This window comes from Celeribacter sp. (assembly GCF_048266405.1).
Taxonomy (GTDB): domain Bacteria; phylum Pseudomonadota; class Alphaproteobacteria; order Rhodobacterales; family Rhodobacteraceae; genus Celeribacter.
Genome location: NZ_JBLWZO010000001.1, coordinates 455,896 through 510,366, shown reverse-complemented (window position 1 = coordinate 510,366; position 54,471 = coordinate 455,896). Strand labels below are relative to the sequence as shown.

Below are 54,471 nucleotides of genomic sequence, written 5' to 3'. Positions count from 1 at the left end.
GGAGCGGGCGTTGAAGCTCGGTGACGAATTGGGCGGGCATATCGTGTCGGGCCATGTCGACGGCGTGGCCACTATCGTGTCGATGAGCGACGAGGGCGAAAGCACGCGGTTCGTGTTCGAGGCTCCCGCACATCTGGCCAAGTTCATCGCCCCCAAAGGATCGGTGGCGCTCAACGGGACATCGCTGACCGTTAATGAGGTCGATGGCTGTCGTTTTGGCGTCAATATCATTCCGCACACCCAAGAGGTAACAACGTGGGGTCAGGCCAAAGAGGGCGATGTGATCAATCTGGAGATCGACACCTTGGCGCGTTACGTGGCTCGTCTGCAAGAGTTCGACAGCTAGGGGCGGCACCGTGCAAAGGGCGTTGCTCTAACAAAGCGGTGGCAAGCCTGTATCGCAGGGGCAAAGATATGCGTATGATCAATCTGGACCTGTAGAGAGACATCCTATGAGCGACGCAAACGACACCTTTTCAGCTGCCATTTCCTCCATTGAGGAAATCATCCAAGACGCCCGCAATGGTCGGATGTTCATCTTGGTGGATCATGAGGACCGCGAGAACGAAGGCGATCTGGTGATCCCTGCGCAAATGGCGACGCCTGAGGCGATTAACTTTATGGCCACTCACGGGCGCGGGTTGATCTGTTTGACGCTGACCTCGGAGCGCATCGACGCGCTCGGTCTGCCCTTGATGGCGACAAATAATTCGAGCCGCCACGAGACGGCCTTTACCACCTCTATCGAGGCCAAGGAGGGCGTATCCACGGGCATCTCCGCCCATGATCGCGCCCGTACTGTGGCGGTGGCGATTGATCCGTCCAAGACCGCCGCCGATATCGCCACGCCGGGGCATGTGTTCCCCTTGCGTGCGAAGGATGGCGGTGTGTTGGTGCGTGCAGGGCACACCGAGGCGGGCGTCGATGTCGCGCGTTTGGCGGGGCTTCAGCCCTCGTCGGTGATCTGTGAGATTATGAATGACGACGGGTCGATGGCACGCCTTCCCGAACTTGTGTCCTTCGCGCAAAAGCACAACCTCAAGATTGGGACCATTTCCGACCTGATTGCTTACCGTCGCCGTAACGACAACCTCGTAACGTGTACGACACAACGCCGCGTGACCTCTGCGTTTGGCGGGGACTGGGAGATGCAGGTCTTTACAGATGATTTGCAGGGGGCCGAACATGTGGTGTTGTCCAAAGGCGATTTGACTACGGACGCGCCTGTTCTGACACGGATGCATGCACTCAACCCGCTTGAAGATGTGCTTGGCATCGGGCGCACCTCGCGCGAGATTGAGGGGGCGATGGAGTTGATCGCCGCCGAGGGTCGCGGTGTCGTCGTGTTGTTACGCGACCTCGATATGAAGATCGCAGGGGAGGATGCGGCAAGCCCGCAAACTCTGCGTCAATACGGTTTGGGTGCGCAAATCCTTGCCGCTTTGGGCCTGAGCCAGTTGGAGCTTGTGACCAATAATCCCAAACCAAAGGTCGTGGGGCTTGAAGCCTACGGGCTATCCATTACGGGCACGCGCAAAATCGACGGAGAGGTATAATGGCCGCAAGCGAAGAGCATAACATCCTTGAGACGCCGCGTTTCACGACCCCTGTAAAGGTGCTGATCGTGGTGGCACCCTATTACAAAGATGTCACCGATCAGTTGGTCGCGGGCGCCAAGGCCGAGATCGAAGCGGCAGGGGCGGCGTGGGATCTCATCGAGGTGCCGGGGGCATTGGAAGTCCCGACCGCCATATCCATCGCGGATCGCACATCGAATTTCGATGGGTTTGTCGCTCTTGGCTGTGTCATTCGGGGCGAGACCACCCATTATGACACGGTGTGTAACGACTCCTCGCGGGCGCTTACTTTGATGGGCCTTCAGGGTCTGTGCATCGGAAACGGCATTCTTACAGTGGAAAATATGGCCCAAGCGGAAGTTCGTGCCGAAGCGTCAGGTCAGAATAAAGGGGGCGGAGCAGCCGCTGCGGCCTTGCATCTTGTCGCGCTTTCGCGCAAATGGGCGGCTCCGCGCAAAGGGGTCGGCTTTCATTCCGACGCGATCCGCATTGCGGGCGAGACTACAGGACCGACTACGGCATGAGCGATATAAAGAAGCCTTCGAAACGTGATATGAAATCCGCCGCCCGCCTTTATGCGGTGCAGGCCTTGTTTCAGATGGAAGCCTCCGACGAGACGGTCGATAAGGTCCGCCGCCAATTCTATGACCATTTCTTTGGCCTGGAAACGGCGGAAGAGGGCACTTTCATCGAGGGCGATGTGGATCACTTCCACCTGATCACCGAAACGGCGGTCAACGAGCAGGCGGCGATTGACCAGATGACCGACCGCGCTTTGGTGGCAAAATGGCCGATTGGCCGCATCGACAGCACCATGCGCGCCTTGTTTCGCGCCGCAGGTGGCGAATTGATGGCCAAGCAAACGCCGCCAAAGGTGGTGATTGTGGAGTTCGTCGACGTGGCCAAGGCGTTCTACCCTGATGGGAAAGAGTCCAAATTCGTCAATGCGGTGCTCGACCATATGGCCCGCGAGTGTCAACCGGAGGCCTTTTAGGCCGTCGGGCGACCGAGCCAAATAGGGGGCTTGAGTGTCAACCGGAGGCCTTTTGAGGCCGCAGTGCGACCAGACAGGTCAGATTAAGAGATACGTGACAGCCGCAGCCGAAAGGGTCTGCGGCTTTTGCATGTTTGCCTGCGACACATGGTGGTCTGGAAACTTGCGTGAAGAATGTTAGATTCAGAGTATAGGATCACCTTGAGAGGCACAGCTATGCCAAAACTGATCAGACTCTACATCACCCAAGTCGTCATCGGCTTTGCGATATCCGCTGCTTTCGTCGGGATGCTGTTGTATTTCAACGTCGCGAATCTGTGGCATCTGGTGACGCATTCGGATGTGGGCATTCTGGCTGTTGCGATTCTCTGGATCTCGAACGGCATTGTGTTTGCTGGTGTTCAATTCGCCATCACCGTGATGGGGATGGCGGGAAAGGACGGCGATGACACGGGAGGCAAGCGGGACGATCTGCCCGTCATGGCTGCTGATCCTGTGGCAATTCCCGTGAAGGTGTCCGAGCGCCGATAGGCGCAGCGTACAGATTTGACCTCATGACAACGGGCGCTTTTGGCGTCCGTTTTGCATTTTGCAATGGCAAAGGGGGGAGAAGGTGACGGGGGACCGCAGCAGCCGCAGCGACGCGTTGCTCCCGAAGCCTGATAAATCAGGTGGGTGCCAGGTAACATAACCAGGGTCATGACAGAGCCAGCTCCCGTACGGGTGCTTAAGGCCACCGGAGTCATGCGCCCATATGTGCGAACAGAGCAGATCCCGTCTCCCCACACTTAGGGTGCGCAGGGGCCCGCGGCAAGGGGGCAGGTCGAAATGGGTGAGATTTGTGCCTATGGCGTGATGGCTTGCATTTGTTTACGTTTTGTTCACAATGATTGCATGACGGAACCGATGCCCCAGACCGCCGATCCCTTTCTCTCCACCGCGCAAGCGGGACAGCTTTTGGCGCGTGGTGTCAGTCGCCATTTGCGCAGTCATGATTTTGTCTGTGTGGAGGAGGTGGTGCCCACACGGGGTCTGCGCGTCGATGTGATGGCACTTGGCCCCAAGGGGGAGGTTTGGATCGTCGAGTGCAAATCAAGCCGCGCCGATTTTACCTCAGATACCAAATGGCAGGGCTATCCGGAGTGGTGTGACAGGTATTTTTTCGCGGTGGATCAGGAGTTTCCTGTTGAGATTTTGCCCGATGGGACGGGACTGATCCTTGCCGACAGCTACGATGCCGAGATTGTGCGGATGCCCGATGCGCAGACGCTCGCACCTGCGCGGCGCAAAAAGATGCACATGACATTCGCCCGCACAGCGGCTCAACGATTGGCCGCGCTGCGCGACCCGCGCGGGGGCACTCTCGGTATCGGGTAGGGCGTAAAGTGTAGGCTTTACTTGATCTTACGAGCCTGGCTGGCCGCGGCGCGCAATTCTTCGGCGATTTCTTCGGCCTCTTCGGGATCGAAATCCATCGGAACTTCTATCCCGTTTGCCTCGATAAACAATCGCACCATGCCCTCTGTTGTCGGGCCGATTTGCAGGTTGGCTTCGATGTCTTGTTCGGAATTGATACCCATGAAAATGGCTCCTTTGATCACCGCATTGAAATACGCCGCCGCGCCGTGGGAGGCAAGGAAAACAGATCGCTGAACTTTTCGCGCTTCTGCCCCTTGCATTCCATTCCTGCGCGAAGTAAATCCCCCGCAGTGCCGCCTTAGCTCAGTTGGTTAGAGCGCCTGATTGTGGATCAGGAGGTCCCTGGTTCGAGACCAGGAGGTGGTACCACTTCCCCCCCACCGATATGTTTTGCGATAGTCCGCTGCTGCGCCTGTCGCACCGCCCTTAGTCGATGCGGACGGTTTGGCGTATATCGCCCGTTGCGGCGTCGTAGATAAGGATTTCGGTCTCGGTTGTGATTGCCACCCAATCGGAGCCACGGGTGAAAGCGATCGGGGCGGCCCCTTCGGGGAGGGTGATCGCGTCAGGCAGGTCAAACGAGACGGCTTTGGGGCCTGCGGTGGGGAAACGGGTGACAAACAGCACGATCAGGACTAAAAGCCCGCCAATCATTACCGCCGTGAGTACGGTCACAAGTCTGCGCAGAAACGTCAGGCGCGCGGCTTCAGCGGGATCAATGTCCACCAGTTCACCCACGGGTTTATCCATGTCATCCATCAAAATTACCTTTCAGATCGCGGAAAATCCGCCCAAGCGCCTTGATAAAGCGATTGCCCGCGATGTGCCAGCGGAAGCCGAACTGTCGCGGTCGCGACTGGCCAAGTTGATCGCAGATGGCGCGGTGGTCGTGGATGGTGTGGTGGCCCGTGATCAAAAGGCCAAGATTGCCGAGGGCGCTGCGGTGGAGATTACGGTGGACGAGGCGGTTGAGACCGAGATTGTCGCCGAAGATATCCCGCTCGACGTGGTCTTCGAGGATGCGCACCTGATCGTGATCAACAAACCCGTGGGCATGGTGGTTCATCCCGCCCCCGGTAGCCCCTCAGGGACGCTTGTGAACGCCTTGATGTATCACTGTGGTGCAAGCCTGTCGGGGATCGGCGGCGAAAAGCGTCCTGGTATCGTGCATCGCATCGACAAGGACACAAGCGGGCTGTTGGTTGTGGCCAAGAGTGACAAGGCGCATCACGGTTTGGCCAAGCAGTTTGAAAAGCACACCGTCGAGCGCAAATACATCGCGCTCGTCTACGGTGCCCCCGATGTGATGGACCCGCGTTTACGTGGCGTGAAAGGGGTGGGGTTTGAAGGCTCCAACATTTTGCGCATCTCGACCATGCTCGGGCGCTCTAAAAACGACCGTCAAAAACAGGCGGTGAGCTTTTCCGAGGGGCGTCACGCGATTACGCGGGCGCGTCCGTTGGACTTGTTCGGCACGCCGCCACAGGTCGCTTTGGTGGAGTGTTGGTTGGAAACGGGCCGCACGCACCAGATTCGTGTCCACATGGCGCACGCGGGGCACGGCCTTGTCGGGGACCAGACCTACGGTGGGCGGCGTAAGTTGTCGCATAAGGCGCTGCCCGAGGCCGCGCGTGAGGCGATTGCAGACTTTCCACGTCAGGCGCTTCATGCGGCGGTTTTGGGGTTCAAGCATCCCGTGACCTCCGAGGAGTTGCGTTTCGAGGCGCCGTTGCCCACGGATATGGCGGAATTGATCGCTCTGCTGTGAGACCATTTTGTGAGACTGTCCTCGTCGCCCGTTCCCAACGCGGGGAGTGCGCACAGTAAGCTTTGCATAAATGCAGAGTGGATCGCCTTGCATTATTGCACTTCCGCACAATATTGTGAGATCCCTCTTGAAGCGTGGCGATGCGACGGAACTTCGTTCATGCTTCGTTTAACGAGAGGCATTAGGACAGGCACTACAGTGCATGGGTCCGTTCGGCCATTGCTTTTGTATAGGAAAAATCCTTTCAAAAGAGTGAGATGGCTGCGCATATGTTAATACTTGTTACATCATGTTAATTGGTGTAACATGATAGAAAATGAAACGCGGAGAATCAAAATACATGAGCAATTACAGAAATCTGCCAGCGCCGTCGCCTGAACAGGGCCTGAATCGCTACATGCAGGAAATCCGCAAATTTCCGATGCTTGAGCATGAGGAAGAATACATGCTCGCGAAACGGTGGGTTGACCACGAGGACAGCTCTGCCGCGCACAAGCTGGTCACGTCGCACCTGCGCTTGGCCGCTAAAATCGCGATGGGCTACCGTGGTTACGGCCTGCCACAGGCGGAGGTCGTCTCCGAGGCCAACGTTGGCCTGATGCAGGCGGTCAAACGTTTTGATCCCGATAAGGGCTTTCGCCTGTCGACCTATGCGATGTGGTGGATCAGAGCCTCGATTCAGGAATATATTCTGCGGTCGTGGAGCCTTGTGAAACTCGGCACCACATCGGCGCAAAAGAAGCTGTTCTTTAACCTGCGTAAAGCCAAGTCGCGCATTGGCGCGTTGGAAGACGGCGATATGCACCCCGATAACGTGAAGCGGATCGCCACTGATCTCGGTGTGACCGAGGATGAAGTCATCTCGATGAACCGCCGCATGTCTGGCGGGGATGCCTCGTTGAACGCCACGGTGGGGGACGAGGACGGGTCTGGTCAATGGCAGGACTGGTTGGAAGACGAAAGCGCCAACACCGCCGCCGATTATGAGGCCAAGGACGAATTGGAAAGCCGCCGTGCGCTTCTCGCTCAGGCGATGGAAGTGCTCAACGAGCGCGAAAAAGACATCCTTGTGCAACGTAAATTGCAGGACAAGCCTGTGACGCTTGAGGATTTGTCGGGCAAATATGACGTTTCGCGAGAACGTATCCGTCAGATCGAAGTCCGCGCCTTTGAAAAGCTGCAACAGCGGATGAAAGAACTGGCCGTCGAAGAAGGCATGGTCGACGAGACCTAAGCCCGCGACATTCAATTTTGCAAAAGGGGTGGCCTCGTTCAAACGAGTGTCACCCCTTTTTTTATGTCTGCGGCTCGGGCAGGGTAGATTAACGGCAAAGGAGAATGACATGACACATCCCGTAAAATGGGGCGTTTTGGGCGCTGCGAAATTTGCGCGCGAGTTTATGGCCCGCGCAATCCATGAGGCAGAGGGCGCACAATTGGTCGCTCTTGCAACGTCGAGCGCAGAGAAGGCCGCTCCGTTTCAGGCGTTCTGCCCTGAATTGGAGGTCTTCACCGATTACGACGCGCTTCTGGCCAGCGACAGTATTGATGCGATTTACATTCCACTGCCCAACCATTTGCATGTCGAATGGGCGCATAAGGCCATGGACGCGGGCAAGCACGTTTTGGTTGAAAAACCGATTGCCATGACGGCGGGCGAGATCGACGGGGTGATTGCCAAACGTGATGCCACGGGGCTGCACTGTGCCGAGGCCTATATGATCGCGCACCACCCGCAATGGGCCCGCGTGCGTGCCCTCGTGACCGAGGGCGTCATAGGTGATTTGGTGCATGTGGATGTGGCATTTTCCTATAACAACGCGGCGGACACGGGGAATATTCGTAACAGAGCCGACACGGGCGGCGGGGCTGCGGGCGACATTGGCGTCTATGCCTTTGGCTGTGCGCGTTTGGTAACGGGGCAGGAGCCCGAGGCGATTACCTCGACCCGTGTGGTGCGTGAGGCAGGCGTGGATGTGACCACCGAGATCACAGCGAAATTCCCGAGCTTTGCCTATCACGGGATAATTTCCATGCGTATGGCCCCTTACCAAGAGGCGCGGTTTCATGGGAGCAAAGGCGTGATCGTCGTGAAAACCCCGTTTAACGCCCGTGTCGCAGGACAGGCAGAACTGGAAATCCGCTTGTCGGATCACACGCGGATCGAGACTTTCCCCGCCATTAACCACTATGCGCTTCAGGTGGAGAACTTCTGTCGCACGGTGCGCGAGGGGGCGGTCTATCCGTGGGATCTGGAAAACGCCAAGGGAACACAGGTCATGATCGACGCGGTTTTCGCTGCGGATCAGGGGTAATAGGGGAAACCCTACGCATTGGATCGTTTGTGAGATGTCAGGGCGCCCGCCTGTTTGACGGTTGCCCTTTCGCCTTTAGCGCCTTTCGATTGGGGTGTGGGCCTAAAACGGGTAAACTGCGCCAACTCGTTAAAGGAATCACTTATGGCCGACCCGAACGAATTTGATCACGTCATGCCCGATCTGGGCGCTGCGCCGCAGGATCACTCTGTGACCGAAGTCGAAGAGAACCTTGCCGCGCGCATCCTGTTCTCGTTTTTGATCTGGATTATGATGAGCTTTGCCTCGACCATCATCGGGTTTCTGGCGATTTTGCAGGGTATCGTGATGCTGACGTCCGGCAAGAAACCGAACAAGCGGATCGCGGGTTTCGGCACCGATATTGGTATCTGGTTCGCCAAATCAACGCGTTACATCACCGCCGACAGCGAAACAAAGCCGTGGCCGTGGACCGAGTTGGACTAGGCATTCATTCTCGCTAACGACCGCATATAGAAAAGCCCCGCTGTTACGCGGGGCTTTGTGTTTTGAGTGGCGGGTTTATTCCTTGCGGGAACCGCTTTGGGCTCCGCCCGTTCGAACCTCAATCGCTCCACTGGAGCGATGATCCCTTACGGGAACCGGTGCTCACTCCATCGCTTCCAATTGATCGATCATGCCCGAGATCATCGACAGGCCCTTGTCCCAGAATTTCGGGTCGGAGGCGTCGAGGCCAAAGGGTTTCAACAGCTCGGAATGATGCAAGGAACCGCCTGCTTTGAGCATGTCGAAATACTTGTCCTGAAACCCCTCAGGGGACTCTTGGTAAGCGGCGTAGAGTGCATTCACGAGACCATCGCCAAAGGCATAGGCATAGACGTAAAAGGGCGAGTGGACGAAGTGGGGGATATAGGCCCAGAAGGTCTCATAGCCGTCCATGAACTCGAACGCAGGTCCAAGGCTTTCGCCCTGCACCGACATCCACAGCGCGTTGATGTCGTCGGAGGTTAATTCGCCACCTTTGCGGGCCTCGTGCAGTTTGCATTCGAAATCGTAGAAGGCGATTTGGCGCACGACGGTATTGATCATGTCCTCCACCTTGCCCGCGAGCAGAATTTTGCGCTCCGCATCAGTTTTGGCGTCCGCGAGCAGCTTTTGGAATGTCAGCATCTCACCAAAGACAGAGGCGGTTTCGGCCAGTGTCAGCGGCGTGGAGGAGAGCATTTCGCCCTGTTCGGCGGCGAGAACCTGATGGACGCCGTGGCCCAATTCATGGGCGAGGGTCATCACGTCGCGCTGTTTGCCGAGGTAGTTGAGCATCACATAGGGGTGGGCATCTGTAACCGTTGGGTGGGCAAAAGCCCCTGGCGCTTTGCCAGGTTTTACACCCGCGTCGATCCAGCCTTTGTCGAAAAACGGCTCCGCGATGTCCGCCATTTTGGGATCAAAGCCTGCATAGGCCTCCATCACCGTCTTGCGGGCGTCATCCCAATGGATGGTGCGTTTTTCTTCCATCGGCAGGGGCGCATTGCGGTCCCAGACTTGGAGCTTGTCGAGACCGAGCCAGCCGCGTTTCAATTCGTAATAGCGGTGTGACAGCTTGGGATAGGCTGCGACCACGGCATTGCGCAGCGCCTCGACCACTTCAGGCTCCACATCGTTGGACAGGTGGCGACCCGTCTGCGGTGTGGGCATTCCGCGCCATTTGTCCTCGATCTCGCCCATCTTGGCCAAAGTGTTGTGAACGCGTGTGAAAATCTTGATATTGAGGCCAAGAACGCGGGCGATTTCGCGGGCGGCCGCTTCGCGTGTGTCGCGGTCTTGTTCGGACAACAGCGTGGAGACGGCCTCTAGCCCCATGTCCTCGTCATTCACTGTAAACGTCAGATCGGCCACGGTCTCGTCGAACAGTTTGTTCCACGCCGAGGCCCCCACAATGGACATGTCGTGCTCGTAGCGTTCCAATTCGTCGGAGAGCTGATAGGGGCGCATTTTGCGCATCCGTTCGAACACGGGGCGGTAACGGGCAAGACCGTCATGAGCCAACATCGCTTCAAGCGTCTCGTCGGGGATACGGTTCACTTCGAGGGAGAAAAACACCAAGGGCGCGGTGTATGTGGTCAGCTTGTCCTGAATGTCGGAGAAGAATTTGACCCGCTCGCCATCGGTGGTGTTTTGGTAGTAGAGCAGCCCTGCAAAAGAGCCCAAACGGCCTGCCACTTGGGAAATACGTTCGTTGCGGGTGATGCACTCAAACATGCCTGCGCCGTCGAGATCGGCCAGTTTGCCCTCATAGTCGGCGGCAAACGAGGCACAGGCCTCTTCGACCCAATCGAGATCACGTTTGACCTCAGGCGCATCGGGTGCGGGATAGAGATCGGTCAGGTCCCAGTCGGGAAGGTCGCCGAACTCCTTATCGCTTGCACCTGTGGCGTTGGCGTCAAAAACGGGTTCGGGAAGGGTGAATTGCATCTGCGATCTCCATAAAGTCGTGTCAGTAAGACACATAAGGAGTGCGCGCGTGGATGCAAAGGGTCAGCCGCGATGTGCGTCGAACAAGGCGGCAGATTTTCCATAAAACTGCGCACGTGTTTCTGGTGTTTCCATGGGAATCTCGTGACGCGCTCCGGCAACCTCGACCAATTCGCAACGTGGCCACTGGGTCACGCGGCGGCGCACGGCGTCGGTGTGGACGATCTTTTCATCCGTGCCGAGAAAGCAGAGCGCAGGCACGTCGGGGGAGGGCAGCCCTGCGACCTCTTCGTTTTCGCGCAGCGATTCTTGCACCCAATGCACTGAGGGGCCGCCCAAGGCCAGATCGGGATATTCCGTCACCTGACGCGCCATGTAGTCATACATCTCGCGGTTGGAGGTGAGTGTGTTTCCCTCGAAGGATTTCCACAGCATGTAGGGTTGTTCGCGGGTGCCTATCGCGATTCTGCCCGATTTGCCAATCGCACTGAACATTGGCCCAAGCACGCGGATCATAGCGCGTTGCAGGAGATTGAGGCCAATGCCCCACATCGGTGCGGAAAAGGTGGCCGCTTTGAACGGATGGGCGTCTCCCATGAGGGCGCGTAATCCAATCGCGCCGCCCATCGAGTGTCCCATTAGGAAATAGGGCTTGGGAAGCGCCAAGGCGTCTGCCATCGCGATCACTGCGTCGAGGTCTTTTTGATAGTCGGCAAACTGCGTCACATGGCCGATGTTGCGGTTGGGCAGGAGACGGTCCGCGATCCCCTGTCCGCGCCAGTCGATAGCGAGTGAGGCGTAGCCAAGGGCGGCAAAGTCGCTTGCGCCGCGCCCGTATTTTTCAACGCATTCTGTCCGTCCCGGAAGGATAAATACCGTGCCTTTTGCATCGCTACTGGCCAAGGGCCAAACGCCTGCGCGAATACGAACCCCGTCGGAGGCTGTCAGCCAATAGGCTTTCCCCGTTTCGGGGCCGTCAGCGACATCGGCAAAAAAGGGCGCGTTTTCCATGTGAAATCTCACTTCAAAAACTAAACAATGAACTCAAGCACATAAGACCTGATGATAAAATAAAAATGTTGTCTCGGCGCAAAATATGACCCGCGCCGAGATGGTTTTCGTCGCGAAGCGCTTAGGCCAGAGCGGCACCAAGCTGCATTGCCAAGCCCATGTCGCCGTCGACAGACAGGCTACCGCCCATGAAAGCGGCGGTGGGGTTGACGGAGCCGTCGAGCATTCCTTTGAACGTGTCCACATCGGCGGTCAGCGTGACATCCGCGTCGTCGTCTGCGGCGCGGGCGCCGTCACCGTCGATGACGATTGCGCCTTCGCCCTCGATGACGAATTTCGCGGTGCCTGCTGCAAAACCGCCGTCGATTTTGGTGTTCAGGGCTTCTACGGCTGTGGTGATGACGTCGCTCATGGGGAATTCCTCCGATTGTGATGACCATTTGTGTGACGAGGCATTGCCCCTGATGGTCAGAAAGCTACAGTTAGAAATGTTATGATCTGGTTTCGCAAAATTCTCAAACGTGCCGTTGCGTCGGCACTTGTCTCGGCGGCTCTTTGCGCAGCCACACCCGCTATGGCGGTGGACGGGGCGCGTCTCAATGAGTTGTTTGAGCGATTGTCCGAGGCCAATAGGGGCGAAGCCTTTCAAATCGAAGATGAAATCGCGTTGGAACTGGCGCGTTCTGGTTCGGATGCAATGGATTTTCTGTTGGAGCGCGGCCGAGAGGCACTTGCTCAGGGGGATTTCAAAGCGGCCATTGACCATTTCACCGCGCTTATAGACCACGCGCCCGATTTCGCGGAAGGCTACAACGGACGTGCCACGGCCTATTACATGGCGGGGCTCTATGGTCCGTCGTTGCATGATATCGGCAAGGTGTTGACCTTTGAGCCGCGTCATTTCGGCGCGCTGTCGGGCTTGGCGCTTATTTTGGAAGAAACGGATGCGGCCCCGAAGGCGCTTGAAGTCCTCTATACAATCCGTTCGATACATCCACACATGGAAGGGCTTTCGGATCGTATTGCCCGACTTGAATTGCAACTTGAGGGCACAGCCCTGTAAAACGCGTGGCGCGGATCATCGCGCAATATCAATCCCCGCAAAGGCGAAGAGCAATGAGCAGTGCTTTGGGCACAGGCGGTCAGATTACCGCTGTTTTAGGCCCGACAAATACAGGTAAGACCCACTATGCCATTGAGCGGATGTTGGGCTATCGCACGGGTGTCATCGGCTTGCCGCTGCGCCTACTGGCCCGCGAGGTCTATGACCGGATCGTGGCCGCGCGTGGCCCGTCCGTTGTGGCGCTGATCACGGGGGAGGAGCGCATCGTGCCGCCGCGCGCCCAGTATTGGGTCTGCACGGTCGAGGCGATGCCCGCAGCGATGGGCGCGGATTTCCTCGCCGTCGATGAAATCCAACTGTGCGCCGACCCCGAGCGCGGTCATATCTTTACCGACCGGCTTTTGAATGCGCGGGGCACCCATGAGACACTGTTTATGGGCGCGGATACCATGCGGTCGGTGATCCAGCATCTGATTCCCAAAGCGCAATTCATGCACCGCGACCGATTTTCCAAATTGACTTACGCAGGTTCGAAAAAGGTAAGTCGAATGCCGTCTCGTTCGGCAATCGTGGGGTTTTCTGTTGATAATGTCTATGCGATGGCCGAACTGCTGCGCCGCCAAAAGGGGGGAGCGGCGGTTGTGATGGGCGCGCTGAGCCCGCGCACACGCAACGCGCAGGTGGAGCTTTATCAGAACGGCGACGTTGATTATCTCGTGGCCACGGATGCCATCGGCATGGGGCTGAATCTGGATGTGGGTCACGTTGCCTTTTCGTCGGTTGTCAAATTCGACGGGCGGCGGATGCGCCATTTGGCGCCTACCGAGTTGGGACAGATCGCAGGCCGCGCGGGACGGTATATGACCGACGGCACATTCGGGGTGACGGGGGAGGCCGAGGCGCTTGATGCCGAGATGATCGAGGCGATTGAGGAGCATCGCTTTGCGCCGATCAAAAAGCTGTTGTGGCGCAATGATCGCCTTGAGTTCGGCTCGGTGCAGGCGCTTATCGCCTCGCTTGAGGCATCGCCCAAGGATCAGGCCCTGATCAAAGCGCCACAAGCGGATGACCTGATGGCGTTCAAAACCATCTCGGCGCTGCAAACGGTGCGCCCGCGTCTCAAAACCGCGCGTGATTTGCGTCTGATGTGGGATGTGTGTCGCGTGCCGGATTTTCGCGGAATCGGCAAAGGCGAGCATACATCGCTTCTTGAGCAGATTTTCGGGTTCTTGCATGAATTCGGTCGGGTGCCTGATGACTGGTTTGCGCAGAAAATCAAACGGATCAACCGAACGGACGGCGACATTGATGCCCTCTCTAAAAGACTGGCATATATCCGCACATGGACATATGTTGCGCAGCGCGAGGGCTGGGTTGATGATAATATTCATTGGCGTGAGGAAACCCGCGCGGTAGAAGACAGACTGTCAGATGCGTTACACGGTGCATTGACGCAGAGATTTGTTGACCGGCGGACGAGTGTGCTCCTTCGGCGGTTGAAGCAGAAGGAGGGCCTTGTGGCCGACGTAAACGACAAAGGTGAAGTGACGGTTGAGGGTGAACTCATTGGCCGTCTCGAAGGGTTCCGCTTTATTCAGGATAAGGCGTCTAGCCCCGATGAAGCCAAAACACTGACGCAAGCCGCGACTGCGGCTCTTGCGCCAGAATTTAATTTGCGCTCCGACCGCTTCTATAACGCGCCCGACACGGAGATGGATTTCACCGAGCAAGGTGGTCTGATGTGGGGCGAGTATGCCGTGGGCAAACTGGTGGCGGGCGATGATGCGCTCAAGCCGCAGGTTACGGCCTTCGTGGATGATGCCGCAGGCGCGGATGTGGCCGAAAAGGTCAAACGCCGTTTGCAGCACTTCATTGATCGCAAGATTGCAACGCTGTTCGAGCCGCTGTTGGCGATGTCGAAAGACGAGACGCTGACGGGGCTGGCTCGCGGTTTTGCTTTTCGACTGGTCGAAAACCTTGGCGTCATTCCACGTCAGGCAGTGGCCGCCGAGGTCAAGGAACTGGACCAAGAGGCCCGTGGCGCGTTGCGCAAACACGGCGTGCGCTTTGGTCAGTTCACGATCTTTATGCCCGCTATTTTGAAGCCCGCGCCGACGCGTTTGCGTCTGTTGCTCTGGGCGCTCAATGCGAAACTCGACGAATTCCCCGATAGCCCCCCTCCGGGTTTGGTGACAATCCCCGCGCTCAAAGATGCGCCAGAGGGTTATTACGATATGTCGGGCTACCGTCTGGCGGGCGAGCGCGCGATTCGGATCGACATGTTGGAACGTCTGGCAGACTTGCTGCGCTCCGAGGATAGCCGTGGCGGGTTTGAAGCAAATCCCGATATGCTGTCGATCACAGGGATGACCTTGGAGCAATTCGCCAACCTCATGGATGGCTTGGGCTACAAAGCTGTAAAAGGCGAGCGGGCAAAGGTCAAAGCGGCGGATCGTGTTGTTGCGGCTGAGGCTGCGACCACACCTGTTGAGGCACCCGCTGACGGGGAAGTTCCTGCGGAAACAGCCCCTGAAGCTGAAGCTCCTAGCGAGACGCCTGCCGAGGCTCCTGTGGCCGAGGTCGCTGAAAGTGAAACACCCGTCGGTGAGGCCGCTGATGCGGCTGTGGCTGAGGCCGAGATGGAGGTGTTCTACACCTTCACTTGGGGTGGAAACCGTGGCGGCAACCGTCGTCAGGGTGGACAGGGCGCACGCGGACAAGCCAAGCAAGGCGGAAAACCCGCAGGCAAAGGGGGCCCGCGTCGCGATGGCAAGGGCGCACGCGGGAAAGGCAAAGGGGGCGACACCAAGCCGCAGAACTTCTCTGCGCGTCCCCCACGCAAGGAAAAACCGATTGATCCCGACAACCCGTTCGCCGCCGCGCTGATGGGCCTCAAGGACAAAACGTAAGATCGCAATGCAGGAAAAGCGGGAGACAATCCGTCTCGACAAGTGGCTGTGGTTCGCCCGCTTTTTCAAAACCCGTGCCTTGGCGACAAAGGCGGTGACAAGCGGGCATGTGCGGCTCAACACCGTCAAAACCCTCAAGAAAAGCACCTTGGTCGGGCAGGGCGATGTCCTGACTTTTTTGCAGGGCGACACCATTCGTGTCGTCGAGATTGCGGGACTCGGCACACGGCGTGGCCCCGCGCCAGAGGCGCAAACGCTCTACATCGACAACACTCCGGCCAAAGATCCGCGGGACTACGTTCCGCCATCGCCCAAATTTGAGGGAAAAGGACGTCCGACTAAGAAAGATCGTCGCACTGGCCTTCTTTCCCGCCGTGATATGCTTGATTGATTGGCAAAGCAGCGGTAGCTAGGGCGCATGCATTGATGAGGGACTAAAGACCCATGACCTACGTTGTCATCGAAAACTGTATCGCCTGTAAATACACCGACTGTGTCGAGGTGTGCCCCGTGGATTGTTTCTACGAGGGGGAAAACATGCTGGTGATCCATCCGGACGAGTGCATTGACTGCGGCGTATGCGAACCCGAATGCCCCGCCGATGCCATTCGTCCCGATACCGAGCCGGATATGGAAAAGTGGGTTGAGTTCAACCGCAAGTATTCCGAAGCGTGGCCCGTGATCCTGTCCAAGAAAGACCCATTGCCCGGGTATGAGGAAAAGGACGGCGAGCCTGGCAAGATGGAGAAGTATTTCTCCGAAGCGCCTGGCGAAGGCGACGAATAGGGCGAATCACTCGCTCGACTATGGCAAGGAACGCGGCGTGATTTCGCCGCGTTTTGTTCATTTTTGACCATATTTCATTAGGATACCCCGTGATTTGCGCTCGCGTCACTTTTTTCGGGGGCATTTTTGTGGTATGGTGTCTCAACCACTTTAGGGCATATCATTCCCAAACCCCTTACGCGAAGCGTGATCGGGGCTTGGGTTTTTCGCGCCAAATTCCCGTGTAAACGGGTAGGGGATGACAGGGGCGACCGCATCGTTTCGCGGTTGTGTTTGGCACATGTGTGTAAAGCTGATGTGACACTGAGGCGGGCCGTTTAGCTTATGCAAGGACAGAGCTGCCAATGAGCAAGTCTAAGAAACTCGATTTTAGCCCGAACGATTTCGTTGTGTACCCTTCACATGGTGTGGGGAAGGTCGTTTCGATCGAAGAGCAGGAAATTGCGGGTATGAACCTGGAACTGTTTGTCATCTCGTTCGAGAAGGACAAGATGACTCTGCGCGTTCCGACCAATAAGGCTATCGAAGTGGGCATGCGCTCGCTCTCGTCGCCTGATGTGGTGAACCAAGCCATGAAAACCCTCAAGGGTAAGGCCAAAGTCAAACGCGCGATGTGGTCGCGTCGTGCGCAGGAGTATGAGCAAAAGATTAACTCCGGTGATCTGATTGCCATCGCAGAGGTCGTGCGCGACCTGCACCGTGCGGACGATCAGCGTGAGCAATCCTATTCCGAGCGTCAGCTTTATGAAGCGGCTCTTGACCGGTTGACCCGCGAAGTTGCGGCTGTTTCCGGTGACGAAGAGATGGATGCGCAAAAGCAGATCAACGATGTGTTGATCAGCCGCGCCCCACCACCCGCAGCCGCGTAAGCGGTCTGACGGATCACAGTTTGGATGCCGCCGTGAGGGAGACCTTGCGGCGGTTTCTTTATGGGTCTGTGTTTCTAGGTGGTCAGCGCAGCAAAGGTGACGAGGGCGGCCAATTCGCACAGCAGTTGCGTCGCGCCAAGGATGTCGCCCGTTTGTCCGCCGATCTTGGCCTTTGCCACAGCACCGACAATCGTGCCCGTCGCGACACAGGAGGAGGCGGCCAGAACTGTCGGCACAAATCCGACCACTATCCATGACAGCACCAAAGCAATGATCGCGGCGAGAACAGCCGCACGGCGCGGTGGGCGCCCTGTTTGCACCGATAGCCCGTCGGTGCGGGCATGGGGCAGGAGTGTCATGGTAAAGGGAATCACCGCCCGTGACAGCATTGCCGCGGCGAGCAGGGCGGAAACGATCACGCCCGCATGGGCCACGGTCGATAAGGCGGAGAATCGGATCAGCATTGCGAGGATCAGAGCCAAGACGCCATAGGTGCCGATACGGCTGTCGTGCATGATCTCAAGGCGGCGTTCTTTTTCCCATCCGCCCCACAATCCGTCCGCGCTATCGGCCAACCCGTCCTCGTGCATCGCGCCTGTAACGATCACGCCTGTAGCGATAGCAAAGGCGGCGGTGAGGGACGCGCCAAGGGATAGCCAGATCGCGATTGTAGCCACGGCCCCTGCGATAACTGCGACGGCGAGCCCTGCGAGCGGGAAGGCCCAGACGGCCTGTGCTGTACGGTTGAATTTGGCCCTCACAGGCAGCCGCGTCAGCAGCGCCAGCGTGGTAGCGATATCATGCCCATGCGGGCGAAATGCGGCGGGTTTTTCCTGTTCAGTCATGGTGACTAGAGTTAGACAAGCAGCCAAAGAATGACAATGAGGGAGCATATCACGTGTCTTTTTCCACCCTATCCGAATTTGCAACACTTCTGGCTCAAGCCCCACAGCCCGATATGGCCGCGCGCGAGGGCGCCGAGGCGCGCAATGCGCAATTGACCAAGCCTGCGGGCTCTTTGGGGCGGCTTGAGGAGATTGCCATTTGGTATGCGGCATGGCGCGGTGATGCGCGGCCAAAACTGGCGGCCCCGCAGGTGATTGTGTTTGCGGGCAACCACGGGATCACCGCCAAAGGCGTGTCGGCCTTTCCGCCCGAAGTGACCGTACAAATGGTTGCCAATTTCGAACATGGCGGAGCGGCGATCAACCAGTTGTCGCGCAACGCGGGTGCGGCGATGTCTGTCCATGCGATTGATCTGGACCGCCCGACAGCAGATTTCACAGAGACAGCGGCAATGGATGAAGTCGATTGCGTTGCTGCCCTTAAAACGGGATGGGATGCAGTCGATCCGCAGGCCGATCTGCTGGTCGTGGGCGAGATGGGGATCGGCAACACCACATCAGCTGCGGCGATCGGCAACGCTCTCTTTGGCGGCGCGGCTGCGGATTGGGTCGGACGTGGCACGGGAGTGACCGACGCAGGCCTTCAGATCAAAGAGGACGTTGTGCGGGCGGGTGTTGCGCTCCACGCGGGCAAGGATGCGCTCGGCATTCTGGCCGCGCTCGGCGGACGCGAAGTGGCGGCGATGGCGGGGGCGATTGCGCGAGCACGGTCTTTGCGTATTCCGGTGATTCTCGACGGGTTCATTTGCTCGGCGGCTGCGGCCACGTTGGAGAAAACCCAAGCGGGGGCCTTGGATCACTGCATCGCGGGACATCAATCTGATGAGGCTGCGCACGCACGGTTGTTAGAGGCTCTTGGAAAAGAGCCGCTCGTCTCGCTTGGTCTGCGCTTGGGCGAGGGATCGGGCGCGGCGCTTGTCATTCCGCTCGTGCGGGCGGCGGTTGAATGCCTGTCAGGCATGGCGACTTTTGCCGAGGCCGGCGTCGCGGCAGGCGCTACAGAGGGCTAAGCCCTCCCAACATTTATGAGACGATAAAGCGGGGCGGCCTATTCGGCCGCCTCGTCGTTTTTATGGCGTGTTTCGAGTTGCGCCATGAGACTTGCTTCAAGCGCTTTGTCGAGGGTGCGTGAACGCTCCACATAGGCGAGGTTTTCCGTCAGTGGCACGTTGGGGTCCCAAAGCTCGGCCAGATCGCGCAACGCCTCGCGGTCGTGTTGGAAATAGGCTTGCTCGGTCATTGCGGCGTCGTACTCGCTAAAGCCCATTTCCTCCAAGACATAGCGCCCTGCACGCAGCGAACTGTCGAACATTTCACGCACAATTTTGTCCGCCCCTGCATTGAACAGTTCATAGACATGAATGCGGTCGCGGGCGCGCACGATGATGAAAATGTCGGGGTTGTGTTGGCGGGCATAGGTCACAAGGCGCGTGGCGGCGGCGGGATCATCAAGCCCGACAACCAGAACCTTCGCATCATCAATTCCTGCGGCATGAAGCAATTCGGGACGGGTGGGGTCTCCAAAGAACCCCTTGTAGCCAAATTTGCGCATCACCTGAATGGTCTTGAGATCGTTGTCGAGGACCACGGTTTTAAAGCCTGAGGCCTGCACCAACCGGTTGACTACTTGGCCAAAGCGCCCGATGCCCGCAATGATGATGGCTTGTTGATCGTCGATTTCGTCGGTGGTCTCCGCGCCCTCGCCACGTTCCGTGAGTTTGCGGCGCAGGTAATCGTGCAAGATAAAGAACAGCGGTGTGAACACGAGCGAGAGGGCGATAACCAACATGACACGTTGGCCGAGCCAGATCGACAGCACGCCTTGCTGCAAGCTGAATGTGGTGAGCACCATGCCAAACTCACCCGCCTGAGCGAGCGAGAGCGCGAACAGCCATTGCCCGCGTTTGCGTAGCGAAAACAGGCGTCCGATGCCGTAGAGAAGTAGCCCCTTGGTGATCATCAGGATGATGGTCAGGCCGACGATTAGAACGGGATCGCGGAACAGGACGGTAAAGTTGATACCTGCGCCCACGGCGATAAAAAACAGCCCGAGGAGCAATCCTTTGAATGGCTCTATGGAGCTTTCCAACTCATGGCGAAATTCGGAGTTGGCCAGAACCACGCCCGCAAGGAAGGTGCCAAGAGCAGGCGACAGGCCAACGGCATTCATCAACAGTGCGATCCCCAAAACCATCAGCAGCGCGATAGCCGTATAGATTTCGCGCATGTTGGCGGCATGGACAAAGCGGAATACGGGTCGGGTCAAAAAGACACCGACAAGAACGATGGCAGCCACAGCGCCCAAGGTGGCAAGGGTCACGCCCCATGCGGGCAGACCCTCGATCAGGGAGAGATTTTCGGCGTGACCAAGAGCGTCAGAGGCCCGCGCGATTGATCCATCAGGATTGAGCGAAACGCCTGATCCGACGGCCAGAAGCGGCAAGGCGGCGAGCATCGGGATTACCGCGATGTCCTGCGTCAGAAGAACGGAAAAGGCTGAGCGCCCGCCACTTGTGCGCATCAGGTCTTTCTCTGACAGGGTTTGCAGAACCACAGCAGTTGAGGACAGCGACATGATCATGCCGAGGGCCAAGGCCGTTTGCCACGGCTGCCCGAACCATATCGCGGCCCATGTGATAACGGCTGTTGTCAGCGCAATCTGCAAGCCGCCCATACCGATCAATTTATGCCGCATGTCCCACAAGGCACGGGGGGCCAGTTCGAGACCGATCAGGAATAACATCATCACAACGCCAAACTCGGCGACATGCATGAGGTCTTCGCTTTCAGAATGGCCGACAAGCCCAAAGACCGGCCCAATCACAATACCCGCGATCAGATACCCAAGAACGGACCCAAGCCCAAGCCTTCGCGCTATCGGAACGGCAATGACGATGGCAGCGAGGTAGATTGTGGCCTGAACCAGAAAGCCGTTCATTCGGGATGGGTCTCCGTAGTGATATGTGTGTTGGTCGGGGCGTATCGTGTCGTGTCAGGACTGACAGGACCACGAGCGGTGCTCCGAGACGGTATGTTATGGTAGATTGCGTAAACAACAAGTGTCATGCAAAGAAGTCAGACGGTTCAACGGGCGTTTTTAGCCGCCCACCTTGAGGGTCGTCGTGCGTCCGTTCTTGACGTAAGTGAGCGTGTCGGAGCCGATGGATTTTATCTGTCCGCCACTGACTTTATCGCCGACCTTGACCTTGGCAAACCGTCCTGATGGCAGACGCAACAGAGCGCGGCGATCTGATGAAGACCCGTAGACCCCCATGAGGTTGAGCTTGCGCAGGTTGATTTGATTTTTGACTGTCGCGGCATTGGCCACGGTGATCGGCGCGTTGCGCGGCACCGTGGTGGCGGGCACTTTTGCGGTTACGCGCGTGGCGCTGGAATTGGTGGTGGTGTTCTTCTCGGCGGCCAGAGCGGCGGCCGCTTCGGCTGCGCGGGCGGCAGCGGCGAGCTTTTCGAAATTCGCAGGGCGGGCGCGGGGGACCAGCGAAGTGGCCACACGCGGTGCCGTTGCAGCTGGTGCAGGTGCGCCAAGAGCCTCGGCATTCTCCTGCGCCTCTTGTTGAGGCGAGGCGGGGCGCGGTTCAGGGCGGAACGCGGCCAGTTGCGCACGGGTAATGCCGCCGAGATTGGCCCGCTCGTTATTCTCGATCAGCTTTTCCGGGCGCGGTTGTGGCACAAAGGCCTTGAGCGCCAGCTGGGCAGGGGAGTTCTCATCGACCACGGCCGGAGGCGTCGCGGCGCGTGTGGGGCGGGGTGCGGTGACAACAGAGGGGCGTCCGGCAAAGACCAACACGCCTTCTGGGCTGAGTGCGCCCTCGGGGGTTGCCCGCACAAGGCCGCGCTCGTCGAGGTCAAAGGTGGTGCCCAAAGGCACAGGCGGCAGCATAGGTCGCGGCAGGTCTTCGGCGGTATGGGCGCGCACATCAGGCAACGCCACGGCGTCTTGGGACTGGATACGGGGGTCGATGGACGCGATGTAGAGATCGTCGATCTGATCGGTATCCTTGGCCGTTCCCTCCTGTGGGGCAGCGACCCAAACGCCTGTCGTGGCGTAGTGGTCCTGAACCTCTTTGAGGCTCAGACGGGGCGCATCCACTGCGAGACTTTCGGGCAAGGCGCTCTGTGCAAGTTCGGGCACCGCAGCATCCGCGATGTCGCTCTCGATTTCATCGGCTAAATCGACGTCTTGGTCGGTGGATGTCGACGCGGCGGAGCTGTCGAGGGTTTCCTCCGCGACGATCGTAGTCGGAGTGTCGATCTGTGGCTGCGTTTGAGATGTGGCCTCCTCAAGCGCGCCGGTTTGCACCTCGCCTGTCTCATCGGGGAGAAAGCTCGCCCAGATGTAGACAACGCCGAGAAGGGCAAGCAACAGCAGGGTGAGGATCAATCCCATAAAGCGCGGCTTGCCTCGTTTGGCATTGTCGCGCCGCCGTGCACCAAACACGGTGAGCGCCTCTTCATCGGTTGTGGCCCCTTGGACGGGAAGCAGCGGTGCGGCCGCAGGGGGCGTGACCGTTATCTCGCTCTCGGTCGCCTCAACGGGCGTTGGTGCGATGGTTTCGGTGGGCGCGGCCGTTAGAGGGGGCGCGTTTTTCTCATCCTTTAGGCGGGCTTTTTCGAGAGCCTTGTCCTTGCGCGCGTCTCGTGCAGATTTCCGGCGGCTGCGCAGGGCGGCGAAGGCTGCACCTGCCCCTGTCGCGGCGGAGGCGGCTGCGGCGCGTGCACCACGGGTCACGCCCGATGCGAGGCCCGCCGTGCGCGATGGACCTGTCTGTGTCTCGCGTTCCTCTACCGTATCAATCTGCACAACATCAGATATATCCGCGATGGACGGCTCGTCCGTGGCCAAAGCGCCGTTTGGCACGGACGTCACCGTTGAAGATGGCGTTTTCGAGGGCGCAACAGGCGGAACCGCGCCATTGGGGACTGCGGGTTTGGCCGTCGCCGTTTTGGAGGTCTCGGTCGAGGCGGATGTTTGCGCCTCTTGTTGGCTGCGCAGTTTGTCCGAAGCCACCGATAGGGTCGGGGTGGGGCCGTTTGGAACGGGTGGGGCTGCGCTCACCTTTGTCACGCCACGCGATGGGACGGGCATGGGTTTGGGCTCGGGCAGAGGGCCGCTTCGGTCGACCTTCGGCGCGGGTTTGGGCTTTGCTTGTAACGGCTCTGTGAGGTCGAGCTTCGGCAATGTCGGGTCGGTCACAGCGACATGGGTTTGCTCCTGCTCGGGGCGCAACCCTTTGGCGGTCCCTTCATGTGGGGCTGTCTGGTCCGCATCGGTTTTGGATGACTTCGAGAGAGGAGCAAACAAGCGGGAGGCCTGTTCGCGAATGCGGTCCTGAGTATTGTCCTTGTCGCCGCTATCTTCTGTTGATGCGGGGCGATGCGTGCGGAAGGCGGACAGCGGCGGCGCGGTGTCGTCGCTATCGGACGCCTTGGCCTCATCTGTCGGCTTGGGGGCAGCGACGTCTGCGGTGGGTTGTTCAGCCTCGCTGTCCGCCGTGTCATCGCCTGTCGCCGTTTCAGACTCGCTCTTCGGAGCCGCGTCATCGGTTATATCCGTGGCGCTTTTGTCGTCGGTTACTGCTTCGGGTGCTGGGTCTTCGGAAACAGGAGCCTCGGCGGGCTTCGGCTCAGACGCTTCTTTTGCCTCGGGCTCTGGCGCGGCATCTTCGGGCGGTGTCGGCTCCGTTTTGGCCGCGTCACTTTCTGCATCCGGCACCGTGGGCGATGCGTCTGGTGTCGGGTCAGCTTGCTGCGCAGGCGTGTCAGGCTTGGGCGCAGTCGGCGGTGGGGCGGAGCGAATGACGATTGCGTCGAGATCCGGCTCTATATCGACCGTCGCGCCGATCAACTCGTCCGCGCTGGTTGCTCGTCCGAAAAATGGCTCCCCTTGGAACGCCGATGTCTCGGGGATCGCGACAAAAGAAATCGGATTGAATCTGTATTCGGTGGCAAAGGCCTCTGCCTCGGCCAGTGTATCACGGGCGACCACGGCGATTTGGAGTGTGCCCTGCACGAGACGCCAGTCCCACACCAATTCGTCGAGCGCATAGGGGGTGGCACCGTCAAGGGACGTCCGGATGGCACGAATGCGGTCGGCGTCCTTGGTTGCCCCGTTTGGAACCACAGGATCGGGGATCGCGCGGTAGAGGATTTGAGAGTTGGGGATCACCAGTTTTGTGGTCAATCCCGTCGGCGAGATGGCGGTGGCAAGGGCGCGCAAACGGTCTAGAGCGCCGCCCATATCGGGATCGTCAAGCGCGACCTCACCCATCGTGTACCACCCGTTGGGACCGCGATGGAGCAGCACAATGCCGTCATGGCTCAAGTTGAGAGCAAAATTCGGTTTCATTTCGGTGCTTTGCCGCCGTTCCTTAAGGTCGTAAATCGTCTTGACCAGATAAATCTAGCCTGTCTTTACCCCAATGCAAAGGCCAAGACGATCACGCATAGCGCGACCGCAGGACTTCGCTCATAGGGGGGCTCTTACCGCATCCAAAGATTTGCCTTCTTGATCTGGTTGCGGATTTTTTGCTCCTTGCGCGGAAGGTCGTTGCGGTCGAACATGGCGCGCACTTTGGCGCCCTTGTTTTGGAACACCATCCGCTTCATTGGCTCGTAGTCTTTGAGTACTTTTTTGATCCAGTTCGGCGCGGCTGCGGCCTTTAGCACGTCGACCACATGATCGCTCTCACGCGCGAACAGCAGCGGGAAGGTGCGATAATGGCAGGAGACCGCGCCGTCGAGCGTATCGGCAGGCAGCGTATTGCGCCCGCCGCCAAAGGAATGGATGACAAGCGGAAGCGCCACTTGGTCGAGCCACGGATCGAACACCTGTAACTCGCAGGCCCGTGGAGCGTTGTCGCGGATTTCCAACGCGTAGTCGAGAAACCGTTGACCAAAGGCGCGTGGGCATTTGTAGAAAAAGAACCCCGCGTTGAAATAGAGGTAGCGACGCCAGTATTCATCGGGTTGGCTCAGATCGAGAGAGCTTTCAAAATCCAATCCGAACTTGTCATAGAGCGATTTCCAGATTTCACTGTAGCCGGGGCCGTATATCTCAAGCTTTGGCCACGTAGCCTCCACCTTGAGCGAGGCGGTGGGGCGGTCAAAGTCGAACGGCACTTCGGACAGTTTGCCCGTGATCAAGGTGTCGGTATCAAAGAACACAAACGGCTCGCCCTCAGGTAGGGCAAGCAGCGCTTCGATCTTGTTGCCATAGGGATAGGACTGGCCGAAATGCTTGCTTTCGAACGGCAGGATCTCGACGCCAAGCCGTTTGAACGCTTGGAGCAATTCGGGCTGACGCATCCGTGGGTCGTTGTGCCAAAGGGCGTTGGGCTGTGGCTCGGCCACGAAAATGCGGCCTTTGAAATCAGGGTCATTTTGGCGCAGGGAGGAGGCGAATAGGAGTGCCTCATACATCAGGCGTCCGTTTTGTCCGATCACGACAACATTGAACGAATTCTTGTTTTCTGGCTTACTCGACATACGGACCACTGCGCGGCTCTTGGAAACATTTGATTTTTTTACAAGGTAACGAATGAGAGCGGCTGCGTCGACAGATCATTTCATCACAAATGCAAAGATGGAGACCACTATGAGCAAAATTAAATTTACAGGTGCAGCCCTTCTTCTGGCCGTGCCTATGGCGCTGCCGTTTGCGTCCCCTGTTGCAGCGGAAAATTTCACGACCGCAGCCGAGGTGCGCCCCATTTTAGAGGTCACAAAGCCGCAATGGATTGCGGTGCGCAATTATGAGGGCAAGGATTTGCTCTACTTCACCAACCTTTTGGCATGGCGCTGCGGTGTGTCGCAGATTTTTTACACGGTGAATGGCGGGGCCGAGGCGGAGTTCATGCCCGAGCCGTGCTACGAGGATGAGTCCACACCAAACGCTCTTAAGGGCGATACGCTCGAAAGCCTGCTGGTTGCCTTTGAGCCCAATTCGATCGAGACGGTTGATGTGCGGGTCATTTACGACGATGGCGTGGAAGACAGCGTGCATTATGAACGGGCGGCTGTTCAAATCCAGTAACCGCGCCATTGCGCAAGCACAAAGGGGAGATTGCCGTCATTTCTGTCTGTGAAGTCCACCAACTTTCCCTAGAGGGAAAAATGGTGGGCGACCCTGGAATCGAACCAGGCGTGGGTCTCCCCGGCGGAGTTACAGTCCGCTGCCGCACCTTGCAGCCCGTCGCCCACTCGGATGTTTCAATCCGTTGGTGGGCGGGGGATACCGTTCTGCGTTTGGGGCGTCAACAGGAAAATGGCTTGTGCTTGGACATTGTGCGCGGCATGGAAGGGCAGGACGCCCAAGTCGGGGCAAAAAGCGAAAGATGAGATATGAAAAAGCCAAAGTGGGTCGTTGAAAAGGAACAGGGCAAGCGTAGGGCCGCCAATGAAACGGTGTGGCTGTTTGGCTTGCATGCGGTGCGTGATGCGCTGCGCAATCCTGCCCGCGAGAAACTGCGGCTTGTGCTGACGCTCAACGCCTTCAACAAGCTCGAAGAGGACGTGGCCTTTGCGGGAATCGAGCCCGAAATGACCGATCCGCGCAAGTTCAACGTGCCGATTGATCCGCAGTCCGTCCACCAAGGGGCCGCTTTAGAGGTCAAACCGCTCAAATGGGGCTCACTGACCGAGGTGTGCCTTGCCGCGGGCGAGGGCGCGCCAACCGTGGTTCTGCTCGACCGTGTGACTGATCCGCATAATGTTGGCGCCGTGCTGCGCTCGGCCGAAGTGTTCGGCGCCGAAGCGGTGATCGCCACCGCCCGCAATTCCGCGCCCGAAACGGGGGCCTTGGCCAAGACAGCCTCAGGCGCGTTGGAGCGTCAGCCCTATTTGCGCGTGCGCAACCTGTCGGACACGATTTTACAGCTTCAGGAAATGGGGTTTGTGGTTCTTGGCCTTGATGGCGAGGCGGAGGTCGAATTGGATGACGCTCTTAGCGAAGCCTCTGGCCGTGCCGTGGCGCTTGTCATGGGGGCCGAGGGGCCGGGTTTGCGGGAGAAAACCAAAGAGACCGTGGATAAACTGGTGAAAATCCCGTTTGCCCGTGGCTTTGGCTCGCTCAATGTGTCCAACGCGACGGCCATTGCCCTTTATGCTGCGTCAAAGCGGTAGGGAGAACGTGCGACAGTTCGGACAGGGGTGTCCTGCGGCTTAGAGCCGCATCACGCAAAGCGCATCTGTGATCACGAAAGCGCGATTTGCCCTTTTCTATAGGGAAATGACCCCTACCTCTATTCACGAGACGCGCATTTGGAACCCGCGCGTTGTTCTCACTGTCCCTCGTTCCAACACTTACGCCCGAGCCTCGCGCTCGGGCTTTTTTCTTTTAAAAAACGCGCTATCTTAGAGATATGAGCATACTTCATCAGCCAAGCGATGCACAAATCGCCAAAATCCTCACAGAGACCCGCGTGATCGCGCTTGTCGGCGCATCCGCCAATCCTGCGCGCCCCTCGAACGAGGTGGGGAATTTCCTCGCCGCGCAGGGCTATAAGGTGATTCCCGTCAACCCGGGGCAGGCGGGGAAGATCTTGTTCGGCCAAACATGCGTGGCCTCGCTTGCCGAGATAGATGAGCCTGTGGACATGGTGGACATCTTCCGTCGTTCCGAAGCGGTGTTGGAGGTGGTCGAAGAGGCGCTGTTGCGGCTCAAAGGGCTGAAAACCGTCTGGATGCAGCTCGGCGTCATCAATGCCAGTGCGGCCGCCTTGGCTACGGCTCAAGGGGCAGATGTGGTGATGGACCGTTGCCCGAAAATCGAGATTGCTCGCCTTGGCCTCGCTCCCGTTGGCGAGAGCGGCTTGTCGTAGACGTGAGACGAGCACCAGCCCAACCGTAATGTGCCGAGCGCGTGTGGACTACGCTCCCCGTTTGGCCGCACCCTCAAGTTACTTAGTGTGCCGTTGACTGAACGTCATCACGTGTGTCGAACCTCAATGGCGGCCCTGCGCGATGTGCGGCGTGTATCGGCCAGACGTCGCAGAAAGGCCAAGACAAAGACGCCCGTCATGATCAACACAATCGTCGCGGCAGGGGCGCTGTCGATGAAAAAGCTGACATAGCTGCCGATGAGCATGGAGGCGGTGCAGACAAGGACCGAGACTATCAACATCTGGTGGAAACTGCGCACCATCAGAAAGGCGATGGCCCCCGGTGTCACAAGCAGGGCGACGGCGAGGATCAGGCCAACCGACGAGAGCGTCGAGACGATTGTCAGCGACAGCGCACAGAGCAAGCCGTAGTGCAGCACACGTGTCCGCAGTCCCGAGGCCTGTGCCTGTGCAGGATCGAAAGCGTGCAGCAGCAGGTCTTTCCATTTCAGGATCAACACGGCGCAAACCACCAGTCCGATCAAGCCAGAAGTCCACAGGTCGCTCGTCCCGACGCCGAGCATATTGCCGAACAGGACGTGATCCAGATGCTCGTTGGTGGTGATCGAAGTGTACATGATGATGCCCACACCGAACATGCCGGAGAAAACGACGCCCATGACGGTATCTTGTTTGACCCGACTGTTGTGCGACAGATAGCCTGTGGCGAGGGCGCAGAGCATTCCTGCGGCGAAGGCCCCGACAATCAACGGCAGACCGAGTATCCACGCCAATACAATTCCGGGCAAAGTCGCATGGCTGACCGCATCGCCCATCAGCGCCCATCCCTTGAGAACCAAGAAACAGGACAGCAGCGCGGTCGGGGGCGCGACCAGGATGCAAATCCAGAAGGCGTTTTGCATGAAGGTGAAAGAGAACGGTTGGAGGAGCGTGTCGATCATGGGCGGGCCTCCTGTCGGGCATCGGTCGGGCCGCGCTCAAGTGCCTGTGCCGCTTTGCGTCGGGCGGCAAGCATGCCGTGCTTGGGCGCAAAGACAAACGCAATGAGAAATATGAGCGTTTGGAGCGCGACGATCACGCCACCTGTCGCCCCGTCCAGGAAGTAGCTGGCGTAGGCTCCGAGAAAACTGGTGAGAGTGCCGATGAGGACGGAGACCACAATCAAGCGCGGGAAACGGTCGCACAGCAGATAGGCTGTTGCCCCTGGAGTGACGACCAATGCGATCACCAAGAACGCGCCAACCGTGATCATCGCCGCGACGATGGCTGCCGCGAGCAGGGCGAAATAGACGCCTTTCAACAGGTCGGGGCGCAATCCGATGGTGCGGGCATGGTTCTCGTCAAAGAACACAACCATCAGGTCTTTCCACTTTGCGAGCAGGACAACGGCGGCCACAACGCCGATGATCCCCAGTTGCAATGTGTCCTCTGGCGTGATGGCCAGAATGTTGCCCATGATGATGGTCTGGATGCTGACCGACATGGGAGAGAGGGACACCATGAACAGGCCAAGACCGAAGAAGGAGGTGAAGATGATGCCGATGATCACGTCGATCTTCAGCCCCGAGCGTTCCGATAAAAACAGCATTGACCCTGCGGCCATTCCCCCCGCGATGAAGGCGCCGAGAGCAAAGGGAAAGCCGAAGATATAGGCCGCCGCAACGCCGGGCACGACCGAATGGGACAGCGCATCGCCGACCAGTGACCACCCTTTGAGCATGAGATAACACGACAGGAAGGCACAGACGCCGCCCGTGAGCGACGACACCCACATGGCGTTGAACATGTATTGGTAGGAGAAGGGTTCGAGAAGGATGTCGATCATTTGGCTCCGTCCTTCCTGGCGCCCGTTTTCGGGCTTTTTCGGCGCTCGCCGTATTGCACAAAGGGGCGTTCGTCATCGGTGATAATCCGCACTTCGCGCGTGTCGTCATCGTCGTGCAGATCGCCGCCGCCAAGGGTGAAGTGACGCAACACGCCGCCAAAGGCCTCTTCGAGATTGTCATGGGTGAAGGTGGTCTCGGTGGGGCCGTAGGCCAGAACCGTGCCTTTGACCAACACGGTGCGGTCGCAAAACTCAGGGACGCTGCCGAGGTTGTGGGTCGAGACAAGCATCACCCGTCCTTCGTCGCGCAACTCGCGCAGCAGGCTGATGATTTGTTCTTCGGTTTTGACGTCAACACCGGTGAAGGGCTCGTCGAGCAAAATAACCTGCCCGTCCTGCGCGAGGCTACGGGCGAGAAACACCCGCTTGCGCTGGCCGCCCGACAACTCACCGATCTGACGCTTGCGAAAATCGCTCATGCCGACGCGCGCGAGGGCCGTGTTCACGGCGTCGTGGTCGGCCTTTTTGGCGCGGCGCAAGAACCCCATGTGGCCATACCGCCCCATCATCACCACGTCCTCGACCAGAACGGGAAAGGCCCAGTCGACCTCTTCGGATTGGGGCACATAGGCAACGAGGTTTGCGGCCAAGGCCTCCTTAACCGTCATGCCCAACAGCCTGATTTCCCCACGAGCGGCGGGGACAAAGCCCATGATCGCCTTGAATAGAGTGGATTTGCCCGCACCATTTACCCCGACCAGAGCGGTGATTGTCCCGCGTGGAATTTCAAAACTGGCGTTGTGCAATGCTGTGTGGCCATTGCGGTAGGTCACGGTCACATCGTGGGCCATGATGCCACCCGCAGGACCGTCAGCATCTCTTTCACGTGATGGGGTCGGGGCGTGGTCGAGCATCTGGTGTTCCTCTATATCAATTCTTTGGACGTCTGAACGGCAGTGTCCCGCCGTGATGTATGTGCGCGGCGGGATTGCGACCTTGGGTCAGTTTGCACTCGGGGCCAAGGCATCGGCAATCGTTTGGGCATCGACCCGCAAAAGATCGAGATAGGTCGGCACAGGGCCATCGGCCTCGGTCAGCGAGTCGACATAAAGCACGCCGCCATAGGCCGCGCCCGTTTCCCGTGCGACCTGTTTTGCGGGGGCTTGGTTGACGGTGCTTTCGCAAAATACCGCGGGGATATTGTTTTCGCGCACGGCGTCGATCACGCTGCGCACCTGTTGCGGGGTGCCCGTCTGATCCGCATTGATCGGCCACAGATAGGCTTCGGTCAGGCCGAAATCCTTGGCCAGATAGCTAAACGCCCCTTCGCAGGACACAAGCCAACGCGAGTCTTCGGGCAGGGCCATGATCTGATCGCGCAATGGTCCCACCGTGTCGCGGATGTCCTGTTTGTAGCGCTCGGCATTGGCCGCATAGGTCTCGGCGTGGTCAGGGTCATGTTCGGACAGCGCGTCGCGGATGTTGTCGACGTAGACCATCGCATTGTCGACGCCCATCCACCCGTGCGGGTTGGGCAGGCCTTCGTACTCGCCCTCCGCGATGGAGATGGGCGCAATCCCGTCGGTCAGGATCGCGGAGGGCATATCATCAAGGTTGTCGATAAACTGCTCGAACCAACGTTCGAGGTTCAGACCGTTGTAGAGGATGAGATCGCCCTTACTGGCGCGCACGATGTCCTGTGGCGTGGGCTGATAGCCGTGAATCTCGGCGCCGGGCTTTGTGATCGACACAACTTCGGCGGCGTCGCCCGCAACATTTTGCACCATGTCCTGAAGGATGGTGAAGGTCACAACGACTTTGAAGGGGTCGTCGGCATCGTGAGCGCTGGCCTGAGTGGCCCACATCGTTGTCGAGGCGAGAAGGGCGGTGATCGCGATGGAGGTGACGGAGAGGCGGGGCATGTGTCAGTCCTGCTTGGTTTCGATTTTTCACATGTAGATGAGAATTGTTCGCAACTGTCAACTTAAAATGAGAATTATTCGCAACTAATTCCTAAAATCGCTTTGAGCGTCTGCAAAACAGGCGAGAGAGATCGGGGCGGGGATGTCCCACACGCGCAATCCGTCAACCAATCTCAGGTCGACGGATTTCGCGTGTGGCGAGGGCGGCGAATGCGGAAACGCGGAGCGTGATGGTGATTCTATCCGACCATGATTTTGACGGTGAGCCTGTTCAGGTCGAAATCCTGATTGTGAGCACTGTCTCGCTTGGGACCATGATCCAGTCCGCCTGCGTTGTGATGCAATCTAAGTGCTGCTTGATAAATACGCCGCTTGAGGCTCACATCAAAGAAACCTTGCCGTTTTTACGGCAATTTTTGTGCTGATCGTTGCCCTGATTTTGTTTCCAGAGCGTGGGCTTGGCATAGTTATTGGGGCTTACGTTCCGCGTGAGGCTTTTTCGGCGATCCCCGACACACCTTGGCGGCGGGCGAGTTCGTTCAACACATCGTCAAGTGCCACATCGCGGGCTGCGAGCATGACGAGCAGGTGGTAAAGCACGTCTGCGGCCTCGTAGGTCAGGTTGTCGCGGTCATTCTTGGCGGCGGCGATGATGGCCTCAATCGCCTCTTCGCCAAACTTCTCCGCACATTTCTCCGGTCCCTTGGACAGCAGTTTTGCCGTCCACGAGCTTTCAGGGTCCGCCTCTTTACGGGCGACGATGATGGCCTCTAGGTCTTTGAGAATGTCGGACATGTCAGGTTCCTTTGTCGGGCGATGGGTCTTCAGGTGAGCCGCACCGGAATGCCTTTGGCGGCCATATACTCTTTGGCCTCTTGGATGGTGTAATCCCCGAAGTGGAAGATGGAGGCGGCAAGAACGGCGCTGGCATGGCCTTCGGTGACGCCTTCGACGAGGTGGTCGAGGTTTCCAACGCCGCCCGAGGCGATCACGGGGACGTTCACGGCATCTGCGATGGTGCGGGTCATGGGCAGATTGAACCCCGCCCGCGTGCCGTCGCGGTCCATCGACGTCAGCAGGATTTCCCCTGCGCCTTTGGCTGCGATCATTTTGGCGAACTCTACGGCGTCGATGGGGTGGCCGTCCGCGTCAAGCGCCGCTTTGCGTCCGCCGTGTGTGTAGATGCCCCATTTGATCGGGGTGCCCTCGTCATCCCATGCGATGGTTTTGGCATCAATCGCACAGACGATGCACTGGCTGCCGAATTTGTCTGCCGCCCGCGCGATGCAATCGGGGTCGGCCACTGCTGCCGAATTGAAGGAAACTTTGTCCGCGCCTGCGAGCAGCAGGTTGCGCACGTCCTCGGTGGTGCGCACCCCGCCGCCGATGGTCAGCGGCATGAAGCATTGCTCCGCCGTGCGCGTGGCCAGATCATACATGGTGCCACGGTTCTCGTGGGTCGCCTTAATGTCGAGGAAGCACAACTCGTCCGCCCCCGCCGCGTCATAGGCGCGGGCTTGCTCCACGGGATCGCCCGCGTCGATAAGATCCACGAAATTGACGCCCTTAACGGTGCGGCCCTCGGCCACGTCGAGACAGGGGATGATGCGGGTTTTGAGCATGTCGGCTCCCTCAGATGCGCGTTCCCTTAGGCTTTACTGTGCGCAGGGGGCGGATGCAATGTCGGTGCAGAGGTTCAGCGGCGTCGCTTGCGCCAACGACCGAAAAGAAACATTCCAAGCATGATGGCTGCGAAAAGCCCCGCCATCGGAAGGGTGACGATCAGATACCACCCCGAGATGAAAGCCGAGCCAAGTGTGCCGCCCCAGTCATGACCGTTCACGATACAAGGGTAGCTTCCGGCTTCATCAAGCCGACACCCGTGTCGCGCCGCGAAAAAACTCGACCAAAGAACGGCAGCCAAGGGAGATAGGCAAATCAGGATGCCGAGAGAAAATAGCGCGTAGAAGAGCGTCTTCATGCCTTCAGGACAGCCAACGCCTCACCCAAATCAATCGCGCCATCATAGAGCGCGCGGCCAGAAATGGCTCCGTTGAGCGGCGCGCCGCAGGATTTGAGCGCTTCGAGGTCGGCGATGGAGGACACACCGCCAGAGGCAATCACGGGGATCGACACGGCGTGGGCGAGGGCGGCGGTTTCCTCGACATTGGGGCCTTGCATCGCGCCATCGCGGTTGATGTCGGTGTAGATGATCGCGGCGACACCTGCGTCCTCGAACGAGCGCGCCAGATCGGTGGCGGTGACGTTGGTTTCCTCGGCCCAGCCTTTGGTCGCGACCATGCCCTTGCGTGCATCAATGCCCACGGCCACATGACCGGGGAAGGCGCGGGCGGCTTCGCGCACAAGATCGGGGTTTTCCACCGCAACAGTGCCAAGGATCACGCGCTCAAGACCACGATCAAGCCAGCGTTCAATCGTCGCCATATCGCGGATGCCACCACCCAGTTGAGCAGGCACTTTGCACTGTTTGAGGATTTCCTCGACGGGGGCGGCATTGACCGGCTCGCCCGCAAAGGCGCCGTTCAGATCGACAAGGTGCAGCCACTCGCAGCCTGCTTCGACAAATTCGAGCGCTTGGGCGGCGGGGTTCTCGTTGAACACGGTCGCTTGATCCATTTCGCCCTTAAAGAGCCGCACGGCGTGGCCGTCTTTGAGGTCGATGGCAGGGTAGAGGATCATCGTGAATTTCCTTGTAGATGTGGTTGCCTGTCCTTTGCCACGATTGGCCCGATAATGCAAAGGTCTGTGCAGGTCGAATTGCCCGCACCAATCGGTGTCGGCGCATGATGCGGTTTTGAAATTCCCCAACGTAATTGTTGCAACAAAACGTCACGCTCCCTCACAGTAGGGGCTAGAGATTCAGGGAGGATCATCAATGAAAAAGATTATTGCGACAGCTGTTGTGGCTTTTGGCCTTGCGACACCCGCCTTTGCCGCCGACCTTGTTGAGGGCATTTGGCAGACCCAAGTGGATGATGGCGCGTATGCCTATGTCTCCATCGCGCCGTGCGGGCCAAACTTTTGTGGCACAATTTCACGAACCTTTAACACAGATGGTGAATATAATTCACCGAACAAGGGCAAACAGATTGTGCGGAATATGGCGCCCAAAGGGAACGGCAATTATGAGGGCAAGGTTTGGCGTCCGTCCAACGACAAGATTTACATCGGTAAGATGGAACTGTCTGGCGACCGCATAAAGCTCAAGGGTTGTGTTGCGGGGGGCTTGCTGTGTTCCTCACAGACATGGGCACGGATCAAGTAATTCGTCGCGAAACCGGTTTTGCGTAACGAGTCGGTTTAAAGAGTTGAAAAGGGGCCCTTTGTGGCCCCTTTTCTCGTCAGTGTTCGCAGTTTCTTCCCGTGGCGCCCCTCAGGGCGTCCAACCGAGGAAGTTGGAAATAATGCGCAGGCCTGCCTTCTGGCTCTTTTCGGGGTGGAACTGACAGCCGATCATATTATCGCGCCCGACAATGGCGGTGATGTCGCCTGCGTAATCCACATGGGCGAGGCGTTCGGCGTCATGGGCCACTTTGAAATGGTAGGAGTGGACGAAATAGGCGTGGTCGCCCGTCTCAACGCCGTCCAAAACTGCATGGGGATGGTCGACCACGAGGTTGTTCCATCCCATGTGCGGCACCTTGAGCGTGTCGTCAGAGGGCGTGATTTTCACCACTTCGCCACCGATCCAGTCGAACCCTGAGGTCTCTGTGTATTCGTGGCCCCGTGTCGCCATCATCTGCATCCCGATGCAAATTCCCATAAAGGGCCGCGCCTTGACTGTGACGGCTTCCTCGATAGCCTCGAACAGGCCAGAGCGGTCAAACAGATGCGCTTTGCACGCGGGAAAGGCGCCATCTCCGGGCAATACAATGCGGTCGGCTTTGGCCACCACATCCGCCTCGGAGGTGACGACGATGGTGCCCGAACCGCGCTCATTGGCCATCCTCTCAAACGCCTTATGCGCCGAGTGCAGGTTGCCACTGTCGTAATCTACGAGGGCCGTCAGCATGATGTGCGTCTCCTATTGCTGTAGACGGGACGAGCCGCTTACAGCTTGCCCTTGGTCGAGGGCAGGGCGTCCGCCGTGCGCGGATCGGTCTCTACGGCCATGCGCAGGGCGCGGGCGACGGATTTGAACGCGGCCTCGGCAATGTGGTGGCTGTTGATCCCGTGAATGCGGTCCACATGCAGCGTGATGCCGCCATGCGTCGAGAGTGCTTGGAAAAACTCGCGGACCAACTCGGTGTCAAAGGTGCCGATTTTGGCAGATGGGAAGTCGACGTTCCACACCAGAAACGGACGTGCGGAGAGGTCAAGCGCAGAGGAGATCTGTGTGTCGTCCATCGCCAAGGCGAAGTGGCCGTAGCGGCAGATGCCCTTTTTGTCGCCCAAGGCCTCCACGAGCGCCTGACCAAGGGCAATGCCTGTGTCCTCGACTGTGTGGTGGTCATCAATATGGGTGTCGCCCGTAGCGCGCACTGTCATGTCGATCAGGGAATGGCGCGACAGTTGATCGAGCATGTGGTCGAAAAAACCGACACCTGTTTCATTGTCGTACTGGCCTGTACCGTCGAGGTTGATCTCGACCGTGATTGCCGTTTCTGCGGTCTTGCGGGTGATTGATGCCTTGCGCATGCGGCTAATCCTCTTTGGTTTGGGGCGGTTATAGCCGCGTCGGGGCGCATTTGCCAAGCGGGTGTCGTGTGGGACAGGTCGCTGTGCTCAGGGTTGTGGCGCGCGGGGCACGTGGCTGTATCGCGGGTTTGCGGGCGTGGCGCTGTAGGCGTGGGCGCAAATCGCACTCGTTGGCATGTTTTCGCGCACCACAAGCGCCACGGAAATGCGTTAAGAAAAAATTCATTAAAAAGGAGGAAACCTGAGTTGATCAATCGTAAACGGAAGGTCTCCACATGCGCGTTCTCCTTTTAAATAGCGACCCTGAGACCTCGACGCGCTGGGCTGAGGCGCTTGTGGCGCGGGGGCATGAGACATTTACGGCTTACCTGCCCGAAGACGCGATGGAGATGCTGCGCAATGAGACCTTTGATTTGATGATCTTTGATATTCTGGTCGGAGATGGCAGTGGTTTGGGCGTGGCGCTTTTGGCTGAGTTCCATCAGCCGAATTGTGCGACGATGTTGGTGTCCAATTTCGACCCCGAGTTCCAACAAGAACTATTTTCGCGCCTGTCGAGTCTAAAGGCTGTTTTGGGACGCGGTTCGCCTGTGGAAGATCTCGTGACCTTTGCGGAAAGCTGCGTCGATGACGCTGGGCGTAAACAGGCAATGCCAAATCGGGCATCGCTCCCTGCCTGACGGTAGGGGGGTGGCACAGGTCAATCGGCACGAAATCAACTCACACAGACATATCGCGAGGCCACGAGGGCAAAGAGCGATGGGTGCTCTGATGCGCTGTCTGGTAAGCTCCCAATAAACCGCGAACATCATCCGAAGATGTGTCGCGCTACTGTCAAACTATTGAGAGAAATTGGAGCGGGCGAGGCGATTCGAACGCCCGACCCTAACCTTGGCAAGGTTATGCTCTACCCCTGAGCTACGCCCGCTCGGCGTGTCACCTGTAACGTTGGTGTCTTACGTTTCCCTTGGGGTTCCGATCAGATGACCGGAGGGAAAATTGGAGCGGGCGAGGCGATTCGAACGCCCGACCCTAACCTTGGCAAGGTTATGCTCTACCCCTGAGCTACGCCCGCTTCCTTGGGTGAGGTGGGATTTAGGACGTCACGCCGTTGGCTGCAAGAGGAAAATCGGGCAAATGCAGATTTTTTCTATTTCCCCTTAAAACAATGCGTGTCCAAGCACGGCCAAGGACAAGAATAGCAGCAAAAGATAAGTCATCAGAGCGCCGTAAAATCGCAGCTTGTATCCCGTGGAAAACTTGAGGCCGAAAAAGTTTGCGGCTCTCGTTGCCAAAAGCGCGACCCCCGCCCCATGCAGGACGAAGGCGGGTGCGCCTTGGGCTTCGGATAGGCCAATCAGGATGAGGGTGATCGGGGCATATTCGCTAAAATTACCATGCGCACGGATGCGGGTGTTGAGGTCAGCCTGTCCTCCGTCTCCCATCGAGATTTGATGCGCCTTGCGTCCTAAAGACACGTGTAGCGAGATGTAGGTGTAAAACAGGCCGATCAGGCCCGCATAGAGGGCGGTGATGTGAAACATGTGGTTCTCCTGTGTGCGCTATTGTTGCGCCATCTTTGCGGGGCGCGGAGGGCTTGTCCATCCAATACTGAACGGTTCGGTTTAGTGTTTTGCATCTGACAAAGAAAAGGGCGCCGCGATCTGCGACGCCCTCTTCGGAATTGGATCGGTGTAGATCCTATTCGAACTCGACCAAAAGGTCTTTGGCGTCGATCTGATCGCCAGGCCCGACATGCAGCGCCTTGACGGTGCCATCGGCTTCGGCGGTGATCGAGGTCTCCATTTTCATCGCCTCAATAGTCAAAAGCACATCGCCCGCTTTTACCTCTTGGCCCACGGCAACCGCGATTGTCGCCACAACGCCGGGCATGGGAGCACCAACATGGGTGGCGTTGCCGATCTCGGCTTTGGGTCGCGCGACTTTAGTTGCGGCGACGGAGCGGTCCGCCACGCGGACGGTGCGCGGTTGACCGTTCAGCTCGAAGAAGACTTTAACTTCGCCTTCTTCATTGGGTTCCGACAAGGTCTGGCAACGAATTTCGAGCGTTACACCCTTGTCGATCGAGACGGAAATCTCTTCGCCGGGTTCCATGCCGTAGAAGAAGTTTTGCGTTGGCAGGGCGCGAACAGGACCGTAGGTTTCGTGACGTGCGCGGTAGTCTGTGTAGACTTTCGGGTACATCAGGTAGCCGTTGAGATCCTCGTTGTCGATCTCGTCGCAGTCGAACTTGGCGCAAAGCTCGGCGCGGGTGGCCTCAAGGTCCACAGGGGCGAGGTGCTTACCGGGGCGTTCGATATTGGGTTTCTCGCCTTTCAGCACCTTTTTGACGATAGCTTCGGGGAAGCCGCCCGGAGGTTGGCCGAGGTTGCCGCGCATCATGTCAATAACGCTGTCGGGGAAGGCCACTTCGGTCTTGGGGTCTTCGACGTCCTTGCGGGTCAACCCTTGGCTTACCATCATCAATGCCATGTCTCCGACCACTTTTGAGGAGGGGGTCACTTTGACGATATCGCCGAACACCTGGTTGGCATCGGCATAGGCCTGAGCCACTTCGTGCCAGCGTTCTTCTAGGCCAAGCGAGCGGGCCTGTGCTTTGAGGTTGGTGAACTGACCGCCGGGCATTTCGTGGAGATAGACCTCGGAGGCGGGAGATTCGAGACCCGATTCAAACGCGGAATACTGGTGGCGCACGGCCTCCCAGTAGTTGGACATTTCGCGGATCGCGGCGATATCCAGACCGGTGTTGCGGTTCGAGAAGCGTGTGGCCTCGACGATGGAGCCAAGGCAAGGCTGTGACGTGCCGCCAGAGAAGGCGTCCATGGCTGCATCCACCGCGTCCACGCCCGCGTCTGCGGCGGCGAGGATGGTCGCCCCTGCGATGCCCGACGTGTCGTGTGTGTGGAAGTGGATGGGCAAGCCGACCTCTTCCTTGAGGGCTTTGATCAGCATGGCGGCTTGGGTTGGCTTGAGCAGACCTGCCATGTCTTTGAGGCCAAGGACGTGAGCGCCTGCGGCCTTCAGGTCTTTACCCATCTGGACGTAATACTTCAGGTCATACTTGGGCCGCGTGGGGTCAAGTAGGTCGCCTGTGTAACAAATGGTGCCTTCGCAGACCTTGCCGCTTTCAATCACGGCATCCATCGCCACGCGCATGTTTTCGACCCAGTTGAGACTGTCGAACACGCGGAAGACATCGACACCCGTCTCGGCGGCCTGTGCCACGAAGCTTTGCACCACGTTGTCGGGGTAGTTGGTGTAGCCGACGCCGTTGGAGGCGCGCAGCAACATCTGCGTCATGATGTTGGGCATTTTCTCGCGGATATCGCGCAGGCGCTGCCACGGGCATTCCTGCAAGAAGCGATAGGCCACGTCAAAGGTCGCCCCGCCCCAACATTCAACGGAGAACAGTTGCGACAGGTTGGAGGCATAGGCGGGAGCGGCGTTGATCATGTCGATCGAGCGCATCCGCGTGGCCAGAAGCGACTGGTGGCCGTCACGCATGGTGGTGTCGGTGATCAAAAGCTGTTTCTGAGCGAGCATCCAGTCGGCCACGGCCTGCGGGCCTTTGGCTTCCAAAAGCTGGCGTGTGCCTGCGGGGGGCACGGCGTTGTGGGCCTTGGGTGGAATGGGCTTGCGGGCCTCGGCGGCGGGTTGGCTGCGCCCGATGGTTTCGGGGTGGCCGTTCACGGAGATATCCGCGAGGTAGGTCAGCAGTTTGGTGGCGCGGTCGCGACGCGGTTTGAAGTCAAACAGCTCGGGCGTCTCGTCAATGAACTTGGTGGAGTATTCATTGTTGAGGAAGGTCGGGTGCTTGAGCAGGTTTTCCACAAAGGCGATGTTGGTCGACACGCCACGGATACGGAATTCGCGCAAGGCGCGGTCCATACGGGCAATCGCCGCTTCGGGCGTGCGCGCCCATGCCGTCACCTTGGTCAGCAAACTGTCGTAATAGCGCGTAATCACAGCGCCCGAATAGGCGGTGCCGCCATCAAGGCGGATGCCCATGCCTGTGGCCGAGCGGTAGGTGGTGATACGGCCATAGTCGGGAATGAAGTTGTTGGTGGGGTCTTCGGTGGTCACACGACACTGGATCGCGTGGCCGTCGAGTTTCACATCATATTGCGAGGCAACGCCTGTGGCGGCGGTGAGTGATTTGCCCTCCGCGATCAGGATCTGGGCGCGCACAATGTCGATGCCCGTGACTTCCTCGGTGATGGTGTGTTCCACTTGGACGCGTGGGTTCACTTCGATGAAGTAGAATTTGCCGCTGTCCATATCCATGAGGAACTCGACCGTGCCGGCGCATTCGTAATGCACATGCTCACAGATACGCTTGCCCAAGGCGCACAGTTCTTCGCGTTGGGTTTCTGACAGATAGGGGGCAGGGGCGCGTTCGACCACTTTCTGGTTGCGGCGCTGCACCGAACAGTCGCGCTCGTAGAGGTGGTAGATGTTGCCTTGGCTGTCGCCGAGGATTTGCACCTCGACGTGACGGGCCCGCACGATCATTTTTTCGAGGTAGCCCTCGCCATTGCCAAAGGCGGCTTCGGCTTCGCGACGGCCTTCCTTGACCTTTTCTTCCAACTCTTCGGCGTTGAACACGGGGCGCATCCCGCGTCCGCCACCACCCCAAGAGGCTTTGAGCATCAGGGGAAAGCCGACCTTTTCGGCCTCTTTGCGGATCGCGTCGAAATCATCGCCGAGCACTTCGGTGGCGGGAATGACGGGCACACCCGCTTCCATCGCCACTTTGCGGGCCGAGGCCTTGTCACCAAGCTCGCGCATGGTTTTGGCCTTGGGCCCGATAAAGGTGATGCCTGCATCGGTACAGGCATCCACAAAGTCGGGGTTTTCCGACAGAAGGCCGTAACCGGGGTGGATCGCATCGGCGCCGCAGGCCTTGGCCACACGGATGATTTCCTCGATGGACAGATAGGCCGCAACCGGCCCCATGCCTTCGCCGATCTTGTAGGCCTCATCCGCTTTGAAGCGGTGCAGGGACAGTTTGTCCTCTTCGGCGTAAACTGCCACGGTGCGTTTCCCGAGTTCGTTGGCTGCGCGCATAATGCGAATGGCAATCTCACCGCGGTTGGCGATAAGAACCTTTTTGAAGTCGGGCATGGTGGCAGTCTCCATCGTGCATAAGGTGTTTAATTTACGGTAGACTAGGGTTTTCTGCGGTGCAGTAAATCCCTAAATCTACATAGTTGGGCCGATGAATACTGTTAGCGCGATCAAAAGAAAAGGGCAGCTATGAAAGCCGCCCCTTTTGGTGAGTGATCTGTCCGTGGGTCGAAACTTACGCTGGGGCAGGTTTGTGCGGCGTGATGCGCGACTCCAATGGGATTTCCTCAAGCAAGAAGGCAAAGAACAGTCCCGTGACCGCCAATGCGGTGGCAATCGCGTAGACAGGGCGCAGGGCGGTGGACACGGATTGCGCGAGCACGGCTTGGGCCTCGGCTGGCAGGGCGGCGAGGCGCTGAGGCCCCAGTTCTGCGACATTTCCCAGACCCGGGATGTCGATCCCTCCCATTGATGCGGCCAACCGTGTGGCAAATAGCGCCCCGAACAGGGCCACCGCTATGGAGCCGCCCACTTGGCGAAACATCAGACCCGCGGCGGTCGCTGTGCCTAGCATTTCGCGCGGAGCGGCGTTTTGGACAGCGGTTGTCACCACAGGGAAGATCGTTCCCATCCCCGCGCCCACCGCGACCAGCGAAGCCCAAAGTTGCCATGAGGGCAGGTCCGCCGACAGACGCGTGAGTGACAAAAGGCCAAGCGAGGCCAGAGTGAGGCCGATGATCGGCAAGCGGCGGTATTTGCCCGTAGCGGTCATGAAGCGGCCTGAAATTGTGGAGGCGCTCAAGATACCAAAGGTCATCGGGATCAGTTGCAGCCCCGATGCGGTGGCGCTCGCGCCTTTGGCCAGCTGCAAATACACAGGGATAAAGGTCAGAGCCCCGAACATCATTGCGCCAGAGATGAAGGAAATCACAGATGTGACCCAAAAGGTGTTCATCTTGAACAGGGCAAGAGGCAGGATCGGGTCAGCGGCGCGGGTTTCGGCAATCAAGAACAGGGCGAGTGCGGTTGCGAACAGCGCCATGAGGCCAAGCGATTGTGGAGCACTCCATGGGAATTGCGTGCCTGCGAGAGAAGTCAGCAGAACCACAGAGGCGAGGGTGATGGAGAGGGTCAAAGCGCCGAACAGGTCGATTTTCGCCCGTTCGCGTTTGCCTGTGGGTTTGAACCCGTAGGCAAACCCCGCAAGCGCCAAGAGGCCAAAGGGCAGGTTGATGTAGAAAATCCAGTGCCATGTGAAGACGTCCACGAACCAGCCGCCAAGCAGCGGTCCCGCAACGGAAGACAGGCCGAATACGCCCGCAAAGACGCCTTGGATCTTGCCGCGATCCTTGGGAGCGATCACGTCACCGATGATGGAGAGAGCCAGAACAAAGAGGCCACCGCCGCCCAAACCTTGCAGGGCGCGGGCGAGAATGAGAAAGAGCATCGAGGTGGCCATGCCGCACAGTGCCGATCCGATCAGGAACAGGCTGACCGAGAAAAACACCACATTGCGCCGCCCGAACGTGTCACCAAGTTTGCCGTAAAGCGGGGCCACGACCGTGGAGGCGAGAATATAGGCGGTGACGACCCATGACAGGTGATCAAGCCCGCCCAAATCCGCCACGATAGTGGGCAGAGCGGTGGAGACGATAGTTTGATCAAGGGCCGCGAGCAGCATCAAAACGGCGACCGATCCGATGACAAGACGCACCGAGGTTTCGGGCGCGCCATCGGGGGTTTGGGGCGCAGGGGCATTTGTGGAGGCGTTCGACATAGGCGGCTCATTTCGTGCGGTTTGAGGTGTGCATTCTGGACGGTCTGGCGCGATTCCGCGTCGTTGTGGCTATATATGTGCTAATAGCATATATTTGACAATAGCACATTGTTGACAGGGGCACATAAAAATGACATCTCCCCGTTATGGATAAGATCAAAGCCTATGCCAAAGCCGACCCGCGGGTTCATCGTGGTGTTCCCGAATTCCTTGATAGTAAGGGGTTTTCCGAGGACGCTATTGGTGCATTGTTGGAATTTGATATGGCGCTGTTTCGGTGGCGGCGCATGGCCGAGCGCGGTGAATTCAAAGGCAAGGTCTTGGAGAACCTCGACGAAAAACTCGATCCCGCGATGCTTCAGGGCTTGTTGTCCGTGGCGCAGATCGGGTCTGGTTTGGGCCGTCACGCGGCGCAAGAGCCGACCATCGGTCTTGTCGCAGATGTGATGGCTGTGGACCCGTCGCGGGCGTCGCGGATCGTTGCGGGATTAGTTGAGCGCGGGTTTATTATGCGCTCCGCCGCACAGGATGACGCCCGCAAATCCATTTTGACGCTCACCCCCAAAGCGGGTGCGTTTCTGCGTCAATTCACACTTTCCAAATGGCACATCATGTCAGATGTTTTCGGGGCGTGGGAAGCCGATGAAATCGAAGTCTTTTCGCGCCTGATGCGGCGTTATGTGTCGGATGTTGTGCGAGTTGTCTCAGAAGAGAAAGACCCCACTCCAGAGGCAGAAAAGACCTAACCTCAGTTGATTTTTTCAGGCTGTGCCAGTGAGCGCGTGGCCATTCCAGACATCGCGCGCCGTGTCGCCTCGCGGGTGAGAATCTGCCGCGCTGGGCTGATTGCAATCGGTTGGCTCAGGTCTGGCGATAGCTCTCCCGCTGCGATCAGTGCATGGTACCGCGCACAGCACACGCGCAGAAATGAGGTGAAATTGCCAAGGTCATGATCGGCGTCCATCGCCTCATGCCAAAGGCGCGTGATCAACTGCGCCAAGGACAAGCCGTCACGTGCGCCGATTTCCTCTAAGGTTTCCCAAAAATGCGTCTCGATCCGAATAGAGGTCGCCACGCCGTCAATACGCAGGCTGCGCGTCCGGCTTTGCCAGAGCGTTGGGTCCGCGCCAATGAACAGTTCACACATCTCAGGTCCTCCCACCCGTTAAGTGTTGGTTTGATCGGCGGTGGCGACAGCTGTGCCCCGCCGATCATCTTGATGTTATAGCAATTTCATGAATTGCGCGAGCCAGTCGGGATGGGCAGGCCACGCGGGGGCGGTCACCAGATTGCCGTCTGTGACGGCGGCTGTGACCTCAATGTCGGCAAATGTTCCGCCCGCAGCGGTGACTTCAAAGGAGCACGCGGGATAGGCGGAGCAGGTCCGATCCTTCAAAACCCCTGCGGCAGCCAGTAGCTGTGCGCCGTGACAAATGGCGGCGACAGGTTTGTTGGCCTCAAAGAAATGCCGGATCATGTCGAGAACAGATGTGTTCAGGCGCAAATACTCCGGCGCGCGCCCGCCCGGGATGACCAAAGCGTCGTAATCCGACGCGGTGACATCCGCATAGGTCGCGGTCAGGGCAAAGTTGTGACCGGGCTTCTCGGAATAGGTTTGATCACCCTCGAAATCATGGATCGCCGTTTTCACAGTCTCTCCCGCCGCTTTGTCCGGACAGACAGCATCTACCGTATGTCCACAGGCCAAAAGGCACTGGAACGGCACCATCGTTTCATAGTCTTCGGTGTAATCACCCGTAATCATCAGAATTTTAGCCATCGTCTCTCCTCCCGTGTTGTCGATGTCGTGAGGTCAGCCTAGGCCAGAGCGACGCGGTGCGGGTGTTATTGGAATACTACGGTGTTTCAGAGCGGAAAGATGAGGAATGGTGAGAACATATGAAGAACGTGCTTTTCCTTGGCGCGGCTCTTCTATATCGTCGCGCCTATGAGCAGTTTCAGTGAAGACGACGCCTTCGAGGCCGCAGCCCCACCCGCAAACCGACCCTCCTTGAGCCAAATGGCGATGGGGGCGCGGCCAACGCCCTATCTGGACGGGCTGAACCCCGCACAGCGCGAGGCGGTTGAGACCTTGGACGGCCCTGTGTTGATGCTTGCGGGCGCGGGCACGGGGAAGACAAAGGCGCTGACCTGTCGCATCGCGCATCTGCTCAACACGGGGCGCGCGCGCCCCGATGAAATCCTCGCCGTGACCTTTACCAATAAGGCCGCCCGCGAGATGAAAGAGCGTGTTGCGGTCCTGATGGGGCAATCCGTCGATGGGGTGCGCTGGCTCGGCACCTTCCATGCGATTTGTGTCAAACAGTTGCGCCGCCACGCCGAATTGGTCGGGCTGAAGTCGAATTTCACGATTCTCGATACCGACGATCAAATTCGCCTGCTCAAACAGTTGATCCGTGCTGCGGATATGGACGAGAAACGCTGGCCTGCACGGCAACTTGCGGGACTGATTGACGGGTGGAAGAACAAGGCCCTGACGCCTGCCAAATTGGGGGCTGCCGATGAGGCGACGTTCAATGATCGTGGCAAGGCGCTATATGCGCAGTATCAACAGCGCCTCAAGGATCTGAACGCTTGTGATTTCGGTGATTTGCTTTTGCACATGGTCACGATTTTCCAAAATCACCCCGACCTGCTGGAGCAATATCAGCGGTGGTACAAATACATCCTCGTGGACGAGTATCAGGATACGAACGTGGCGCAATATCTGTGGCTGCGACTGTTGGCGCAAGGGCACCGCAATATCTGTTGCGTGGGGGATGATGACCAGTCGATCTACGGATGGCGCGGGGCCGAAGTGGGCAATATCCTACGGTTTGAAAAGGATTTTCCCGGAGCAAAGGTGGTGCGCCTTGAGCAGAACTATCGCTCGACCCCCCATATCCTCGCCGCTGCTTCAAGTGTGATTTCCGCCAACGCGGGTCGCTTGGGCAAAGAGCTTTGGACGGCAGAGCAAGACGGCGAACTGGTGCGTCTGATCGGCCATTGGGATGGCGAGGAAGAGGCGCGTTGGGTCGGTGAAGAGATCGAAGCGATGCACAGCGGCACGCGCTCGCGCCTGCGTAAATTCTCCCTTGATGAACAAGCCATTCTCGTGCGGGCCTCGCACCAGATGCGGGCCTTTGAGGATCGGTTTTTGACCATCGGATTGCCTTACCGTGTGATCGGTGGGCCGCGTTTCTATGAGCGGTTGGAAATCCGCGATGCGATGGCTTATTTCCGCGTGGTGATTTCACCCGAGGATGATCTGGCGTTCGAGCGGATCATCAACGTGCCCAAGCGCGGTGTTGGTGACAAGGCGATGGCGGATATTCAAATCACCGCCCGCACCAATGGCGTCTCGCTCAAAGAGGGCGCGCGGATCGCGGTGCAGGACGGGTTGCTCAAAGGCAAGGCCAAGACAGGCGTGGCGCAGTTGATTGATCAGTTGGATCGGTGGTCGTCGCTCTGTGTTCAACAGATTCGTGTCGATGGCGTGGCCGATGAGGACGCGGTGATCGAGCGTGACGAAGAACCCGCAGAAATTTCTCACGTCGAACTGGCCGAAATGATTCTCGACGAGAGCGGCTACACCACGATGTGGCAAAACGACAAGAATCCCGATTCCCCCGGCCGCCTTGAGAACCTCAAGGAACTCGTGAAGGCTCTGGAAGCCTTTGATAATCTCGGTGGCTTCCTCGAACACGTGTCTCTGATTATGGACAACAGCAGCGAAGAGCAGGGCGAAATGGTCACGATCATGACGCTGCACGGGGCCAAGGGTTTGGAGTTCCCCGTGGTGTTCCTGCCTGGTTGGGAGGAGGGGTTGTTCCCGTCCCAACGTTCAATGGATGAGAGCGGTCAGAAAGGCCTCGAAGAGGAGCGGCGTCTGGCTTATGTCGGCATCACGCGGGCCGAGGAGCTTTGCACGATTTCCTTTGCGGGCAACCGTCGTGTCTACGGACAATGGCAAAGTCAGCTGCCCTCTCGGTTTATCGACGAATTGCCGCCTGAACATGTCGATGTCCTCACGCCTCCGGGTCTGTATGGCGGTGGCTATGGCGCGGCCTCGTCAGGTGGTTTTGACAGCGGTGCCGCCAGTGGCATGTCAACAGGGTTCGAGGATCGCGTGTCAAAGGCCGATGGATATAATTCTCCGGGATGGAAGCGTCTGCAAAGCCGCAGTCAGCGCAGCGGTGCGGCCACCAATGTGCGTGCCTCCAAGGGGCGGATGGGTGGCGGGTCAATGACTATTGACGCCAAGGCGTCGGCGGTCTTCACCGTGGGCGACCGTGTTTTCCATAAAAAGTTCGGCTACGGGCAAGTGATGGAACTCGATGGCGATAAGCTGACCATTGATTTCGACCATTCGGGCGAAAAGAAATTGGTCGCGAGCTTCGTGGTCCCTGCGGACAAAGCGGGCGACGTCCCATTTTAGGGCCGCTTGTTTCCCTGCATTCTTTGTAAATTCTGATGAGTGGCGCATAGAGCCAGATCGAGACTGTTGTCGTCTCGAATGTGTCGTTGTGTGCGATGCATTGATGTTTGCCTGCTCCCTTGGTGCCTAAGCCTCAGACGTAAAAAAGCGGTGATGTCAGGGAGGAGGAGAGACATCACCGCTTTTTAGCACACGATCTCTCAGGGAGGAGGAGAGAAATCGATCTGTGGTGGAGCGCGAAGCTCCGAATTATGTGCGGCGATGCAGGGAGGAGGAGAGCATCGCCGCTCTGGTCTTCGGGGCCCTAAGGGAGGAGGAAGGAGCCCGAATTCCGGTTGTAGGTGCGGTAACATCAGGGAGGAGGAGAGATGCTACCGCTTCGATCAGAACCCCAGGGAGGAGGAGAAGGGTCCGATTTCGAAACTCTTAGTTGCCGTAAGCTGCCTCGTAGGCGACGGACTTGATTGTGGAGCGGGCGAGGCCCAGATCGGCCAGATCGCGGTCGCTCAGGTCGCTCAATTCGTTCATTGTTTCGCGGTACACTGTGTAGCGTGCATAACGCTCGGCAATGTTTGCGAAGAGACCGAAGAGACCAGCAGAAGCGGGTGCGATAACGCGGATGTTATTTACGTAAGCCATTGTGCTTTTACCTTACTGTGTGTGACGGCAACTGCCTGTCGGTGTTCCGGGTAGATGATCGGGTCTGTCATTCGACGTTGTGTCCCGTTCGTCTTGTTGTCCTTAAGATGGGGGAAATGCTGCGGATGCACAATCCACCGTCTCGTCATTGCCGCTATGCAGAAAATGCATGACCAATACTGACCTAATTTGAAAGCGCTTTGGCCTATTGTTGTCCGAATGGACAATAATCGGGGCTGTATCGAGGGTATTTGGTGGAAAATCCCGCCTGAAAGGCCTATCTCAAGGGCGAATAGGGAAAAGGGGATGACCAATATGCCCGCATTACATGACAGAATCATGACGCTTTTAGATGGGATCTTGCTTCCGGATGGAACGAGCCTTGCGTCGGGGGGGCGAATCCGCGCGTTGAGTGAGCAGGGGGGTAAGGTCAGTTTCGTGATTGAAGCACCCGATGCCGCAGCCGCGCGCGCATGGGGGCAGGCCCAAGCACAGGCGAAAGCCGCGATAGAGGCCCTTGAGGGGGTGTCGTCCGTTTCTATTGTCATGACCGCGCATGGCCCCTCGGGCAGTGCTGCGCCATCTGCGTCACCTGCGCGCGCGACCCCGAACGGTGAGCCGCCAAGTCTCAAGATCGGGCGACACCCCACGCCGCAGCAGGGCAAATCCAAGCCCTCGGGTATTAAGAGCATTATTGCGGTTGCCTCAGGGAAGGGGGGCGTTGGGAAATCCACCGTTTCCGCAAACCTCGCTGTCGCCTTGGCCAAACAGGGCCGCAAGGTGGGTCTGCTGGATGCGGATATATATGGACCCAGTCAGCCGCGCATGATGGGTGTGACCAAGCGGCCCGCGTCGCCTGATGGCGAAACCATTGAGCCGCTGCACGCGCATGGCGTTACGATGATATCCATTGGTCTGATGATTCAGGACGGCGAAGCTGTGGTCTGGCGCGGTCCGATGTTGATGGGCGCGATGCAGCAAATGCTCGGTCAGGTCGCATGGGGCGAATTGGATGTCTTGCTGATCGACATGCCGCCCGGCACCGGCGATGTGCAGCTGACGCTGTGCCAGAAAACCGAACTGACGGGTGCCTTGGTGGTCTCGACGCCACAAGACGTGGCCTTGATCGACGCGCGGCGCGGTATTTCGATGTTTGAAAAACTGAAAGTGCCTGTGCTTGGTCTCATTGAGAACATGTCAACGTATGTCTGTCCCAAGTGTGGCCATGAGGAGCATCTTTTCGGTCATGGCGGCGTCAAAGAGGAAGCCGAGAAGATGGGGGCGCCCTTCCTTGCGCAGTTGCCTTTGGCGCTTGATACACGTGTGGCGGGGGATGAGGGGGTGCCGATTGCGGCGACCGATAGTCCTCTGGGTGAGCCCTATATGCAGTTGGCCGCACGGCTCGTTGCCGGGGGCATCGCCTAAGCACCGCCTGCTCGGGCCACGACTTATATATATGACGGCGCATGTCGTTTTATCCGAAAGCCGCCGCGTGGAGTTTTGCTCTGCGCGGCGGTTTCATGTTTGCGGCGGGCTTCGTTGATCTCGCGTTGTGGGTCGTCAGTGTCGCGATCTGCTGTTCTGGCGTCTATGGGAATTCATGGAACGATCTCTCCTCGCTGTCTGGGAATGCATGGTATTTGCGGGAAATCGCGGGATTATCCCCAAAAACGAATCACTTTCCTGTGGATAACTCCGTGGAGAGTTCCTATTTGGGGGTGGGTTTGGAAGTTTTTTCGGGCGGAGTTGCGGGAAAATCTGATGCACTTGGTGATACTATATGTGGTGCTGATTGTTCCTACTTCGTCAAATTGTGGTAAATATTTTGTGACTTCTCGCTACTATGTCTAGGTTTCGGGTGCCTTGAAATCCCACATCTGGTGTCCTGTGTGTAAAAAATCCATTGATTACCATGAATTCCCGTGACATGTTGTTTGTATCCGGTGAGACGGGAATGAGCGGCGCATACAAGACCGCGAATAAAACAAAACAAAAAGTCAGGCTTCATACAGGCACCTCTCTCACCAGAACAACGAGATCCGGCGCGCGAGCGAGCAGACATCCCCCCAGGTGGCGCGCGCAGTCGGACATCCCCGGAAACGGGACGAGGGCGGCGGATTGAGCAGTGGCAGCAGCTCGGTTCGCCGTTCCCCATTTCAGGCCCCTGTTTTTCGACACGCCGTTGGGGGCGACAGATTTTTCGGGTCGACGGACCCGCCCGATGAGTAGGGCCGCGAGGCCCGCAAAGTAATGATAGGAGCCATAATTTGGCTGGCATGTTCATAGGCGAACACACCTTTAAGGTGGACGGTAAGGGGCGCGTGTCGATCCCTGCCGATTTTCGTCGTGAACTCGAAGAGGGCGATCCTCTGTCAAGCCAAACGGGCCGCCCGCGCATGGTCATCGTCTACGGCCATGATGCTCAAAAACAACTCATCGTTCACACCTATGAAGGCTACAAGGCCCTCGCCGCAGATATTGCGGCCCTGCCGCGTGGCTCTGAAAAGCGTAAAATCATGCAGCGGATGATCCTCAACCGTGCCCGCCCCACCGAAGTGGATGCGGATGGTCGTTTGGTTCTGCCGCAGCCTTTGCGCGACAAGATCGGTCTCGACGGCACTGCGTATTTCGCGGGCATGGGCGAGACCTTTGAAATCTGGAAGCCGGAGACCTTCGAGGTTGAAGACGCCAAAATCACCGATGGATGGTTGGCGGAGCAGGGCGACGATTTCGATCCGCTCTCCTTACTTGATGATCTAGGAGCATAGGCCATGTCCGAGGCTGCCACCTCCCCTGACGCGCCGCATATTCCGGTTCTTTTGCGTCCGCTTTTGCGTGAATGTGCGCCGATTTCGGGCCGTTGGCTCGACGGGACATTCGGTGCGGGTGGCTATACCAAGGGGCTGTTGGCGGCAGGGGCGGATCACGTCATCGGCGTGGATCGCGACCCACTGGCGCATGATTTGGCATCCGAATGGATCAAGGACTACGATGATCGCATTTCGCTCACGCTCGGCACGTTCTCGCGCCTTGATGAGTATGCCTCCGATCTGGATGGTGTCGTGCTTGATCTCGGCGTGTCCTCCATGCAGCTCGACCTCGCGGATCGCGGGTTTTCGTTTATGAAAGACGGCCCGCTCGACATGCGGATGAGCCAAGACGGTCCAACGGCTGCCGATTTCGTCAATGAGGCCTCGACCGAAGAGATCGCCGACGTGCTGTTTCACTACGGCGAGGAGCGTCAGTCGCGTAAAATCGCCAGTGCCATTGTGATGGATCGTGAGAAAAAAGCGCCCTTCGAGACGACATTGCAGCTTGCCAGCCTGATCGAGCGGTTGTTGCCGCGCAAAAAGCCGGGTCAAAGTCATCCCGCGACCCGCGCCTTTCAGGCAATCCGTATCCATATCAATGACGAGTTTGGCGAGTTGATCGCGGGTCTTGAGGCGGCAGAGCGGGCATTGAAACCCGGTGGGCAGTTGGCCGTTGTGACCTTTCACTCGCTTGAAGATCGCGTTGTGAAGCGCTTCTTCCAACAACGTGCCTCGACAGGGGGCGGTGGCTCGCGCTATGCTCCTGTTCAAGAGGTGAAAACACCCGGATTTGAGCAGTTATCCAAGGCAATCGGCCCTGATGATGACGAGTTGGACGTGAACCCGCGTGCGCGGTCTGCCCGTTTGCGGGTGGGGCGGCGCACCGATGCGCCCGCCGTTCCATCTGATCGTGCCGTTTTGGGGCTGCCCAAGCCGCTTTTGGACCGAGGGAATGTGTGATGCGGGCGTTCTATATTGTCATTTCGGGTCTTGTCGTGATGGGGCTCGCGTTTTGGGCCTATAACGAAAACTACCGCACCCAACAGGTGTTGCGCGAAGTCTCGAGCCTTCAACGTCAAATCGGCCACCAACGCGAAGAACTGGCTGTTCTTAAAGCAGAATGGGCCTATCTCAATCGTCCCGAACGGCTGCGCGATCTGGCGTCGATCAACTTTGACCGTCTGGGTTTGCTGCCGTTCATGCCCGAGCAATTCGGCCGCGTTGATCAGGTCAGCTTCCCCCAAGATAACGATGTTTTGGGCGAAATCGAGGGTATCTACGATGTCGTGGGCCGTGTGGAGGATGCTGAGTAATGACGATCCGGACCCCGCTTCGCCCACTTGCTCGCATTCTTAAAGCCCGCCAGAAAGGCGAGAATCCCGATACGATCGAGCGTGAGAACCTGCGTTTGCGTCACGAGGAAATGCGTGACAAATCGCGTTTGCGCGCCGAGGGGCGTTTGCTGTTCCTTGGCCTTGGCTTTGTCTCTGCGTTTCTTGTCGTTGGTCTGCGCATGGGGCAGGTGGCTGCAACGGTGCCCGAAGAGCCTCGTGCCGTTACTTCCGGCACGCCGATCCTCGCGCAACGCGCCGACATTGTAGATCGCAATGGCCGTATCTTGGCGACCAACCGCACCACGCATTCTCTTTACGCACAGCCTCACGAAATGGTCGACCCGCTCAATGCAGCGCGTCAACTGGCCCGTATTTTTCCCGATCTCGACGAGGATCGTTTGATCAAGGATTTTACGGGAAAGCGTAAGTTCTTGTGGATCAAGAAGAAAATTGCGCCCGAACAACAACAGGCCGTCCATGATATTGGCGAGCCGGGTCTTTTGTTCGGCCCGCGCGAAGAGCGCCTTTATCCCAACGGCAAACTCGCTGCGCATATCCTTGGCGGGACGAAGTTTGGCCGCGAGGGCGTTATGAGCGCCGAGATTGTCGGGCAGTCTGGCATCGAGCGGTTCCGCGACGAGTATTTGCGTGATCCGGCCAACGGCGATGCGCCCTTGCAATTGTCGCTTGATTTGACGGTGCAATCGACGGTGCGCGAAGTGCTTTATGGTGGGATGCGGATGCTCGACGCCAAAGGGGCGACGGCGGTGATGATGGATGCGCATACGGGCGAGATTATCTCGATGGTGTCGCTGCCCGATTTCGATCCTAACTCGCGTCCTGAATATTTCAGTGGCAACAATCCTGCCGACAACCCGCGTTTCAACCGCGCGGTGCAGGGGGTTTATGAGCTTGGCTCGACGTTCAAGATTTTCGCTGCCGCGCAAGCGATGGAATTGGGCTTGGCCAATCCCTCGACCCAGATCCCTGCAACGCCGCCGTTTCGGTGGGGCAAGCATAAAATCCGTGAGTTCGAAAACCACAACTACGGCCCGACTCTGAGCCTGCGCGATATGATCGTGAAGTCCTCCAACGTGGCGACTGCTCACGTGGCACAGCAAATCGGTGTCACCCGTCAGCAGGAATTCCTCAAATCGCTCGGCTTTTTTGATCCGACGCCCGTTGAGTTGATCGAAGCCAAAGGGGCCAAGCCGTTGTTGCCGCCCAAATGGTCGGAATTGTCGACGTTGACCATTTCTTTCGGTCACGGTCTGTCGGCCTCGCCGCTGCACTTGGCGACCGCCTATGCGTCGCTGTTGAACGGCGGCACGCGTGTTACGCCAACCCTGCTTAAGGTCGAAGGATTTGCGCCTAAAGGCCCGCGCATTGTGCGTCCTGAAGTTTCCGCAGCGGCGCGTGAAATGCTGCGTGCGGTTGTGCATGAGCCCGCAGGGACAGCAAATTTTGCCGAGGTTGCAGGCTACCGTGTCGCAGGGAAAACAGGCACCGCAGACAAGCCACGTGAAAATGGCCGTGGTTATTATGAAGACAAAACCATCACCACCTTTGCCTCGATCTATCCTGCCGACGATCCGCGCTACGTCTTGGTCGTCACCTTGGATGAAGCGGTGGAGACAACTGGTGTGAAGCCACGGCGCACCGCGGGGTGGACCGCCGTTCCTGTGGCTGCCGAAATCATCCGACGCACATCGCCGCTTTTGGGGTTGAGACCAGAGATTGAATCTGTTGCGCAAGGTGGGGTAACACTGACCGCAACACGATAGCGAACAGCGACAATCAACAAAGGCAGGCGCGGCAATGGTGAAATCTCTTTCCGAGTTAGGGTTAACCGCGCAGGGGGGCAAGGATGCCCATGTCACGGGCCTGTCCGTGGATAGCCGCGATACCCTTGACGGCCATCTGTTTGCCGCTTTGCCGGGGGCGCATGTTCACGGCGGCGAGTTCATCGAATACGCGTTGCGCATGGGCGCGCGGGCGATTCTGACCGATCCTGAAGGTGCGAAACTGGCGGCCGATGCGATCCAAACCTAT

General features: G+C 58.3%; 55 protein-coding genes and 4 tRNA genes (2 of these 59 cut by a window edge). 31 read left to right on the top strand and 28 right to left on the bottom strand.

The window, feature by feature from the left end; translation table 11 throughout:
• The 6 genes from ACN0TS_RS02605 to ACN0TS_RS02580 all read left to right on the top strand — a co-directional run.
• Positions 1 to 346, top strand: the 3' portion of a protein-coding gene (locus ACN0TS_RS02605) for a riboflavin synthase (RefSeq protein ID WP_417257749.1). Its footprint begins 254 nt before the window's first position; the window shows 346 of its 600 coding nt (coding positions 255-600); its start codon lies beyond the left edge, outside the window; it ends in the stop codon at positions 344 to 346.
• Between the two features lie 106 nt (positions 347 to 452).
• Positions 453 to 1,556, top strand: a complete 1,104-nt coding sequence (ribB, locus tag ACN0TS_RS02600) for a 3,4-dihydroxy-2-butanone-4-phosphate synthase (protein WP_417257748.1) — start codon at positions 453 to 455, stop codon at positions 1,554 to 1,556.
• Positions 1,556 to 2,101, top strand: a complete 546-nt coding sequence (locus tag ACN0TS_RS02595) for a 6,7-dimethyl-8-ribityllumazine synthase (protein WP_417257747.1) — start codon at positions 1,556 to 1,558, stop codon at positions 2,099 to 2,101. The genes ribB and ACN0TS_RS02595 overlap by 1 nt, the downstream gene beginning before the upstream one ends.
• A complete protein-coding gene (nusB, locus tag ACN0TS_RS02590) occupies positions 2,098 to 2,571 on the top strand; it encodes a transcription antitermination factor NusB (RefSeq protein ID WP_417257746.1) in 474 nt (157 codons plus the stop codon). Before ACN0TS_RS02595 ends, nusB begins: the two co-directional genes overlap by 4 nt.
• A gap of 216 nt (positions 2,572 to 2,787) precedes the next feature.
• The gene (locus ACN0TS_RS02585) at positions 2,788 to 3,102 is read left to right on the top strand and encodes a hypothetical protein (protein WP_417257745.1); all 315 of its coding nucleotides are present in this window, start codon (positions 2,788 to 2,790) and stop codon (positions 3,100 to 3,102) included.
• A 375-nt stretch (positions 3,103 to 3,477) separates the two neighbouring features.
• A complete protein-coding gene (locus ACN0TS_RS02580; RefSeq protein ID WP_417257744.1) occupies positions 3,478 to 3,948 on the top strand; it encodes an MmcB family DNA repair protein in 471 nt (156 codons plus the stop codon).
• Positions 3,949 to 3,965: 17 nt separating this feature from the next.
• Here ACN0TS_RS02580 and ACN0TS_RS02575 read toward each other — a convergent pair whose 3' ends face one another.
• The gene (locus ACN0TS_RS02575) at positions 3,966 to 4,151 is read right to left on the bottom strand and encodes a DUF6324 family protein (RefSeq protein WP_417257743.1); all 186 of its coding nucleotides are present in this window, start codon (positions 4,149 to 4,151) and stop codon (positions 3,966 to 3,968) included.
• 131 nt (positions 4,152 to 4,282) lie between these two features.
• Between ACN0TS_RS02575 and ACN0TS_RS02570 the strand changes: the two genes are divergently transcribed.
• Positions 4,283 to 4,359, top strand: a tRNA-His gene (locus tag ACN0TS_RS02570).
• A gap of 57 nt (positions 4,360 to 4,416) precedes the next feature.
• On the opposite strand, the gene ACN0TS_RS02565 is transcribed toward ACN0TS_RS02570, so the two are convergent.
• On the bottom strand, positions 4,417 to 4,749 hold the full coding sequence (locus ACN0TS_RS02565) for a DUF6476 family protein (RefSeq protein ID WP_417257742.1): 333 nt from the start codon (positions 4,747 to 4,749) through the stop codon (positions 4,417 to 4,419).
• Here ACN0TS_RS02565 and ACN0TS_RS02560 point away from each other — a divergent pair.
• The 4 genes from ACN0TS_RS02560 to ACN0TS_RS02545 all read left to right on the top strand — a co-directional run bounded on the left by ACN0TS_RS02560 (position 4,739) and on the right by ACN0TS_RS02545 (position 8,538).
• Positions 4,739 to 5,758 carry an RluA family pseudouridine synthase gene (locus tag ACN0TS_RS02560; RefSeq protein WP_417257741.1) on the top strand — a complete coding sequence of 340 codons (1,020 nt, stop codon included), beginning with the start codon at positions 4,739 to 4,741 and terminating at the stop codon, positions 5,756 to 5,758. The genes ACN0TS_RS02565 and ACN0TS_RS02560 overlap by 11 nt on opposite strands.
• Before the next feature lie 340 nt (positions 5,759 to 6,098).
• Entirely contained in the window at positions 6,099 to 6,992 is an 894-nt protein-coding gene (gene rpoH / locus ACN0TS_RS02555; protein WP_417257740.1) for an RNA polymerase sigma factor RpoH, read from the top strand.
• A 109-nt stretch (positions 6,993 to 7,101) separates the two neighbouring features.
• Positions 7,102 to 8,073: a Gfo/Idh/MocA family protein gene (locus ACN0TS_RS02550; protein WP_417257739.1), complete on the top strand. Its 972-nt coding sequence runs from the start codon at positions 7,102 to 7,104 to the stop codon at positions 8,071 to 8,073.
• Between the two features lie 144 nt (positions 8,074 to 8,217).
• Entirely contained in the window at positions 8,218 to 8,538 is a 321-nt protein-coding gene (locus ACN0TS_RS02545) for a DUF4389 domain-containing protein (protein ID WP_417257738.1), read from the top strand.
• Between the two features lie 162 nt (positions 8,539 to 8,700).
• On the opposite strand, the gene ACN0TS_RS02540 is transcribed toward ACN0TS_RS02545, so the two are convergent.
• From ACN0TS_RS02540 to ACN0TS_RS02530, 3 genes are all read right to left on the bottom strand, one after another.
• On the bottom strand, positions 8,701 to 10,524 hold the full coding sequence (locus ACN0TS_RS02540; RefSeq protein ID WP_417257737.1) for a M3 family oligoendopeptidase: 1,824 nt from the start codon (positions 10,522 to 10,524) through the stop codon (positions 8,701 to 8,703).
• 63 nt (positions 10,525 to 10,587) lie between these two features.
• Entirely contained in the window at positions 10,588 to 11,535 is a 948-nt protein-coding gene (locus ACN0TS_RS02535) for an alpha/beta fold hydrolase (protein WP_417257736.1), read from the bottom strand.
• 121 nt (positions 11,536 to 11,656) lie between these two features.
• Positions 11,657 to 11,947, bottom strand: a complete 291-nt coding sequence (locus ACN0TS_RS02530) for an SCP2 sterol-binding domain-containing protein (RefSeq protein ID WP_417257735.1) — start codon at positions 11,945 to 11,947, stop codon at positions 11,657 to 11,659.
• An 81-nt stretch (positions 11,948 to 12,028) separates the two neighbouring features.
• Here ACN0TS_RS02530 and ACN0TS_RS02525 point away from each other — a divergent pair, with 81 nt between their 5' ends.
• The 5 genes from ACN0TS_RS02525 to ACN0TS_RS02505 all read left to right on the top strand — a co-directional run bounded on the left by ACN0TS_RS02525 (position 12,029) and on the right by ACN0TS_RS02505 (position 17,162).
• Positions 12,029 to 12,598: a tetratricopeptide repeat protein gene (locus ACN0TS_RS02525; RefSeq protein ID WP_417257734.1), complete on the top strand. Its 570-nt coding sequence runs from the start codon at positions 12,029 to 12,031 to the stop codon at positions 12,596 to 12,598.
• 53 nt (positions 12,599 to 12,651) lie between these two features.
• On the top strand, positions 12,652 to 15,507 hold the full coding sequence (locus tag ACN0TS_RS02520; protein ID WP_417257733.1) for a helicase-related protein: 2,856 nt from the start codon (positions 12,652 to 12,654) through the stop codon (positions 15,505 to 15,507).
• A gap of 7 nt (positions 15,508 to 15,514) precedes the next feature.
• On the top strand, positions 15,515 to 15,898 hold the full coding sequence (locus tag ACN0TS_RS02515; protein WP_417257732.1) for an RNA-binding S4 domain-containing protein: 384 nt from the start codon (positions 15,515 to 15,517) through the stop codon (positions 15,896 to 15,898).
• Between the two features lie 53 nt (positions 15,899 to 15,951).
• The gene (fdxA, locus tag ACN0TS_RS02510; RefSeq protein ID WP_417257731.1) at positions 15,952 to 16,293 is read left to right on the top strand and encodes a ferredoxin FdxA; all 342 of its coding nucleotides are present in this window, start codon (positions 15,952 to 15,954) and stop codon (positions 16,291 to 16,293) included.
• A gap of 344 nt (positions 16,294 to 16,637) precedes the next feature.
• Complete coding sequence (locus ACN0TS_RS02505; RefSeq protein WP_417257730.1) at positions 16,638 to 17,162, top strand: CarD family transcriptional regulator; 525 nt, start codon at positions 16,638 to 16,640, stop codon at positions 17,160 to 17,162.
• Positions 17,163 to 17,236: 74 nt separating this feature from the next.
• Here the strand turns inward: ACN0TS_RS02505 and cobS are convergent, their stop codons facing one another.
• On the bottom strand, positions 17,237 to 18,007 hold the full coding sequence (cobS, locus tag ACN0TS_RS02500) for an adenosylcobinamide-GDP ribazoletransferase (RefSeq protein WP_417257729.1): 771 nt from the start codon (positions 18,005 to 18,007) through the stop codon (positions 17,237 to 17,239).
• Positions 18,008 to 18,060: 53 nt separating this feature from the next.
• Between cobS and cobT the strand changes: the two genes are divergently transcribed.
• Complete coding sequence (cobT, locus tag ACN0TS_RS02495; RefSeq protein ID WP_417257728.1) at positions 18,061 to 19,077, top strand: nicotinate-nucleotide--dimethylbenzimidazole phosphoribosyltransferase; 1,017 nt, start codon at positions 18,061 to 18,063, stop codon at positions 19,075 to 19,077.
• A gap of 38 nt (positions 19,078 to 19,115) precedes the next feature.
• On the opposite strand, the gene ACN0TS_RS02490 is transcribed toward cobT, so the two are convergent.
• The 3 genes from ACN0TS_RS02490 to ACN0TS_RS02480 all read right to left on the bottom strand — a co-directional run bounded on the left by ACN0TS_RS02490 (position 19,116) and on the right by ACN0TS_RS02480 (position 25,573).
• The gene (locus tag ACN0TS_RS02490) at positions 19,116 to 21,005 is read right to left on the bottom strand and encodes a monovalent cation:proton antiporter-2 (CPA2) family protein (protein WP_417257727.1); all 1,890 of its coding nucleotides are present in this window, start codon (positions 21,003 to 21,005) and stop codon (positions 19,116 to 19,118) included.
• Between the two features lie 159 nt (positions 21,006 to 21,164).
• Positions 21,165 to 24,434, bottom strand: coding sequence for a hypothetical protein (locus ACN0TS_RS02485; protein WP_417257726.1), 3,270 nt, complete (start codon positions 24,432 to 24,434; stop codon positions 21,165 to 21,167).
• A gap of 134 nt (positions 24,435 to 24,568) precedes the next feature.
• Positions 24,569 to 25,573, bottom strand: coding sequence for a hypothetical protein (locus ACN0TS_RS02480; RefSeq protein WP_417257725.1), 1,005 nt, complete (start codon positions 25,571 to 25,573; stop codon positions 24,569 to 24,571).
• 109 nt (positions 25,574 to 25,682) lie between these two features.
• On the opposite strand from ACN0TS_RS02480, the gene ACN0TS_RS02475 reads away from it, so the two are divergent.
• Entirely contained in the window at positions 25,683 to 26,120 is a 438-nt protein-coding gene (locus ACN0TS_RS02475) for a hypothetical protein (protein WP_417257724.1), read from the top strand.
• Positions 26,121 to 26,201: 81 nt separating this feature from the next.
• On the opposite strand, the gene ACN0TS_RS02470 is transcribed toward ACN0TS_RS02475, so the two are convergent.
• Positions 26,202 to 26,285, bottom strand: a tRNA-Tyr gene (locus tag ACN0TS_RS02470).
• Positions 26,286 to 26,428: 143 nt separating this feature from the next.
• Between ACN0TS_RS02470 and rlmB the strand changes: the two genes are divergently transcribed.
• A complete protein-coding gene (rlmB, locus tag ACN0TS_RS02465) occupies positions 26,429 to 27,208 on the top strand; it encodes a 23S rRNA (guanosine(2251)-2'-O)-methyltransferase RlmB (RefSeq protein WP_417257723.1) in 780 nt (259 codons plus the stop codon).
• Positions 27,209 to 27,447: 239 nt separating this feature from the next.
• Positions 27,448 to 27,906 (top strand): CoA-binding protein, encoded by a 459-nt coding sequence (locus ACN0TS_RS02460; RefSeq protein ID WP_417257722.1) that lies wholly within the window; start codon positions 27,448 to 27,450, stop codon positions 27,904 to 27,906.
• A 107-nt stretch (positions 27,907 to 28,013) separates the two neighbouring features.
• Here the strand turns inward: ACN0TS_RS02460 and ACN0TS_RS02455 are convergent, their stop codons facing one another.
• From ACN0TS_RS02455 to hisA, 8 genes are all read right to left on the bottom strand, one after another.
• Entirely contained in the window at positions 28,014 to 28,868 is an 855-nt protein-coding gene (locus ACN0TS_RS02455; RefSeq protein WP_417257721.1) for a metal ABC transporter permease, read from the bottom strand.
• Positions 28,865 to 29,752 (bottom strand): metal ABC transporter permease, encoded by an 888-nt coding sequence (locus ACN0TS_RS02450; RefSeq protein WP_417257720.1) that lies wholly within the window; start codon positions 29,750 to 29,752, stop codon positions 28,865 to 28,867. The genes ACN0TS_RS02455 and ACN0TS_RS02450 overlap by 4 nt, the downstream gene beginning before the upstream one ends.
• On the bottom strand, positions 29,749 to 30,666 hold the full coding sequence (locus ACN0TS_RS02445; RefSeq protein WP_417257719.1) for a manganese/iron ABC transporter ATP-binding protein: 918 nt from the start codon (positions 30,664 to 30,666) through the stop codon (positions 29,749 to 29,751). Before ACN0TS_RS02445 ends, ACN0TS_RS02450 begins: the two co-directional genes overlap by 4 nt.
• A gap of 87 nt (positions 30,667 to 30,753) precedes the next feature.
• Positions 30,754 to 31,617 (bottom strand): metal ABC transporter substrate-binding protein, encoded by an 864-nt coding sequence (locus ACN0TS_RS02440; protein ID WP_417258173.1) that lies wholly within the window; start codon positions 31,615 to 31,617, stop codon positions 30,754 to 30,756.
• 534 nt (positions 31,618 to 32,151) lie between these two features.
• Positions 32,152 to 32,469, bottom strand: coding sequence for a phosphoribosyl-ATP diphosphatase (locus tag ACN0TS_RS02435; RefSeq protein ID WP_417257718.1), 318 nt, complete (start codon positions 32,467 to 32,469; stop codon positions 32,152 to 32,154).
• A 29-nt stretch (positions 32,470 to 32,498) separates the two neighbouring features.
• The gene (gene hisF, locus ACN0TS_RS02430) at positions 32,499 to 33,296 is read right to left on the bottom strand and encodes an imidazole glycerol phosphate synthase subunit HisF (RefSeq protein ID WP_417257717.1); all 798 of its coding nucleotides are present in this window, start codon (positions 33,294 to 33,296) and stop codon (positions 32,499 to 32,501) included.
• 74 nt (positions 33,297 to 33,370) lie between these two features.
• Complete coding sequence (locus ACN0TS_RS02425; protein ID WP_417257716.1) at positions 33,371 to 33,655, bottom strand: hypothetical protein; 285 nt, start codon at positions 33,653 to 33,655, stop codon at positions 33,371 to 33,373.
• Positions 33,652 to 34,374 (bottom strand): 1-(5-phosphoribosyl)-5-[(5-phosphoribosylamino)methylideneamino]imidazole-4-carboxamide isomerase, encoded by a 723-nt coding sequence (gene hisA, locus ACN0TS_RS02420; RefSeq protein WP_417257715.1) that lies wholly within the window; start codon positions 34,372 to 34,374, stop codon positions 33,652 to 33,654. Before hisA ends, ACN0TS_RS02425 begins: the two co-directional genes overlap by 4 nt.
• 196 nt (positions 34,375 to 34,570) lie before the next feature.
• On the opposite strand from hisA, the gene ACN0TS_RS02415 reads away from it, so the two are divergent.
• Positions 34,571 to 34,960 carry a DUF2147 domain-containing protein gene (locus ACN0TS_RS02415; protein WP_417257714.1) on the top strand — a complete coding sequence of 130 codons (390 nt, stop codon included), beginning with the start codon at positions 34,571 to 34,573 and terminating at the stop codon, positions 34,958 to 34,960.
• A 108-nt stretch (positions 34,961 to 35,068) separates the two neighbouring features.
• On the opposite strand, the gene hisH is transcribed toward ACN0TS_RS02415, so the two are convergent.
• Positions 35,069 to 35,707 (bottom strand): imidazole glycerol phosphate synthase subunit HisH, encoded by a 639-nt coding sequence (gene hisH / locus ACN0TS_RS02410; protein WP_417257713.1) that lies wholly within the window; start codon positions 35,705 to 35,707, stop codon positions 35,069 to 35,071.
• Between the two features lie 38 nt (positions 35,708 to 35,745).
• A complete protein-coding gene (hisB, locus tag ACN0TS_RS02405) occupies positions 35,746 to 36,333 on the bottom strand; it encodes an imidazoleglycerol-phosphate dehydratase HisB (protein WP_417257712.1) in 588 nt (195 codons plus the stop codon).
• A 275-nt stretch (positions 36,334 to 36,608) separates the two neighbouring features.
• On the opposite strand from hisB, the gene ACN0TS_RS02400 reads away from it, so the two are divergent.
• Positions 36,609 to 37,013: a hypothetical protein gene (locus tag ACN0TS_RS02400; protein WP_417257711.1), complete on the top strand. Its 405-nt coding sequence runs from the start codon at positions 36,609 to 36,611 to the stop codon at positions 37,011 to 37,013.
• Between the two features lie 173 nt (positions 37,014 to 37,186).
• On the opposite strand, the gene ACN0TS_RS02395 is transcribed toward ACN0TS_RS02400, so the two are convergent.
• The 5 genes from ACN0TS_RS02395 to ACN0TS_RS02375 all read right to left on the bottom strand — a co-directional run bounded on the left by ACN0TS_RS02395 (position 37,187) and on the right by ACN0TS_RS02375 (position 43,198).
• Positions 37,187 to 37,261, bottom strand: a tRNA-Gly gene (locus tag ACN0TS_RS02395).
• A gap of 72 nt (positions 37,262 to 37,333) precedes the next feature.
• Positions 37,334 to 37,408 (bottom strand) — tRNA-Gly (locus ACN0TS_RS02390).
• Positions 37,409 to 37,493: 85 nt separating this feature from the next.
• Positions 37,494 to 37,877 carry an MAPEG family protein gene (locus ACN0TS_RS02385; RefSeq protein WP_417257710.1) on the bottom strand — a complete coding sequence of 128 codons (384 nt, stop codon included), beginning with the start codon at positions 37,875 to 37,877 and terminating at the stop codon, positions 37,494 to 37,496.
• A 157-nt stretch (positions 37,878 to 38,034) separates the two neighbouring features.
• Positions 38,035 to 41,478: a pyruvate carboxylase gene (locus ACN0TS_RS02380; protein WP_417257709.1), complete on the bottom strand. Its 3,444-nt coding sequence runs from the start codon at positions 41,476 to 41,478 to the stop codon at positions 38,035 to 38,037.
• Between the two features lie 178 nt (positions 41,479 to 41,656).
• On the bottom strand, positions 41,657 to 43,198 hold the full coding sequence (locus tag ACN0TS_RS02375; RefSeq protein ID WP_417257708.1) for an MDR family MFS transporter: 1,542 nt from the start codon (positions 43,196 to 43,198) through the stop codon (positions 41,657 to 41,659).
• Between the two features lie 146 nt (positions 43,199 to 43,344).
• Between ACN0TS_RS02375 and ACN0TS_RS02370 the strand changes: the two genes are divergently transcribed.
• The gene (locus tag ACN0TS_RS02370) at positions 43,345 to 43,944 is read left to right on the top strand and encodes a MarR family winged helix-turn-helix transcriptional regulator (protein ID WP_417257707.1); all 600 of its coding nucleotides are present in this window, start codon (positions 43,345 to 43,347) and stop codon (positions 43,942 to 43,944) included.
• 2 nt (positions 43,945 to 43,946) lie between these two features.
• On the opposite strand, the gene ACN0TS_RS02365 is transcribed toward ACN0TS_RS02370, so the two are convergent.
• Both ACN0TS_RS02365 and ACN0TS_RS02360 read right to left on the bottom strand, forming a co-directional pair.
• Positions 43,947 to 44,345, bottom strand: coding sequence for a ribbon-helix-helix domain-containing protein (locus ACN0TS_RS02365; RefSeq protein ID WP_417257706.1), 399 nt, complete (start codon positions 44,343 to 44,345; stop codon positions 43,947 to 43,949).
• 75 nt (positions 44,346 to 44,420) lie between these two features.
• Positions 44,421 to 44,978, bottom strand: coding sequence for a DJ-1/PfpI family protein (locus tag ACN0TS_RS02360; RefSeq protein WP_417257705.1), 558 nt, complete (start codon positions 44,976 to 44,978; stop codon positions 44,421 to 44,423).
• Positions 44,979 to 45,146: 168 nt separating this feature from the next.
• On the opposite strand from ACN0TS_RS02360, the gene ACN0TS_RS02355 reads away from it, so the two are divergent.
• A complete protein-coding gene (locus ACN0TS_RS02355) occupies positions 45,147 to 47,636 on the top strand; it encodes an ATP-dependent helicase (RefSeq protein WP_417257704.1) in 2,490 nt (829 codons plus the stop codon).
• A 426-nt stretch (positions 47,637 to 48,062) separates the two neighbouring features.
• Here ACN0TS_RS02355 and ACN0TS_RS02350 read toward each other — a convergent pair whose 3' ends face one another.
• The gene (locus ACN0TS_RS02350) at positions 48,063 to 48,275 is read right to left on the bottom strand and encodes a DUF1127 domain-containing protein (RefSeq protein ID WP_417257703.1); all 213 of its coding nucleotides are present in this window, start codon (positions 48,273 to 48,275) and stop codon (positions 48,063 to 48,065) included.
• Between the two features lie 315 nt (positions 48,276 to 48,590).
• On the opposite strand from ACN0TS_RS02350, the gene ACN0TS_RS02345 reads away from it, so the two are divergent.
• The 7 genes from ACN0TS_RS02345 to ACN0TS_RS02315 all read left to right on the top strand — a co-directional run.
• On the top strand, positions 48,591 to 49,700 hold the full coding sequence (locus ACN0TS_RS02345; protein WP_417258172.1) for an Mrp/NBP35 family ATP-binding protein: 1,110 nt from the start codon (positions 48,591 to 48,593) through the stop codon (positions 49,698 to 49,700).
• A 41-nt stretch (positions 49,701 to 49,741) separates the two neighbouring features.
• On the top strand, positions 49,742 to 50,095 hold the full coding sequence (locus ACN0TS_RS02340) for a hypothetical protein (RefSeq protein ID WP_417257702.1): 354 nt from the start codon (positions 49,742 to 49,744) through the stop codon (positions 50,093 to 50,095).
• Positions 50,096 to 50,551: 456 nt separating this feature from the next.
• Positions 50,552 to 51,043, top strand: a complete 492-nt coding sequence (mraZ, locus tag ACN0TS_RS02335) for a division/cell wall cluster transcriptional repressor MraZ (RefSeq protein WP_417258171.1) — start codon at positions 50,552 to 50,554, stop codon at positions 51,041 to 51,043.
• Between the two features lie 3 nt (positions 51,044 to 51,046).
• Positions 51,047 to 52,045 (top strand): 16S rRNA (cytosine(1402)-N(4))-methyltransferase RsmH, encoded by a 999-nt coding sequence (gene rsmH, locus ACN0TS_RS02330; RefSeq protein WP_417257701.1) that lies wholly within the window; start codon positions 51,047 to 51,049, stop codon positions 52,043 to 52,045.
• Positions 52,045 to 52,398: a cell division protein FtsL gene (ftsL, locus tag ACN0TS_RS02325; protein ID WP_417257700.1), complete on the top strand. Its 354-nt coding sequence runs from the start codon at positions 52,045 to 52,047 to the stop codon at positions 52,396 to 52,398. The genes rsmH and ftsL overlap by 1 nt, the downstream gene beginning before the upstream one ends.
• A complete protein-coding gene (locus ACN0TS_RS02320) occupies positions 52,398 to 54,203 on the top strand; it encodes a peptidoglycan D,D-transpeptidase FtsI family protein (protein WP_417257699.1) in 1,806 nt (601 codons plus the stop codon). The genes ftsL and ACN0TS_RS02320 overlap by 1 nt, the downstream gene beginning before the upstream one ends.
• Before the next feature lie 34 nt (positions 54,204 to 54,237).
• A protein-coding gene (locus tag ACN0TS_RS02315; RefSeq protein ID WP_417257698.1) for a UDP-N-acetylmuramoyl-L-alanyl-D-glutamate--2,6-diaminopimelate ligase crosses the window boundary here: on the top strand, positions 54,238 to 54,471 show its 5' portion. It continues 1,239 nt past the right edge of the window; 234 of the gene's 1,473 nt are visible here — the first part of the coding sequence; the start codon lies at positions 54,238 to 54,240; the stop codon falls past the right edge of the window.

Excerpts from the sequence above, each read along its gene's own strand:
- ACN0TS_RS02545 (WP_417257738.1), top strand. The coding sequence starts at position 8,218 with ATGGCCGACCCGAACGAATTTGATCACGTCATGCCCGATCTGGGCGCT.
- ACN0TS_RS02380 (WP_417257709.1), bottom strand. The coding sequence starts at position 41,478 with ATGCCCGACTTCAAAAAGGTTCTTATCGCCAACCGCGGTGAGATTGCC.
- ACN0TS_RS02360 (WP_417257705.1), bottom strand. The coding sequence starts at position 44,978 with ATGGCTAAAATTCTGATGATTACGGGTGATTACACCGAAGACTATGAA.
- ACN0TS_RS02455 (WP_417257721.1), bottom strand. The coding sequence starts at position 28,868 with ATGATCGACACGCTCCTCCAACCGTTCTCTTTCACCTTCATGCAAAAC.
- ACN0TS_RS02415 (WP_417257714.1), top strand. The coding sequence starts at position 34,571 with ATGAAAAAGATTATTGCGACAGCTGTTGTGGCTTTTGGCCTTGCGACA.
- ACN0TS_RS02460 (WP_417257722.1), top strand. The coding sequence starts at position 27,448 with ATGAGCATACTTCATCAGCCAAGCGATGCACAAATCGCCAAAATCCTC.
- ACN0TS_RS02540 (WP_417257737.1), bottom strand. The coding sequence starts at position 10,524 with ATGCAATTCACCCTTCCCGAACCCGTTTTTGACGCCAACGCCACAGGT.
- ACN0TS_RS02515 (WP_417257732.1), top strand. The coding sequence starts at position 15,515 with ATGCAGGAAAAGCGGGAGACAATCCGTCTCGACAAGTGGCTGTGGTTC.
- ACN0TS_RS02480 (WP_417257725.1), bottom strand. The coding sequence starts at position 25,573 with ATGTCGAGTAAGCCAGAAAACAAGAATTCGTTCAATGTTGTCGTGATC.
- ACN0TS_RS02350 (WP_417257703.1), bottom strand. The coding sequence starts at position 48,275 with ATGGCTTACGTAAATAACATCCGCGTTATCGCACCCGCTTCTGCTGGT.
- ACN0TS_RS02320 (WP_417257699.1), top strand. The coding sequence starts at position 52,398 with ATGACGATCCGGACCCCGCTTCGCCCACTTGCTCGCATTCTTAAAGCC.
- ACN0TS_RS02450 (WP_417257720.1), bottom strand. The coding sequence starts at position 29,752 with ATGATCGACATCCTTCTCGAACCCTTCTCCTACCAATACATGTTCAAC.
- rpoH (WP_417257740.1), top strand. The coding sequence starts at position 6,099 with ATGAGCAATTACAGAAATCTGCCAGCGCCGTCGCCTGAACAGGGCCTG.
- ACN0TS_RS02445 (WP_417257719.1), bottom strand. The coding sequence starts at position 30,666 with ATGCTCGACCACGCCCCGACCCCATCACGTGAAAGAGATGCTGACGGT.
- ACN0TS_RS02490 (WP_417257727.1), bottom strand. The coding sequence starts at position 21,005 with ATGAACGGCTTTCTGGTTCAGGCCACAATCTACCTCGCTGCCATCGTC.
- ACN0TS_RS02565 (WP_417257742.1), bottom strand. The coding sequence starts at position 4,749 with ATGGATGACATGGATAAACCCGTGGGTGAACTGGTGGACATTGATCCC.
- ACN0TS_RS02365 (WP_417257706.1), bottom strand. The coding sequence starts at position 44,345 with ATGTGTGAACTGTTCATTGGCGCGGACCCAACGCTCTGGCAAAGCCGG.
- ACN0TS_RS02585 (WP_417257745.1), top strand. The coding sequence starts at position 2,788 with ATGCCAAAACTGATCAGACTCTACATCACCCAAGTCGTCATCGGCTTT.
- rsmH (WP_417257701.1), top strand. The coding sequence starts at position 51,047 with ATGTCCGAGGCTGCCACCTCCCCTGACGCGCCGCATATTCCGGTTCTT.
- fdxA (WP_417257731.1), top strand. The coding sequence starts at position 15,952 with ATGACCTACGTTGTCATCGAAAACTGTATCGCCTGTAAATACACCGAC.
- ACN0TS_RS02595 (WP_417257747.1), top strand. The coding sequence starts at position 1,556 with ATGGCCGCAAGCGAAGAGCATAACATCCTTGAGACGCCGCGTTTCACG.
- ribB (WP_417257748.1), top strand. The coding sequence starts at position 453 with ATGAGCGACGCAAACGACACCTTTTCAGCTGCCATTTCCTCCATTGAG.
- ACN0TS_RS02520 (WP_417257733.1), top strand. The coding sequence starts at position 12,652 with ATGAGCAGTGCTTTGGGCACAGGCGGTCAGATTACCGCTGTTTTAGGC.
- ACN0TS_RS02375 (WP_417257708.1), bottom strand. The coding sequence starts at position 43,198 with ATGTCGAACGCCTCCACAAATGCCCCTGCGCCCCAAACCCCCGATGGC.
- nusB (WP_417257746.1), top strand. The coding sequence starts at position 2,098 with ATGAGCGATATAAAGAAGCCTTCGAAACGTGATATGAAATCCGCCGCC.
- ACN0TS_RS02440 (WP_417258173.1), bottom strand. The coding sequence starts at position 31,617 with ATGTGGGCCACTCAGGCCAGCGCTCACGATGCCGACGACCCCTTCAAA.
- ACN0TS_RS02355 (WP_417257704.1), top strand. The coding sequence starts at position 45,147 with ATGAGCAGTTTCAGTGAAGACGACGCCTTCGAGGCCGCAGCCCCACCC.
- hisA (WP_417257715.1), bottom strand. The coding sequence starts at position 34,374 with ATGATCCTCTACCCTGCCATCGACCTCAAAGACGGCCACGCCGTGCGG.
- ACN0TS_RS02400 (WP_417257711.1), top strand. The coding sequence starts at position 36,609 with ATGCGCGTTCTCCTTTTAAATAGCGACCCTGAGACCTCGACGCGCTGG.
- ACN0TS_RS02425 (WP_417257716.1), bottom strand. The coding sequence starts at position 33,655 with ATGAAGACGCTCTTCTACGCGCTATTTTCTCTCGGCATCCTGATTTGC.
- mraZ (WP_417258171.1), top strand. The coding sequence starts at position 50,552 with ATGTTCATAGGCGAACACACCTTTAAGGTGGACGGTAAGGGGCGCGTG.
- ftsL (WP_417257700.1), top strand. The coding sequence starts at position 52,045 with ATGCGGGCGTTCTATATTGTCATTTCGGGTCTTGTCGTGATGGGGCTC.
- ACN0TS_RS02345 (WP_417258172.1), top strand. The coding sequence starts at position 48,591 with ATGCCCGCATTACATGACAGAATCATGACGCTTTTAGATGGGATCTTG.
- ACN0TS_RS02435 (WP_417257718.1), bottom strand. The coding sequence starts at position 32,469 with ATGTCCGACATTCTCAAAGACCTAGAGGCCATCATCGTCGCCCGTAAA.
- cobS (WP_417257729.1), bottom strand. The coding sequence starts at position 18,007 with ATGACTGAACAGGAAAAACCCGCCGCATTTCGCCCGCATGGGCATGAT.
- ACN0TS_RS02370 (WP_417257707.1), top strand. The coding sequence starts at position 43,345 with ATGGATAAGATCAAAGCCTATGCCAAAGCCGACCCGCGGGTTCATCGT.
- ACN0TS_RS02535 (WP_417257736.1), bottom strand. The coding sequence starts at position 11,535 with ATGGAAAACGCGCCCTTTTTTGCCGATGTCGCTGACGGCCCCGAAACG.
- ACN0TS_RS02580 (WP_417257744.1), top strand. The coding sequence starts at position 3,478 with ATGCCCCAGACCGCCGATCCCTTTCTCTCCACCGCGCAAGCGGGACAG.
- hisB (WP_417257712.1), bottom strand. The coding sequence starts at position 36,333 with ATGCGCAAGGCATCAATCACCCGCAAGACCGCAGAAACGGCAATCACG.
- ACN0TS_RS02575 (WP_417257743.1), bottom strand. The coding sequence starts at position 4,151 with ATGGGTATCAATTCCGAACAAGACATCGAAGCCAACCTGCAAATCGGC.
- ACN0TS_RS02525 (WP_417257734.1), top strand. The coding sequence starts at position 12,029 with ATGATCTGGTTTCGCAAAATTCTCAAACGTGCCGTTGCGTCGGCACTT.
- ACN0TS_RS02485 (WP_417257726.1), bottom strand. The coding sequence starts at position 24,434 with ATGAAACCGAATTTTGCTCTCAACTTGAGCCATGACGGCATTGTGCTG.
- rlmB (WP_417257723.1), top strand. The coding sequence starts at position 26,429 with ATGAAAAAGCCAAAGTGGGTCGTTGAAAAGGAACAGGGCAAGCGTAGG.
- hisH (WP_417257713.1), bottom strand. The coding sequence starts at position 35,707 with ATGCTGACGGCCCTCGTAGATTACGACAGTGGCAACCTGCACTCGGCG.
- ACN0TS_RS02475 (WP_417257724.1), top strand. The coding sequence starts at position 25,683 with ATGAGCAAAATTAAATTTACAGGTGCAGCCCTTCTTCTGGCCGTGCCT.
- ACN0TS_RS02550 (WP_417257739.1), top strand. The coding sequence starts at position 7,102 with ATGACACATCCCGTAAAATGGGGCGTTTTGGGCGCTGCGAAATTTGCG.
- ACN0TS_RS02385 (WP_417257710.1), bottom strand. The coding sequence starts at position 37,877 with ATGTTTCACATCACCGCCCTCTATGCGGGCCTGATCGGCCTGTTTTAC.
- ACN0TS_RS02560 (WP_417257741.1), top strand. The coding sequence starts at position 4,739 with ATGTCATCCATCAAAATTACCTTTCAGATCGCGGAAAATCCGCCCAAG.
- ACN0TS_RS02340 (WP_417257702.1), top strand. The coding sequence starts at position 49,742 with ATGTCGTTTTATCCGAAAGCCGCCGCGTGGAGTTTTGCTCTGCGCGGC.
- ACN0TS_RS02505 (WP_417257730.1), top strand. The coding sequence starts at position 16,638 with ATGAGCAAGTCTAAGAAACTCGATTTTAGCCCGAACGATTTCGTTGTG.
- ACN0TS_RS02530 (WP_417257735.1), bottom strand. The coding sequence starts at position 11,947 with ATGAGCGACGTCATCACCACAGCCGTAGAAGCCCTGAACACCAAAATC.
- hisF (WP_417257717.1), bottom strand. The coding sequence starts at position 33,296 with ATGCTCAAAACCCGCATCATCCCCTGTCTCGACGTGGCCGAGGGCCGC.